Origin of the sequence: Amycolatopsis thailandensis (assembly GCF_002234405.1) — a bacterium.
Taxonomy (GTDB): domain Bacteria; phylum Actinomycetota; class Actinomycetes; order Mycobacteriales; family Pseudonocardiaceae; genus Amycolatopsis; species Amycolatopsis thailandensis.
On record NZ_NMQT01000140.1, the window covers coordinates 1 to 46,357 of the forward strand.

46 protein-coding genes and 2 riboswitches are annotated in these 46,357 nt (G+C 70.3%); of the genes, 23 read left to right on the top strand and 23 right to left on the bottom strand.

Features of this window, described 5'->3' with window-relative positions:
• Positions 1-258: 258 nt before the first annotated feature.
• The 3 genes from CFP71_RS35580 to CFP71_RS35590 form a co-directional block, all read right to left on the bottom strand.
• Positions 259-852, bottom strand: a complete 594-nt coding sequence (locus tag CFP71_RS35580) for a helix-turn-helix transcriptional regulator (RefSeq protein WP_093938332.1) — start codon at positions 850-852, stop codon at positions 259-261.
• The gene (locus CFP71_RS35585; RefSeq protein WP_244199959.1) at positions 849-3,377 is read right to left on the bottom strand and encodes a hypothetical protein; all 2,529 of its coding nucleotides are present in this window, start codon (positions 3,375-3,377) and stop codon (positions 849-851) included. The genes CFP71_RS35580 and CFP71_RS35585 overlap by 4 nt, the downstream gene beginning before the upstream one ends.
• Before the next feature lie 93 nt (positions 3,378-3,470).
• The gene (locus tag CFP71_RS35590) at positions 3,471-3,998 is read right to left on the bottom strand and encodes an EF-hand domain-containing protein (RefSeq protein WP_208636109.1); all 528 of its coding nucleotides are present in this window, start codon (positions 3,996-3,998) and stop codon (positions 3,471-3,473) included.
• A 121-nt stretch (positions 3,999-4,119) separates the two neighbouring features.
• On the opposite strand from CFP71_RS35590, the gene CFP71_RS35595 reads away from it, so the two are divergent.
• A complete protein-coding gene (locus CFP71_RS35595; RefSeq protein ID WP_167406387.1) occupies positions 4,120-4,602 on the top strand; it encodes a GNAT family N-acetyltransferase in 483 nt (160 codons plus the stop codon).
• Here the strand turns inward: CFP71_RS35595 and CFP71_RS35600 are convergent.
• From CFP71_RS35600 to CFP71_RS35620, 5 genes are read right to left on the bottom strand one after another with little or no spacing between them, the layout of a single operon-like run.
• Positions 4,545-5,078 carry an HPP family protein gene (locus CFP71_RS35600; protein WP_093938335.1) on the bottom strand — a complete coding sequence of 178 codons (534 nt, stop codon included), beginning with the start codon at positions 5,076-5,078 and terminating at the stop codon, positions 4,545-4,547. The genes CFP71_RS35595 and CFP71_RS35600 overlap by 58 nt on opposite strands.
• Entirely contained in the window at positions 5,075-5,800 is a 726-nt protein-coding gene (narI, locus tag CFP71_RS35605) for a respiratory nitrate reductase subunit gamma (RefSeq protein ID WP_093938336.1), read from the bottom strand. Before narI ends, CFP71_RS35600 begins: the two co-directional genes overlap by 4 nt.
• Positions 5,797-6,414 (bottom strand): nitrate reductase molybdenum cofactor assembly chaperone, encoded by a 618-nt coding sequence (gene narJ, locus CFP71_RS35610; protein WP_093938337.1) that lies wholly within the window; start codon positions 6,412-6,414, stop codon positions 5,797-5,799. Before narJ ends, narI begins: the two co-directional genes overlap by 4 nt.
• Positions 6,411-7,976: a nitrate reductase subunit beta gene (gene narH / locus CFP71_RS35615; RefSeq protein ID WP_093938338.1), complete on the bottom strand. Its 1,566-nt coding sequence runs from the start codon at positions 7,974-7,976 to the stop codon at positions 6,411-6,413. The genes narJ and narH overlap by 4 nt, the downstream gene beginning before the upstream one ends.
• On the bottom strand, positions 7,976-11,665 hold the full coding sequence (locus CFP71_RS35620; RefSeq protein WP_093938339.1) for a nitrate reductase subunit alpha: 3,690 nt from the start codon (positions 11,663-11,665) through the stop codon (positions 7,976-7,978). Before CFP71_RS35620 ends, narH begins: the two co-directional genes overlap by 1 nt.
• A gap of 374 nt (positions 11,666-12,039) precedes the next feature.
• Between CFP71_RS35620 and CFP71_RS35625 the strand changes: the two genes are divergently transcribed.
• The 3 genes from CFP71_RS35625 to CFP71_RS35635 all read left to right on the top strand — a co-directional run bounded on the left by CFP71_RS35625 (position 12,040) and on the right by CFP71_RS35635 (position 12,996).
• Entirely contained in the window at positions 12,040-12,246 is a 207-nt protein-coding gene (locus tag CFP71_RS35625; RefSeq protein WP_093938340.1) for a hypothetical protein, read from the top strand.
• An 84-nt stretch (positions 12,247-12,330) separates the two neighbouring features.
• A complete protein-coding gene (locus CFP71_RS35630; RefSeq protein WP_093938341.1) occupies positions 12,331-12,786 on the top strand; it encodes an ATP-binding protein in 456 nt (151 codons plus the stop codon).
• 33 nt (positions 12,787-12,819) lie between these two features.
• Positions 12,820-12,996 carry a CsbD family protein gene (locus CFP71_RS35635; protein WP_093938376.1) on the top strand — a complete coding sequence of 59 codons (177 nt, stop codon included), beginning with the start codon at positions 12,820-12,822 and terminating at the stop codon, positions 12,994-12,996.
• A gap of 45 nt (positions 12,997-13,041) precedes the next feature.
• On the opposite strand, the gene CFP71_RS35640 is transcribed toward CFP71_RS35635, so the two are convergent.
• Genes CFP71_RS35640 through CFP71_RS35655 form a run of 4 tightly spaced genes read right to left on the bottom strand, consistent with a single transcriptional unit; the run spans position 13,042 to position 16,442 of the window.
• Entirely contained in the window at positions 13,042-14,073 is a 1,032-nt protein-coding gene (locus CFP71_RS35640; RefSeq protein ID WP_093938342.1) for a cobalamin B12-binding domain-containing protein, read from the bottom strand.
• A complete protein-coding gene (locus tag CFP71_RS35645; RefSeq protein WP_093938343.1) occupies positions 14,070-15,653 on the bottom strand; it encodes a PP2C family protein-serine/threonine phosphatase in 1,584 nt (527 codons plus the stop codon). Before CFP71_RS35645 ends, CFP71_RS35640 begins: the two co-directional genes overlap by 4 nt.
• A complete protein-coding gene (locus CFP71_RS35650; RefSeq protein ID WP_093938344.1) occupies positions 15,646-16,056 on the bottom strand; it encodes an ATP-binding protein in 411 nt (136 codons plus the stop codon). Before CFP71_RS35650 ends, CFP71_RS35645 begins: the two co-directional genes overlap by 8 nt.
• A complete protein-coding gene (locus CFP71_RS35655; protein WP_093938345.1) occupies positions 16,053-16,442 on the bottom strand; it encodes an STAS domain-containing protein in 390 nt (129 codons plus the stop codon). The genes CFP71_RS35650 and CFP71_RS35655 overlap by 4 nt, the downstream gene beginning before the upstream one ends.
• A gap of 702 nt (positions 16,443-17,144) precedes the next feature.
• Between CFP71_RS35655 and CFP71_RS35660 the strand changes: the two genes are divergently transcribed.
• Complete coding sequence (locus CFP71_RS35660) at positions 17,145-17,804, top strand: pentapeptide repeat-containing protein (RefSeq protein ID WP_093938346.1); 660 nt, start codon at positions 17,145-17,147, stop codon at positions 17,802-17,804.
• Between the two features lie 7 nt (positions 17,805-17,811).
• Here the strand turns inward: CFP71_RS35660 and CFP71_RS35665 are convergent, their stop codons facing one another.
• Complete coding sequence (locus CFP71_RS35665; RefSeq protein WP_093938347.1) at positions 17,812-18,147, bottom strand: cupin domain-containing protein; 336 nt, start codon at positions 18,145-18,147, stop codon at positions 17,812-17,814.
• A gap of 71 nt (positions 18,148-18,218) precedes the next feature.
• On the opposite strand from CFP71_RS35665, the gene CFP71_RS35670 reads away from it, so the two are divergent.
• Positions 18,219-19,157 (top strand): helix-turn-helix domain-containing protein, encoded by a 939-nt coding sequence (locus tag CFP71_RS35670; protein WP_093938348.1) that lies wholly within the window; start codon positions 18,219-18,221, stop codon positions 19,155-19,157.
• 45 nt (positions 19,158-19,202) lie between these two features.
• Complete coding sequence (locus CFP71_RS35675) at positions 19,203-19,550, top strand: helix-turn-helix domain-containing protein (protein ID WP_093938349.1); 348 nt, start codon at positions 19,203-19,205, stop codon at positions 19,548-19,550.
• Here CFP71_RS35675 and CFP71_RS35680 read toward each other — a convergent pair.
• From CFP71_RS35680 to CFP71_RS35690, 3 genes are read right to left on the bottom strand one after another with little or no spacing between them, the layout of a single operon-like run.
• Positions 19,547-20,137: a ClpP family protease gene (locus tag CFP71_RS35680; protein WP_093938350.1), complete on the bottom strand. Its 591-nt coding sequence runs from the start codon at positions 20,135-20,137 to the stop codon at positions 19,547-19,549. The genes CFP71_RS35675 and CFP71_RS35680 overlap by 4 nt on opposite strands.
• Positions 20,134-20,760, bottom strand: a complete 627-nt coding sequence (locus tag CFP71_RS35685) for a ClpP family protease (RefSeq protein ID WP_093938351.1) — start codon at positions 20,758-20,760, stop codon at positions 20,134-20,136. The genes CFP71_RS35680 and CFP71_RS35685 overlap by 4 nt, the downstream gene beginning before the upstream one ends.
• 56 nt (positions 20,761-20,816) lie before the next feature.
• Positions 20,817-22,046, bottom strand: a complete 1,230-nt coding sequence (locus tag CFP71_RS35690; RefSeq protein WP_093938352.1) for a serine/threonine-protein kinase — start codon at positions 22,044-22,046, stop codon at positions 20,817-20,819.
• A gap of 118 nt (positions 22,047-22,164) precedes the next feature.
• Between CFP71_RS35690 and CFP71_RS35695 the strand changes: the two genes are divergently transcribed.
• Entirely contained in the window at positions 22,165-23,727 is a 1,563-nt protein-coding gene (locus CFP71_RS35695) for a PucR family transcriptional regulator (protein WP_093938353.1), read from the top strand.
• Here CFP71_RS35695 and CFP71_RS35700 read toward each other — a convergent pair.
• The 3 genes from CFP71_RS35700 to CFP71_RS35710 are packed head-to-tail and all read right to left on the bottom strand — an operon-like array spanning position 23,715 to position 26,319.
• Entirely contained in the window at positions 23,715-24,584 is an 870-nt protein-coding gene (locus CFP71_RS35700; RefSeq protein WP_093938354.1) for a polysaccharide deacetylase family protein, read from the bottom strand. The genes CFP71_RS35695 and CFP71_RS35700 overlap by 13 nt on opposite strands.
• Positions 24,581-25,708: an oxidoreductase gene (locus CFP71_RS35705; protein ID WP_093938355.1), complete on the bottom strand. Its 1,128-nt coding sequence runs from the start codon at positions 25,706-25,708 to the stop codon at positions 24,581-24,583. Before CFP71_RS35705 ends, CFP71_RS35700 begins: the two co-directional genes overlap by 4 nt.
• Positions 25,705-26,319: a DUF1989 domain-containing protein gene (locus CFP71_RS35710; protein WP_093938356.1), complete on the bottom strand. Its 615-nt coding sequence runs from the start codon at positions 26,317-26,319 to the stop codon at positions 25,705-25,707. The genes CFP71_RS35705 and CFP71_RS35710 overlap by 4 nt, the downstream gene beginning before the upstream one ends.
• 607 nt (positions 26,320-26,926) lie before the next feature.
• On the opposite strand from CFP71_RS35710, the gene CFP71_RS35715 reads away from it, so the two are divergent.
• The 4 genes from CFP71_RS35715 to CFP71_RS35730 all read left to right on the top strand — a co-directional run bounded on the left by CFP71_RS35715 (position 26,927) and on the right by CFP71_RS35730 (position 30,221).
• Positions 26,927-27,460, top strand: a complete 534-nt coding sequence (locus CFP71_RS35715) for a MarR family winged helix-turn-helix transcriptional regulator (protein ID WP_093938357.1) — start codon at positions 26,927-26,929, stop codon at positions 27,458-27,460.
• 80 nt (positions 27,461-27,540) lie between these two features.
• Positions 27,541-28,383 carry a hypothetical protein gene (locus CFP71_RS35720; protein ID WP_093938358.1) on the top strand — a complete coding sequence of 281 codons (843 nt, stop codon included), beginning with the start codon at positions 27,541-27,543 and terminating at the stop codon, positions 28,381-28,383.
• Positions 28,380-29,555 (top strand): fumarylacetoacetase, encoded by a 1,176-nt coding sequence (gene fahA, locus CFP71_RS35725; RefSeq protein ID WP_093938359.1) that lies wholly within the window; start codon positions 28,380-28,382, stop codon positions 29,553-29,555. The genes CFP71_RS35720 and fahA overlap by 4 nt, the downstream gene beginning before the upstream one ends.
• A gap of 69 nt (positions 29,556-29,624) precedes the next feature.
• On the top strand, positions 29,625-30,221 hold the full coding sequence (locus CFP71_RS35730; protein WP_093938360.1) for a QsdR family transcriptional regulator: 597 nt from the start codon (positions 29,625-29,627) through the stop codon (positions 30,219-30,221).
• Between the two features lie 56 nt (positions 30,222-30,277).
• On the opposite strand, the gene CFP71_RS35735 is transcribed toward CFP71_RS35730, so the two are convergent.
• Positions 30,278-31,285 carry a prenyltransferase/squalene oxidase repeat-containing protein gene (locus CFP71_RS35735; protein ID WP_244199960.1) on the bottom strand — a complete coding sequence of 336 codons (1,008 nt, stop codon included), beginning with the start codon at positions 31,283-31,285 and terminating at the stop codon, positions 30,278-30,280.
• 32 nt (positions 31,286-31,317) lie between these two features.
• Positions 31,318-31,444, bottom strand: a riboswitch (cobalamin riboswitch).
• A gap of 110 nt (positions 31,445-31,554) precedes the next feature.
• A riboswitch (cobalamin riboswitch) is annotated at positions 31,555-31,669 on the top strand.
• Between the two features lie 68 nt (positions 31,670-31,737).
• Between CFP71_RS35735 and CFP71_RS35740 the strand changes: the two genes are divergently transcribed.
• The 6 genes from CFP71_RS35740 to CFP71_RS35765 are packed head-to-tail and all read left to right on the top strand — an operon-like array spanning position 31,738 to position 39,487.
• On the top strand, positions 31,738-34,464 hold the full coding sequence (locus CFP71_RS35740) for a hypothetical protein (protein ID WP_093938361.1): 2,727 nt from the start codon (positions 31,738-31,740) through the stop codon (positions 34,462-34,464).
• Positions 34,461-35,039: a flagellar hook-length control protein FliK gene (locus CFP71_RS35745; RefSeq protein WP_093938362.1), complete on the top strand. Its 579-nt coding sequence runs from the start codon at positions 34,461-34,463 to the stop codon at positions 35,037-35,039. The genes CFP71_RS35740 and CFP71_RS35745 overlap by 4 nt, the downstream gene beginning before the upstream one ends.
• Positions 35,036-35,968, top strand: a complete 933-nt coding sequence (locus tag CFP71_RS35750) for an ABC transporter substrate-binding protein (RefSeq protein WP_093938363.1) — start codon at positions 35,036-35,038, stop codon at positions 35,966-35,968. The genes CFP71_RS35745 and CFP71_RS35750 overlap by 4 nt, the downstream gene beginning before the upstream one ends.
• Positions 35,968-37,080, top strand: a complete 1,113-nt coding sequence (locus CFP71_RS35755) for an energy-coupling factor transporter transmembrane component T (RefSeq protein ID WP_093938364.1) — start codon at positions 35,968-35,970, stop codon at positions 37,078-37,080. Before CFP71_RS35750 ends, CFP71_RS35755 begins: the two co-directional genes overlap by 1 nt.
• Entirely contained in the window at positions 37,077-38,672 is a 1,596-nt protein-coding gene (locus CFP71_RS35760; RefSeq protein ID WP_093938365.1) for an ABC transporter ATP-binding protein, read from the top strand. Before CFP71_RS35755 ends, CFP71_RS35760 begins: the two co-directional genes overlap by 4 nt.
• Entirely contained in the window at positions 38,669-39,487 is an 819-nt protein-coding gene (locus CFP71_RS35765; protein WP_093938366.1) for an ECF transporter S component family protein, read from the top strand. The genes CFP71_RS35760 and CFP71_RS35765 overlap by 4 nt, the downstream gene beginning before the upstream one ends.
• On the opposite strand, the gene CFP71_RS35770 is transcribed toward CFP71_RS35765, so the two are convergent.
• Both CFP71_RS35770 and CFP71_RS35775 read right to left on the bottom strand, forming a co-directional pair.
• Entirely contained in the window at positions 39,477-39,839 is a 363-nt protein-coding gene (locus CFP71_RS35770) for a hypothetical protein (protein ID WP_093938367.1), read from the bottom strand. The two genes, CFP71_RS35765 and CFP71_RS35770, sit on opposite strands and share 11 nt — an antisense overlap.
• A 29-nt stretch (positions 39,840-39,868) precedes the next feature.
• Positions 39,869-40,483 (bottom strand): SRPBCC family protein, encoded by a 615-nt coding sequence (locus CFP71_RS35775; protein ID WP_093938368.1) that lies wholly within the window; start codon positions 40,481-40,483, stop codon positions 39,869-39,871.
• Positions 40,484-40,597: 114 nt separating this feature from the next.
• Between CFP71_RS35775 and CFP71_RS35780 the strand changes: the two genes are divergently transcribed.
• From CFP71_RS35780 to CFP71_RS35800, 5 genes are all read left to right on the top strand, one after another.
• Complete coding sequence (locus CFP71_RS35780) at positions 40,598-41,263, top strand: TetR/AcrR family transcriptional regulator (RefSeq protein WP_093938369.1); 666 nt, start codon at positions 40,598-40,600, stop codon at positions 41,261-41,263.
• Positions 41,264-41,663: 400 nt separating this feature from the next.
• Positions 41,664-42,251, top strand: a complete 588-nt coding sequence (locus CFP71_RS35785; RefSeq protein WP_093938370.1) for a hypothetical protein — start codon at positions 41,664-41,666, stop codon at positions 42,249-42,251.
• Between the two features lie 115 nt (positions 42,252-42,366).
• On the top strand, positions 42,367-42,696 hold the full coding sequence (locus CFP71_RS35790; protein ID WP_093938371.1) for a hypothetical protein: 330 nt from the start codon (positions 42,367-42,369) through the stop codon (positions 42,694-42,696).
• A 295-nt stretch (positions 42,697-42,991) separates the two neighbouring features.
• On the top strand, positions 42,992-44,224 hold the full coding sequence (locus CFP71_RS35795; protein WP_093938372.1) for a sodium:proton exchanger: 1,233 nt from the start codon (positions 42,992-42,994) through the stop codon (positions 44,222-44,224).
• A 41-nt stretch (positions 44,225-44,265) separates the two neighbouring features.
• Entirely contained in the window at positions 44,266-45,822 is a 1,557-nt protein-coding gene (locus CFP71_RS35800) for an alpha/beta hydrolase (protein ID WP_093938373.1), read from the top strand.
• On the opposite strand, the gene CFP71_RS35805 is transcribed toward CFP71_RS35800, so the two are convergent.
• Positions 45,786-46,357: response regulator (locus CFP71_RS35805; protein ID WP_093938374.1), on the bottom strand; the 572-nt coding region annotated here is incomplete at its 5' end. The two genes, CFP71_RS35800 and CFP71_RS35805, sit on opposite strands and share 37 nt — an antisense overlap.

Below are 46,357 nucleotides of genomic sequence, written 5' to 3' on the forward strand. Positions count from 1 at the left end.
GCAAGGAAGGGGGCCTTCACGCGCGGCCGCCGTGGCTGCTGGTGCGTCTGGGGTGAAAGTGGTGATCACAAGGTCCGTGAAGGCCTCCTTCACTACCTTCAGGGTAGGCAAGGAGGCCTTCACGGACCTCGCAGATCGCCTCAGGTGCGCCGGTAACCACAGCAGTCACGGGGCGTACGTGAAGGCTCCCTGCCTCGCCTCAGCCGAGGAACTCGACCTTCACACCTTCCGCTGTGCGTGAGGGACCTCCTGCCACGCTCAGATCAACCCCGCCCGGATGGCTTCGGCGACGGCTTGCGCCCGGTTCCGCAGCGCCAGCCGCCGCTGCGCGTGGTGCAGGATGTTCTTGATGGTGCGCTGGGAGTAGCCCATCGCCGCGCCGATCTCCGCGGTGTCCTTGCCCTCCGCGATCAGCCGCAGCACACGGATCTCGCGGTCGTGGAACCGCGACGACCGCGCCGGGCAGTCCACCAGCGAGGCGTATCCGGCGGCCAGCAGCCCGGCGGAGGTCTCGGCCGAAGACCGCGCGGCCACGACCTCCGCGATCAGCCGCTCCGGCCGGACTGCTTGATGCGGCAGCAGGCTGCGCACCCCGGAGGTCGCGGCCGAGCGATGCCCGGACGGCGGGAGCGGCCCGGCGATCAGGACGCCGGGCAGGGCGCCTTGTTCGGCGACCGCCAGCCGGAGCACCGGGAGTTCGTGGTCGACCGGGTCTTCGGCGGCCACCAGCACGTCCGCGCCCCGGCCACCGGGCGGCACCACGTCGAGGGCCTGCGCCAGCATGCCGACCAGGCCCGCCCGGGTCAGCGGATCGGCCGCGTAGACGGCCACCCGGGGATCAGGTTCGTTCACGAGGCGTATCGGCCGTTCAGCAGCGCCGTGGCCAGTTCGATCCGGGAGCGGTAGCCGGTCCGCGTGAACAGCAGGCTCAACCGCCCCTCGACACTCTTCTGACTCGTCTGCAACGCCGTCGCCAGCTGTTCGTTCGTCAGCCCTTCGCCTGCCAGGAGCGCCAGCAGGTGCTCGTTCTCGGCGACCGTTTCCTCCTGGCCGCCGGGGATCTCGATCCCGTTCTTCCGCATCAGGCTGCGCACCCGGGCGCGGTGCAGCAGCGCGTCGAGCGAACCGAGCACCTCGTACACCTCGGTGAGCACCTTGGGATCCGTCGCTCCGTGGCGGACCAGGCGTTCGGCCGCGACCGCCAGTTCGTGCGGCTGGTCGCGTTCGCGGGTCAGCCAGAGGGTCTCCTCGGCGGGCTCCTGGCCGAGGCAGGCCCGGACCAGGTGGCGATACAGCAGCACCCGTCCGGTCGGCATCGCGGAAGCGAGGTCCTCCAGCGCGTCGAGCGCCTTCTTCGCCCCGGCCCGGTCGTTCCTCCGCAACGCCAGTTCGGCGAGATCCGCCCAGGCGATCTCCGTGCCGACGGCGAGTCCGCAGGTGGCCGCGTGCAGGCGCCGGGCGGCGCGGTCGGTCTCGCCGAGCGCCATGTCGACCCGGGCCTCGGCGATGTCGAGCAGATGCGCCAGCATCGGCGCCGTGGCGCGGGCGGCGGTCAGCAGTTCCCGTGCCGCGCTGAACCGGCCTTGTGACAGCAGGACCGACACGGTCACCAGGTGCATCGCGGCCGAGCCGGTGTCGTAGCCGCGCCGGGACCGGTCGGCGACGCTGCGGTGGGCGAAGTCGACGGCGCGCGAGGGGTCGCCGCGCATCGCCGCGAGCATCGACCGTTCGCCGTCGCGCAGGCCGGTCTCGGGGAAGGACTCGTCGGCGAGCAGCTTTTCCGCGCGTGCCCGTTCGCCCAGCACCAGCAACGCGGTGACGTACGAGGTGATCTGGTCGTTCCGGTGCCGTCTCGCCGTCCTCAACGGCCATCGCTCGCGTTCGGTCAGGTTCGCGCCGAACCGCGCGGAGCGGCCGGCCCAGAGTTCGGCGAGGCCGCCGAAAAGTTCGCCCAGCATCGCGGAAACCGTCGACTCGGTGCGCCAGGAATCGTTCTCCGCCAGGAGTTCGGCCGCTTCCGCCCACCGGTCGAGCAGGCTCAGGGCGATCGCGCTCGACGCCACCGACCATTCCGGCGGGTTCATGGCGATCCTCGCCAGTTCGGCCGTGTTGCCGGAGTTGTGCAGCGCGCAGACGGCGATCGACTGCGCCTCCTGCGCCGCGTCGGCGGAAAGGCGGTCTGGGAATTCCTCCAGCAACCGCCGCGTCCCCGCGAGACTTTGTTCGTGGTCGCCGTTCAGATGGCTCCACATGGTGTGGAGGAGGGTCACCCGCGCCCGCTGCGGCCGGTCTTCGGTCAGTTCGACGGCGGCGCGCAGCCACCGCGCGCCGCGGGTGGTCTGATCGTCGGGCAGGAACGCCGCGTTGTCGAGTAGTTCGGCGAGCGCGCGCCGCGGGTCGATCAGCTTGCCCGCTTCGGCGATCCGGTCGGGAAGGTAGTACGGGGCGGAGGTGTGCGCGGTCCCGTTCCACAACGCGGTGACGGCGGCCGCGGAGAACCGCCGTCGCTCGAAGGGCCCGAGTTCGGCGATCAGCGCGTAGGCCACCACCGGCACGGTGAACCGCCAGCCATCACCGCGGTGCAGTACGCCGTCGGCGCGCAGATTCTCCAGCGTCGCAAGGGTTTCCGCGAGATCCTGTGCCAGCAGTTCGCTGATCAGCGACGGCATCGCCTCGCCGAGCGGATGCAGGACGGCGGCCGCCTTCGCGACCGCGAGCCGCTCGGGGTCCAGGTGCATGGACCGCAGCGGCACCGTGGTGCCGGGGACGAGGTACGCGCGCCGGTCGACGATCCGGATCGCGCTCTGCGCGCGCAGCAGGTCCAACGCCTGGCGCAGCGCGGCGGGCACCCCTCGGCTCAGCTCGTGCAACCGGTCTCGCAGCGGAGTGCTCGGAACGGCGCCGAGCGCCTCGACGACCGCCCCGGTGATCTCTTCGGCTTTCAAGGGCAGCAGCCGCATCGGCTCCACGAGACCGTCGGACCGCAGCCGCCGTACGGTGGCGACTCTTCCGGCCGCGTCCCGGACCGGGGTGCGGGTCGCGCAGATCACCCGCGTCGACGTCCCGCCCAGACGGCGGATCGACGCCTCCAGGGCGGCGAGGGAATCGGAGCCCATCCACTGGGTGTCGTCGATCATCAGGACGTGCCCGTCGTCCGTCGCCAGTGAGGGCCACGGATCGCCGCCGGGCGCGAGTTCCCCGTCCGGCGTGAAGCGGACGATCGAAATCTCCCGTCCCGTAGCGGAAAGCCGCTCGGACAGCCGGGCGAGCAGCGTGGTCCGGCCGACGCCCGCCGGCCCGGTCACCCAGACGCAGGGCGCGCCCGCGCCGGTGACACGCTCCAGGATCCGCTCGGTCACCTCGTCCACGCCTGCCATCCTGTGCCGGGCAAGGTGGCCGCGAGGTCATACTCGGCGCGGTATGGCCCGTATGGCCGCCGGGTCGGCCCGAAAGCCGCGACCGGACGCTCGTCAGGCGGCGAGCGGCCCGAAGACGAGGGTGCCCGGCGCCTCCGCGTCGTCACCCGCCCAGAACTCCAGCCACAGCGCGGCGAATTCGTCCCGGGACAGCATTCCGTCGCCATCGGAGTCCAGCAGCGGGAAAGTGGCGTCGGTGTCGGTGGGGCGGCCGTTCCAGACCTCGATCAACTGCCGGTACTCCGCCGCGGAGATCAGGCCGTCCCCGTTCTCGTCGATCGCTTCGAACATCGCGTCGGCGGTCGCGGTCACGGCTTCGGGCATACCCGGCAGCTTGTCCACCACCAACAGGACCTCGTCGAGGGTCACCTTGTCGTCGCGGTCGAGATCCGACGCCGCCAGCAACGTCGTCCACCAGCTGAGCATGATCCCGGTCAGGGACTTGGCGTTCGCCGGGCCGCGCCGCCGCGCCCAGCGCTCGGCCAGTTCCTGGAAGTCGTTCTCCTGAAGGAAACCGTCACCGTCGACGTCCATCGCGGCGAAAACCCCCGAGATCTTGCGCCGCTGCAAGTCGCTTGCCATGCGTCCGAACGATAGAACCGGACGCCGGGGCCGGATAGCGGCCATTCAGGGCGGTGGCGAACCACGATCGGGGGACGGCCGCTCACGGGGAGGCGCGAAGGGATCGGGCAGGATGGTCGCCATGGTGGAGATCAGCTTCCTGGACGCATCCGACCGTGCCCAATGGGAAGTGCTGGCCCGCGGCCACGACGCCTACGGCGGGGTCGAGCGCGGCGACGAGGCCTACGAACGGACGTGGCGGCGACTGCTCGACGGCGGGGAACAGGCCATCGGGATCGCCGCACGGCTGGACGGGACCATGGTCGGGATCGCGCATTACGTTTTCCACGCGGGTGTCTGGGGAAACGCGAGGTGTTATCTGGCGGACCTGTTCGTGGACGCGGAAGTCCGGCGGCGAGGGGTCGCGACCGCGATGATCGAGTGGGTGGCACGAGACGCCGAGCGGAACGGTTTTCCCCGTCTCTACTGGAACACGCTGGTCGATTCCCCGGCTCGCGCGTTGTACGACAAGGTGGCCAAGTTCAGCGAGGGGCTTGTCGTCTATACCTATCGGCGTGAGGCCACGGGAGATCTCGCCTCCGCCGCGAAACGCCACCAGGGGTAGGGGACGCCGAACAGTCTGTTGATCAGCACCGCCAGCAAGGCGATGAGGACGACGCCCGCCAGGACAGCGACGATCTGCGGAGTGGTGTGCAGCAGGCCGAGCGCGATGATCAAGGTGGTGGCGCCGGCCGGCGGGTGAGGGATGTCCAGCGCGGCCATCGCGGCGCACGTGAGACCCAGCGCGATCGCGGCCGCCCCGATCCTGGGCCAGGACGGATGCGTCAGGTCCGGGGCGGCGGTGAGCAGTCCGGTGACGGCGAGGCCGGTGAGCCCCGCGACGATACCGGCCAGGTGACCGAAAACCGTGTTCCGCGGGCTCGCGCCGGGTGCCTGCGGGGTGGCGAAGACCAGGAACGCGGTGGGCCCGAGCGAAGGGAACAGCAGCGGAGCACCGGACAGGATCGCGCAGAGACCGATGAACACGATGCAGCAGAACGAACTCAGCGCGACGTAGGCGGTGCGGCGGGCGCGGGTCATTCCCAGCCACGACGCGGGTCTCGGGTGCCGACGCTGCCCGGGGCGCGGCGCCGGTAGACCACGTACGGGCGGAGCAGGTACCGTACCGGCGCGCTGAAAGCGTGAACCAGGCGCGAAAACGGCCACAGCGCGAACAACACCATGGCCAGCGCGGTGTGCAGCCGGTAGTCCAGCGGAGCCGAGGCCATCAGCTCCGGCTGGGGATCGAGGAGCAGGACGCCGCGAAACCAGGGCGCGACCGTCTCGCGGTAGTCGTATCCGCCACGGAGTCCGTTGTCCACCAAGGTGTTCGTGAGCCCGGCGAGCATCACCAGCACGAGCACCACGTACAGGTACTTGTCGCTGATCGAGGTGGCGCCCCGGACCGCCGGCACCCGGATCCGCCGCCACAGCAGGAGACCGAGCCCGCCGATCGCGACCAGTCCGGCGACACTGCCCATCACCAGCGAGATCAGGTGGTAGCCGTGTTCGTCGAGCCCGGCGAACTCGGTGACACCCTTCGGCACGAACAGGCCGAGCACGTGCCCGCCGATCACCATCAGCAGCCCGATGTGGAACATGGGGCTGGCCACGCGCAGGAGCCGGGATTCGTGGAGCTGACTCGACCGGGTCGTCCAGCCGAACTTGTCGTGGCGATACCGCCAGATCGTTCCGAAGACCAGCAGCGCGATCGACGCGTAGGGCGCGGCGCCCCACAGCAGCAGGTCCAGTCCGGAACTCATCGGCCACCTCCGGCGCCGGTGGGGAAGGGGTCGAGGCCGACCAGCTCGGCCGGGGGTTCGGCGGGAAGCGGCGCGGGGGTGGCGGGCAGGGTCGCCAGCACCGCGGCGACGGCGTCGCGATACGGGGTGTCCATAGTGGACAGATTGCGGTGCAGGAGATCCAGCGCGGGATGGAAGCGGGCGAGCACCTGCCCGGCCGCGTCGGCCCCGGCCGCGGCGGCGAACTCGAGGATCACCGGCAGGAAGTCCGGCAGTTCGTTCTCGGCGGGGGCGAACCCGTGGGTGCGGTAGAACCGGCGCAACGCGGCCAGTGTCTCGCCGCGGCGGCGGGTGTCGCCGTCGAGGAACCAGCTCAGATGCAGTGTCCGGCGGGGTTTCCGGTCGAAGACCTCGATGTAGTGCGATGCCAGTTCTCCGGGATCGCCCTGTTCGAGATAGGCCACCGTGCGGGAGAGCTCGTCGTGGCCGGGGCCGGTGGTCTCGTCGAGGCAGGCGCGCAGCAGGCCGACCTTGCCGAGGACGGCTTCGTCGGGATATTGCAGGCACCAGCCGGCGATCTGGCGCAACGCCGCGTGATCCGGGACCGGGATCGCCCGGGGACGGAAGAGTTTCACCGGCTCCGCCCTCGCAGCGTCGGGAAGAGCGCGTCCGGGCGGGCGCCGTCGTCCCAGCTGACCAGGTCCACTGTGGACTCCTCGCCGCCCATGCCGGGACCGCCGTCGACGTCGAGGCTGCACCGGGTGGCGATGCCCTCCAGGTCGTGAGCCTGCCCGACGCCCGCCGTGGGGATGACGTAGCGCTCGTCGTACTTGGCCAGTGCGAGCAGCCGGTGCATGGCGAAGATCTGCTCGCCGGTGAGACCCACGGAGGCCGGGATGTCCTCGTCCGTCTCCTGCCCGAGGTTCACCGCCCGCATGTAGGACCGCATCGCCGCCAGCCGTCGCAGAGACTGCCGGACCGGCACGGTGTCCCCGGCGGTGAACAGCTCCGCCAGGTACTCGACCGGGATCCGCAGGGCGTCGATGGCGCCGAACAGATTGTCGCGGTGTTCCCCGTCGTGACCGCTGCCGCTGACCGCGTCGACCACCGGCGACAACGGCGGGATGTACCAGACCATCGGCATCGTGCGGTATTCCGGATGCAGCGGCAGTGCCAGCCGGTAGTCGTGGATCAACTGGTACACCGGCGAACACCGAGCCGCGGTGAGCCAGTCGTGCGGGATGCCCGCCGCTTCGGCCGCCCGGATCACGGCGGGGTCGTGCGGATCGAGCAGCAGGTCGAGTTGCGCGGGGTAGAGGTCGTGCTCGTCGGCGACGGACGCGGCCTCGGTGACCTTGTCGGCGTCGTAGAGCAGGACACCGATGTAGCGCAGCCGTCCGACGCAGGTTTCCGCGCACACCGTCGGCTGCCCGGCTTCCACCCGCGGGTAGCAGAAGGTGCACTTCTCGGCCTTGCCGGTCTTGTGGTTGAAGTAGACCTTCTTGTACGGGCAGCCGGTGACGCACATCCGCCAGCCGCGGCACTGGTCCTGGTCGACCAGCACGATCCCGTCCTCCTCACGTTTGTACATCGCGCCGGACGGGCAACTGGCCACACAGGACGGATTGAGACAGTGCTCGCAGATCCGCGGCAGGTAGAACATGAAGCTCTGTTCGAACTCGAATTTGATCTTGATCCCGAGTTCGTCACGCAGTTTCTCGGCGATGGGGTCCTTGACGCCGTGTTCGGTGGAGCCGCCGAGGTCGTCGTCCCAGTTCGGTCCCCAGGTGGGCTGGGTGGCCTCGCCGGTGATGGCCGACCGGGGCGCGGCGGTGGGCACGTCGTCGCCGAGCGGGGCCTCGATGAGGGTGGCGTAGTCGTAGGTCCACGGCTCGTAGTAGTCCGCGATCTCCGGCAGTTCCGGGTTCGCGAACAGCTTCGCGAGCTTGGTCAGCCGTCCGCCCGCGCGTAGCCGCAGCCTGCCTTTCGACGTCCGCTCCCAGCCGCCCTTCCAGCGTTCCTGATCCTCGTAACGGCGCGGATATCCTTGCCCCGGACGGGTTTCCACGTTGTTGAACCACGCGTACTCGGTACCCGTCCGGTTGGTCCAGGCCTGCTTGCAGGTCACCGAACACGTGTGGCAGCCGATGCACTTGTCGAGGTTCATCACCATGGCCAGCTGTGCCATGACCCGCATCAGTAACGCACCTCCTGGGAACGGCGGCGGATCACGGTGACCTCGTCGCGCTGGTTGCCGGTGGGGCCCAGGTAGTTGAAACCGAAGGAGAGCTGGGCGTAGCCGCCGATGAGATGGGTGGGTTTGAGCAGCAGCCGGGTCAGCGAGTTGTGTGTGCCGCCGCGTTTGCCGGTGGCCTCGCTTCGCGGCACGTTCACCGCGCGATCCTGGGCGTGGTAGAGGAAAACGGTGCCCGTGGGCATCCGGTGGGAGACGATCGCGCGGGCCACCACGACACCGTTGCGGTTCACCGCCTCGATCCAGTCGTTGTCTTTCGCGCCGATGGCTTCGGCGTCGGCCGGGCTCATCCAGATCCCCTGCCCGCCGCGGGACAGCGTGAGCATGTGCAGGTTGTCCTGGTAGGTCGAGTGGATCGACCATTTGCTGTGCGGGGTCAGGTAGCGCACGGTGACCTCCGCGGAGTCCCCCGGACCGCCGGAGAGGTGCTGCGAGCCCAACGGCGGCCGGTAGACCGGCAGCGCCTCGCCGAGTTCGTGCATCCAGTCGTGGTCGACGAAGAAATGCTGACGGCCGGTGAGGGTGTGCCACGGCTTGGCGTGTTCGACGTTGATCACGAACGCCGAGTAGCGGCGGCCGCCGCTCTCACTGCCGGACCACTCCGGGCTGGTGATCACCGGCGCCGGACGTGACCGGGTGTCGGCGAAGGTGATCTTCTTGCCTTCGTGTTCGGCGGAAAGATGCGCCAGCTCCGTGCCGACGCGCTTCTCGAGTTCGCGGAAACCCTGGGTGGCCAGCCGTCCGTTCGTGGTGCCGGACAGCGCGAGCACGGCGTCCGCGGCCTTGATGTCGGTGTCGATCAGCGCCTGGCCCTGGGCGGCCCCTGTCGTCGCGACGCCGTTCTTCGCGCGCAGCCAGTTCACTTCCTCGCCGACGTCGTAGGTCAGGCCCTTGCTGGTGGCGCCCAGCTTTTCCAGCAGCGGGCCGAGGGTGGCCAGTTTCGCCGCCACCGCGGGATAGTCGCGTTCGACGACGGTCAGCTTCGGCATGGTGACACCCGAGATCGGCTCGACGTCGCCGTCACGCCAGTCACGGACGACCCCGCCCGGCTGTGCCGTCTCGCCGGGCGTGTCATGCGTCATCGGCGTGGCGACGAGGTCCTTGCGCACCCCGAGATGCCGTTCGGCGAGTTCGCTGAACCGTTTCGCGATCGTGTGGAACGTCTCGAAATCGGTCCGGGTCTGCCACGGCGGATCGACGGCGGCGTTGAACGAATGCACGAAGGGATGCATGTCCGTCGACGACAGATCGTGCTTCTCGTACCAGGTGGCGGCGGGCAGCACGAGATCCGCGAACAAGGTGGTGCTGGTCATGCGGTAATCGATTGCCAGCATGAGATCCAATTTGCCGACGGGGGCGGTGTCGTGCCATTTCACGGTTTTCGGCCGCGCGTCCGGCGGCGCTTCCTCACCGCGCAGGTTCGCGTCGGTGCCGAGAAGGTGGCGCAGGAAGTACTCGTGCCCCTTCGCCGAAGAGCCGAGCAGGTTGGACCGCCACACGGTGAGCACCCGCGGCCAGTTTCCGGGCGCGTCCGGATCGTCGGCGGCGAACCCCAGCTTGCCTTCGCGGAGCTGCTCGGTGGCGTGGCGGACGGGGTCGAGCCCGGCTTCGTCGGCCTCGTCGACCAGGTCGAGCGGATTGCGATCGAAGGTGGGGAACGAAGGCATCCAGCCCAGCCTCGCCGACTGCGCGAGCGTGTCCGCGGCGCTGGTCCCGGCGAGTTTGCCCGCCGCCAGCGGGGAGGCCAGTTCGTCGTTGCGCAGCGCGTCGTAGCGCCATTGGCCGGTGTGCAGGTACCAGTAGGCGGTCCCGATCATCTGCCGCGCCGGGCGCATCCAGTCCATCGCGCCGGCCAGGGTCTGGTGCCCGGTCAGCGGCCGCACCTTCTCCTGTCCGACGTAGTGCGCCCAGCCGCCGCCGTTGCGGCCCTGGCAGCCGGTCATCGTCAGCAGCGCCAGGAAGGACCGGTAGATGGTGTCGGAGTGGAACCAGTGGTTGGTGCCCGCGCCCATCAGGATCATGCAGCGGCCGCGGGAGGCCTCGGCGGTCTCGGCGAACTCCCTGGCGATCCGGCCGACCCGCTCGGCCGGGACCGAGGTGATCTCCTCCTGCCACGCCGGGGTGCACGGCTCCGCCGGATCGTCGTAGCCGGACGGCCACCGGCCGGGCAGTTCGCCGCGCCGTACGCCGTACTGCGCCATCAGCAGGTCGAACACGGTGGTGACCAGCTGCCCGCCCTGCCGGACGGCGGGTACCCCGCGCCGCAGGACACCGTCCGCGTCGAAGCGAGGCAAGAGCACCTCGACGCCTTCGTGACCGGGGTCGGCGAGCAGGCTCAGCCGCGGGACGACGTCGCCGAGGTCGAGGTTCCAGCGGCCCTGGTCGTGCTCGTTCCAGCGGAAGCCGACCGAACCGTTGGGCACGACCGGTTCCCCGGTGCGGTCGTCGACCAGGACGGTCTTCCACTGGGTCTCGGCTCCCTCGTCGCCGAGGTCGGCGGCGGTGAGGAACTTCGACGGGACGTACGCGCCGTCCCGTTCGGTGAGCGTGACCAGGAAGGGAAGGTCGGTGAAGCGGCGGACGTAGTCGGTGAAGTACGGCACCTGCCGTTCGGCGAAGAACTCGGTGAGGATGACGTGTCCCATGGCCATCGCCAGCGCGGCGTCCGTGCCGGGATGCGGGGCCAGCCACTCGTCGGCGAACTTGGTGTTGTCGGCGTAGTCGGGGGAGACCACGACGACCTTCTGACCGCGGTACCGGGCTTCGGCCATCCAGTGCGCGTCCGGCGTCCTGGTCACGGGGACGTTCGAACCCCACATCATCAGATACGCGGCGTCCCACCAGTCCGCGGATTCCGGGACGTCGGTCTGGTCGCCGAACACCTGCGGCGAGGCCACCGGCAGATCGGCGTACCAATCGTAGAAGGAGAGCATCGGGGCGCCGATCAGCGCCATGAACCGGGACCCGATCGCGTGCGAGACCATGGACATCGCCGGAATCGGGGAAAACCCGGCGACCCTGTCCGGGCCGTATCGGGAAATGGCGTGCACATGCGCGGCGGCGGCGATTTCCGAAGCCTCGTCCCAGCTGACCCGGACCAATCCACCCTTTCCGCGGGCGCGCTGATAGGCCATTCTCTTCATCGGGTCGTCCATCACCGAAGCCCAGGCGAAGACCGGATCACCGTACTTTCCGAGGGCCTCCCGGTACATTTCGACCAGTACGCCGCGCGCGTACGGAAAACGTACCCGGGTCGGAGAATAGGAATACCATGAAAAAGAGGCGCCACGCGGACATCCTCGCGGTTCGTACTCCGGCTTGTCGGGGCCGACGGAGGGATAGTCCGGGTCTTGGCTCTCCCAGGTGATGATCCCGTCGGAGACGTACACGTTCCAGCGGCACGAACCCGTGCAGTTCACGCCGTGGGTCGACGGGACGACCTTGTCGTGGCTCCAGCGGTCCCGGTAGAAAGCGTCGCCCTCCCGGCCGCCGGCGAGATGGACCGAGTGCAGATCCGCCGAACTCTCCGCGCGGGTCAAATAGCGGCCGAGGCGAAGTAGAGCAGTGGTCGCCGCGCCTTCGTCGTGGTGGTTTTCGATGCCGTTTCCGTTGGCTTTTCGTGGCGAGCGCACGCTCGCGACCTCCCGACTGAAGTCGTGAATGAGGCAGACAGTGCGAACTGGACGTGCCGAGTCTGTCCTGGAACGTTCGCAATGCTAGCGGCACCGCGTGCCACCTGTCTTTGTCCGAAGGTGATCATGAGTGTCGATCACTCGAAAAGACCAGCAAGTAAAGGCATTGGTAATGGCGAAGTAATTGTCATGAGAAAAGCGATTAATATATTCTGTCGGACGATCGAAATATGCGTGGATGCGAATCGGTCCGACCGGTGGTCTCGGTGGCACGCGGATTCGGGACCAGGTAAACCGGAAAACGCGGAACAAGTAACGCCGTACGCTGAACAGGGGCGAAAGTATGTATAACGGCCTACACGCGGAGGCGAAGGATGACAGCCGAAATCGAGCGGGCGGCGCACGCCTACTGCCCCGCCTGCAACCCGGACCCCGGACTCGGTGACCCGGTCACCGCGCTCTGCGGGGCCACCCATCCCTTCTGGGGCCGTCGTGAGCGGCCGGTGAACAACTGCCCAGGGTGCGAAGCCGTCGTCGCGAAAACGGCCTACCCCTGTGGCCATACGGGTGGCGAGCGGTGACAGGTTGCTCGTTAAAGTTCGTGGCATTCGGGGTACTAGCTTCACGCGAGCCCGTGACGGGCCGTCGAACACCTGGAGGTCCCCGTGCCCACCGAGCAGGCCGCGCCCGCCGGTCGAAAGGTCGAAGTCCTGGCCCTCGACGTGGGCTGTGACCTGGGCGAACTGGCCCGGGTCCGTGCCTGGGCGCGTGCGGAACTGGACGACGTCGCCGAGGCGGGCCTCACGGACATCATCCTGGTGCTGGACGAACTGGTGTCCAACGCCCTCCGGCACGGGGAACGGCCCCGGCAGGTACGCCTGCTGCGGCGGCCTGGCCGTCTGCGCATCGAGGTCGACGACGCCGGCAAGACACCCGCCACCCCGCGTCCGCCCTCGGCGACCGGTGGCCGGGGCCTCGCCCTCATCGGCGCCTGCGCCACGGCGTGGGGCCAGGAGCACCGCGACGGCGGCAAGACCGTGTGGGCGGAACTCGATCTGGCCGAGTCAAACGTGTCGGGTGACACAACGGATCCGCCGTTTCCGGGCCGCCGGACCGGGTAACCGGAGGGCAGCGGACAAGGAATGGAGGCCCTGATGAACGACAAAGCCGAGAACAAGCTCGACGAACTCAAGGGCAAGGCCAAGGAAGCCGTCGGGAACGCCACGGACAACGAGCAGTGGCAGGCCGAAGGCAAGGCCGAGCAGGGCAAGGCCAACGTCAAGCAGGCCGGCGAGAAGATCAAGGACGCCGTGAAGGGCGTTCGCGACTGACGTCGTGAATCACAAAGGGGTCCGCCTTCAGGGCGGGCCCCTTTTTCACGGGGTGAGAGTGTCGCTCAACCGCGTGTGCGCGGCGTCGAGTATCGCCTGCGAACGCGGGAAGTCGCGCAGCTGCCCGCGCAGGAGTTCCAGCGCGGGCAACAGGGAACCGGGCGGTACGTGGCGGGCCGACAGGATGTCCGCGGTCCAGGCCAGGAAACCGGTGAACAGGTCTTCGTCGCCCACGTACAGCGAGACCGCCAGGTACTCGACGATGTGGGCGATGTCCTCCGCGGCGTGCTGGCGCTGGCGGAGGGTGTACTCGCGCATCGCCGGGACGCGGTCTTCCAAACCCTTCATGACGGACTTCACCAGCCTGCTCGAAGTCCGGGAAACCAGGGTGTACTCCTGATCGGCCAGATGGGGGAGGTCGTCGAGGGGCTGATGCCCGGCCCGGGGACGGGGCAGGGGAGCCGCCAGGAGATCCGCCGCCGCGCGTGCGTCCGGGGCCCAGGCGTCCGCCCCGAGCAGCCGCGCGTACCGGCCGTCCGGCCCGAACGCCGCTCCGCCCGCGATGACCGGGGTCGCGGCCGCCTGACAGGCCGTGATCGTGGCGTGCGCGGCGGGCAGGCGAGTGGCCAGCGAAGCCGAAAGCGCCACCACGTCGGGTCCGGTGCGGTGCAGATGCGCGACCAGATGCGGGGAGGGCACCTGGGCACCGAGGTAGTCGACACGGAAACCGCGGAACTTCAGCACTTCGGCCAGCAGCCGGGCGGGCATGGCGTGCCATTCGCCGTCGACGCACGCCACCGTGACACGGCCCCGGTGCGCGCGCGGCCGGGGCAGCGCGTAGCCGAAACCGGCGAGCACCCGGTCGTTGATCGCGGTCGCCGCGTGTTCCTGCGCCACGGTGAACCGGTTCGCCGCCCATTCCTGGCCGACTTTGCGCTGCACGCCGCCGATCACGTCCAGCAGCACGCTCTCCGTGTCGATACCCGCGCCGAGCGCCGAGACCACGGCATCTCCGGCGGCGTACTCGTCCCCGGCGGTCACCGCCTGCCACAGCCGTTCGAAGTACTCCGTGGTCACGGGGTCTCGGGCCTCCGTGGGGTCCGCGGTGCGCTGATCACCAGCACCGCCATGTCGTCGTGCGGCCGACGGCCGACCCAGTGCGCGGCCAGCATCTGGACGTGTTCGGCGACCGCGTCGGCCGCCATGTCCGCGCATTCGGACAGCGCCGTATGCAGCCGTTCCTCGCCGAACATCTCGTCGCCGAGCGGGCCGCCCTTGGCCTCCACGATACCGTCCGTGTACAGCAGGCAGCTCTCTCCGGGCGCGAGGAAGATCTCCGCCGTCGTCGTCCGGATCTCGGGGAGCACGCCGATCAGATTGCCGCCGGTGTCCACCTCTTCGACGACGCCGCCGGAGCGGACGACCAGCGGCGGCGGATGCCCGGCGCAGGTGACGCGCAGCCGTACCGCGTCGCCCTCGCGGCGGGCGGAGGCCAGCGCGAGCGTGACGAACCGGCCGTCCTCATGGCTCGTCAGCGACGTGTTCAGCAGGCTGAGCAGCCGATGGTGGTCCTCGGCCATCGGCAGCAGCGCGCGCAGCGTCGTCCGGATCTTCCCGGTCAAGACGGCGGCGTCGAGCCCCTTCCCGCAGACGTCGCCGAGCACCGCCAGCGACTCGTTCCCGGCGGTGTCGACGGCGGAATGGACGTCGTAGAAGTCGCCGCCGATCAGGTCCTCGTCCTGCGCGGGCCGGTAACGCCCGGCGAACTCGACGCCGCCGAGCTGCTCCAGTCGCGGCGGGAGCAGCTCGCGCATGAGCGTCTCGGTCGTCGACGCCTGGTGGGCGAACATCCGCGCCGCCGAGATCGCGGCACCCGCACGGGCCGCGAACAGCCGCGCGAAGATCTCTTCCTGCTCGGTGAAGGCCGCCTGGTCGCCGGTGCGCAAGAGGACCAGCGCCCCGGCGGGCACGCCGTGTCCCGGCAGCGGCGTGACGACGATCGACGTCGCCGGGCCGAAACCGGCGGGCAGGATCCAGGACGGCGCGGCGCCCGGATCGAGCCAGCGTGAGGGCACCGGCGGGAAACCGCGCAGTGCCTCGTCCAGCCCCGGCAGGTCGGCGGGGTCGATGGTCAGCCTGGACAGCGACACGGCCTCGCCGCGGACACACGAAGCTGCCGGATGACCGCCCTGGACCGGCGGGGCCAGCACCACCGCCGCGGCGGCCAGATGTTCGGCCGCCAGCCGCGCGGCCACTTCGATGCAGCGTTCGACGTTGAGCGAACTCAGCAGCGCCGCCGAGGCATCCGTGAGGAACGCGACGCGCTGCCGTTCCTGCCGCAGCAGGTCGTGCGCTGCTTCCGCTTCGGTCTCGTCGGCCAGCCACCAGGTGACGACGCCGTCGTGCGGTACCGGGGCCGCGGCCCAGGAGCGGTCGCCGGCGACGCCGCGGACGATCTCGCCCGCGCCCGCGTCCGCCAGCCAAGGGGGTGTCCCGTGTCGCAGCGGGAGGCCCGGCCGCGCCTCGGGGAACAAGGCGCGGGCGGCGCCGTTGAGGTCCCGCACGACTCCGTCACCGTCGACGAGCAGGGCGGGTGAGGGCGCGGTGTCCCAGCTCCGCCCGGTCGTCACCGGATCGGCGATCACCGGCTCAGCCATCGGCGTCCGCGACTTCGAACTCCGCCCACACCGTCTTGCCGTCCGGGCGGGCTGTCTGGCCCCAAGCCGTCGTGGCCAGGGCGACGAGCATGAGTCCGTGGCCACCGGTGCCGGTCGGCGGACCGGGCCTGGCCGGTGTGCCGGATGCGCCGTCCTCGACCTCGACGCGCAGGTTGTCCCCGGTGCGCCGCAGCCGGACCAGGTACGGGGCCTGGCCGTGCCGGAGCGCGTTCGAGCTGAGTTCGTCCACGACCATCACGACGTCCGCGATCGTGTCGGCGGGCAACCCGTCCAGCGTGGTCCGCGTCCAGGCGCGCACCTCGGCGAGGCCGTGGAGGTCCTCCGCCATGGAGAACTCGCTGACCTGGGTGTCCTGGCGGACCGTGGCGTCGGACGAGGTCATGAGCGGGACGCCAGTGCGGTGCGCGCGGCTTCGACGGTCGGGTGGACCGGCATGAGTTCTTCGAGGCGCAGCAGCGTGAGTGGCCGGACGACGGCGTGGACCGACGTGGCGACGGCGAACCGGCCGTCACTCTCGCGCAGTACCTGGGCCAGTCGGAGGAGGACTTGCAGACAGCTCGAATCGCAGAACCGGACCTCGGTCATGTCCGCGACGGCCAGGCCGGACGACGGCGGGCGCTCTTCGATCACCTGACGGAGCTTGGCGGACACGGCGAAATCGAACTCGCCGGTCATCGCGTACACGGTGAATCCGTCGGAGTCGTAGGTCTCCAGCGTCCAACCGTCTCCGGAAGAGCGGTGGAGGGGCCGCGCGACATCGGTCGTCATCAATGCTCCTGCTCGGGGTGCTGCCAACGAGGGCTGGCGGCTCAACCCCTGTACCGGAATCTACCAGCGTCGCCCCCGGCGGACCGGCTGACCGACAGGGTTCGCGGGCCGGGGCGGTCGTGAGTGGGGATTCGGGTTCTTTAGGGGTAAGGCGCAGATGGCGAGTTCGGCCGCTCGGGTGTTCGGCGGGGCAAGGACCGGGAACAGGCGCCCCGCCAGGCCACGCACCTCGGCTCGGTGCGGTCTGACGGGTCGGCGGTGTCGCGAAAGCCACTTTCACAACGTTGAAGGTTGCGAAAGCCACTTTCGCAACATTCCAAGCAGACAAGACGGCAAGCGAACAGGACACTTTTCCTCCCCTCGATGACCAGAGTCGCCACTCACGATCCACCCGGGTCGAGCCGGTCCTTCGCTTGCCCGAACGGACGGCACGTGTGTCCAGGCGGACGACACGGGTGATCAGACGGACGGCACGTGTGTCCAGGGGGACGACACTCGGCGACGGCCGAGTCCACCGTGTGCCGTCCGTCTGATCACGCGCGCCGTCCACTCGATCACGCGCGCCGTCCACCCAGTCACGCGTGCCGTCCCATCGGTCACGCGAAGACGCTCGACCCGTAGGTACGCAAGACACGGTTGGCCTGACCCGAAACGCCACTCGCGACCACTTGGGCCGAGTCGCCCTGAGGTAGCGTCCGGATCATGGAGTTCCGGGATTTCGACGGCATCAAGGTGCGGCGTCCCTCGGTCGGGCGGGACGACCTCACCGCCGAACCCGCCGTGTTCGGGGGCTACTTCGATTTCGACTCCGTCCATCTCGACGGCGGCGAGCAGGACGACGTCCGCGGCGGCGGGGAGATCGTGCGTTCCCTCGTCTCGGAAGTGAGCCTGGCCAACGCCCGCCTCGACAGGCTGACACTGTCCGACGTCGTCCTCGAAGGCGTCGATCTCTCCAACGCGGCCATCCGCGAACTCTCCGCACGACGCGTCGAAATCCTTCGCTGCCGCGCGATCGGGCTGGGCGTTTCGATCGCGTCGGCTTCCGATCTGTACGTCGAGAACGCGCGGTTCGACTACGCGTCTCTGGCCGTCGAGCGGGTCAAGGGCCCGGTCGTGTTCTCCGGGTGTTCGTTCCGGGAGACGGTGTTCTCCGGCGACCTGTCCCGACTGACCTTTGTGGACTGTGACTTCACCGAAACGGAGTTCGCGGCGACCGGCGCGGCGGACTGCGACCTGCGCGGCTCCCGGTTGTCCGGAGTCCGGGGGCTGCTCACCTTGCGCGGCGCGAAGATCACCGCCGACCAGGCTGTTTCGATCGCGGGGATCCTCGCGGCCGAGAGCGGGTTGCGGGTCGTCGGGTGACCCCGGATCAGCCTTCGGGGTAGAAGACGAAGAGCGTGCACCCGGTCGCGGACGCCGGCACGTGCCACGAACCGGCCGGGGCGTGCAGGAAGGTCCCCGCCGGATAGTCGCGCGCGCCGTCGTTGAAGGTGCCGGAGAGGACGTACACCTCCTCGGCTCCCGGCTCGTGGACGTCGCGATGCGGCCACGAGGTGCCGGGATCCATCTCCAGTACGTTGGCGTGCGCGCCGTCCGGACCTGTCCACAGTGGACGAAGCCGGATCCCGGGGAAGAGTTCGCGGACCGGGGATTCCTTGACGGAGACGGAAGTGTAGCCCGCTTGGGCGAGGATCTCGGGGTGCATGGACTCATCGTGCCGCGATCACCGGGCCGTCGGACAGTGTCCGGGAAGACATCATGGGGTACTTTCTTGCCATGCATCGCGTGATGGCCCTGGTGCGGCCGGTGCAGTCGACGTTCGAGCTCGGGATCGCCGCCGAGGTCTTCGGCACGGAGCGGGCCGGGGTGCCGCGGTACTACGAGTTCGACGTCTGCACGGAGAAACCCGGCCCTGTCCCGACCACCGCCGGGTACGCGATGTCCGTGACCCGGGGCCTTTCCGCGCTGTCGGACGCGGACACCGTGCTCATCCCGGGCTGGTCCCCGGTGGAAGCCCCGCTCCCGGCACCCGTGCGCCGGGCGCTGCTCCGCGCGCACGCCGGGGGAGCGCGGCTGGTCACGATCTGTTCCGGCGTTTTCGCGCTGGCCCGCACCGGACTGCTCGACGGCAGGACGGCGACCACGCACTGGGCCCGCGCCGCCCGGCTGCGCGAGGAATTCCCGCGGATACAGGTGAAACCGGACGTGCTCTACGTCGACCACGGCGACGTCGCCACGAGCGCCGGGGCGGGCGCAGGGATCGACCTCTGCCTGCACCTCGTCCGGCGGGACCACGGGGCCGCGCACGCCGCTTTGGTCGCCCGGCACATGGTGATGCCGCCGCATCGCGACGGCGGTCAGGCACAGTTCGTCCCGGCCCCGCCGCCCGAGGACGAACTGGACGGCCTCCTCGCCTGGGCGGGCGAACGGCTCGGGGCACCGTTGTCGGTGGGCGACTTGGCCGCGCATCTCAACGTCTCGCAGCGCACGCTGGCCCGGCGTTTCGCCGATCGGCTCGGCACCACGCCGGGCGCGTGGCTGCTGGCCCGGCGGGTGACCGAGGCGCGCACCCTCCTGGAGGAGACCGGCCTGCCGGTCGAGGTGATCGCGACCCGCGTCGGTCTCGCCTCGGCCGTCAACCTCCGCCGCCGTTTCCGCGACCAGGTCGGGACGACGCCGGGTGCGTACCGGCGCGCGTTCCGGGTTTCGCCTTGAGCGGAACGGAGCACACGGGCCCCGGCCCGATGTCACGATGAGCGTATGGCGGACATCCTCCCTTTCCACCAGAAGCGCGCCTCCACTTCGGACCGCGAGCCCGAACCGCTGTGGCGTGACGTGCTGGGCAAGAGCCTGCGCGCGGCGAGGGAGGAACAGGGCGGCCGTCTCGTCGACATCGCGGAACGCGCCGGGATCTCGCCGCAGTACCTGTCGGAGATCGAGCGCGGCCGCAAGGAGCCGTCCAGCGAGATGATCGCCGCGGTCACGGGCGCGCTCGGGATCGACTTCGCGGATCTCCTGTTCGGTATCGCGGGCACGGTCCGGCGGGGCGGCAGCACGGGCCTCGCGGTCGGCCGCCGCCCGTCCGGGCCCTTGCTCATGGCTGCCTAGGCCCGGGCGTCGAGCACCCGGTCCGCGAGTCCGTAGGCGACGGCGCCCGCCGCGTCGAACACGCGGTCCCGGTCGGTGTCGTGCCGCAGATCCGAGACGGCCCGGCCGGTGTGCGAGGACAGGATCTCCTCCAGCTGCGTCCGCACCCGCACGACCTCGTCGGCCTGGAGGATGAGGTCCGGGATCGTGCCGCGGCCCTGCGCCGCGGGCTGGTGCAGCACGACGCGGGTGTGGGGCAGCACGAACCGGTGCCCGGCCTCGCCCGCGGCGAGCAGGATCGCGCCCGCCGCGACGGCCTGGCCGACGCAGGTCGTCGCCACCGGCGCCTTGATGAAACGCATGGTGTCGTACAGTGCGAGCATCGCCGACGGGTCGCCGCCCTCGGTGTTGATGTAGAGGTTGATCTCCTGCTCCGGGTTGTCCGCCTCCAGGTACAGCAGCTGGGTGATCAGCGCGTTCGCCACGCCGGAGTCGATCGCGGTGCCGAGATAGATGATCCGCTCCGACAGCAGATGCGAGTAGACGTCCATGATCCGCTCGCCGCCCGGACTGCGGGAGATGACGTTGGGGATGGTGTAGGTGCTCATGCGCCGGCACCCCTTTCCGAGCCGAGGCCGAGTTTGTGGGAGCGGACGGGGACGACCTGGTCGAGGCTTTCGACGATGTGGTCGATGAAGCCGTATTCCCGCGCCTGTCCGGTGGTGAACCAGCGGTCGTGGAGGGAGTCGGCGAAGATCCGGTCGATCGGCTGCCCGGTGTCGTCGGAGATGAGGCCGAGCACCGTGTCGCGTGTGTAGCGCAGATCGTCCGCCTGCACCTCCACCTCGACGGCCGAGCCGCCGATGCCCGCCGAACCCTGGTGCATCAGGATCCGCGCGTGCGGCAGGGCGAACCGTTTGCCCGGCGTGCCCGCGGAAAGCAGGAACTGCCCGGCGCTGCACGCCAGCCCCAGCGCGAGCGTGGCGACGTCGCACGGCACGAGCCGCATCACGTCGCGGATCGCCAGCATCGACGGGACCGAGCCGCCCGGCGAGTGGATCCACAACGCGATGTCCTTGCGGGGATCCTCGCTCGCCAGTGACAGCAGCTGGGTGGTGAGCACCGTCCCGTTGTCGTCGTCGAGCGCGCCGTCGAGGACCAGCACACGCTTGCTGAAGAACTGTTCCCGGAGCCGTTGGTCGAAGAGTGGCTGCTTCTCGTAGTCGGTCATGCCCCGACGATGCCGCCGGGGCACGGCCTTTCGCCGGTTTCTCTGCTGTGAGCGGATCAGCCCACAGCAGGGCGTTCGGCCGGGACGAACCACACGGCGATCGTCAGCGCGATGGCGAAGAGGAGGAGCAGGAGATCGATGGTGAAGCCCGGCTGGATCGCGAGGCCGAGGTGGATCCGGTCCTCACCGATGACGGTCAGCAGACCGAACGAGAGCAGCGTCAGCAGCGCGGAGACACTGAGCATGAGCTGTCCCGCCCGGACCCTGGCGAGCAGGCTCGCGCCGCCCGCCACCGCGGCGACTCCGGCGACTATCGAGCTGAAGTCCCCCACAATCATCGACAGCTCCGAGAAGTCGAAGAAGTAGTACGCCTGGTGCATCACCATCGCGTTCGTGAGCAGCGCGAACCCGAGCACCATGCCCGCCACTCCCGCCAGGATCGCGGCCACCGACGGCGTGCGCACCCCGGGACGCGGCGGCGCGGGCAGGACCGGCACCGGGGCTTCGGCGCCGTTCGCGGCCAGTGCCAGCATCGGGATCGCGTGATCCGGCAGCATCCGCGCGTGCGGCGCCTTCGCCAGCAGGCCGCGGAGGACGTCCGCCAGTGTTCCGTGCGTCCGGCTGAAGACCGGCTGGTCGTTGACGACGGCGTACAGCGTGGCCGCGACGTTCCCGCGCAGGAAGGGATTCGCGCCCTCGGCCGCGCCGAGCAGGGTCACGCCGAGCGACCAGAGATCGGCGTGAGGAGTGTCTTCGTGCCCCGCGATCCTTTCCGGGGCGAGGAAAGCCGGTGAACCTGCCGGGTCGAGGGCCTGGCCGACCCCGAAGCCGGTCAGCCTCGCCGTGCCGTCGGAGGACACCAAGATGTTCGCGGGCCGCACGTCTCCATGCACGGCGCCCTTCGCGTGGGCGGCCGCGAGTGCGCCGAGTACCTGCCTGCCGATGCCGGCCACCAACCGCGGCGGGAGTGGCCCCGAGGACGCCAGGTCCTCCAGCGTCCGCCCGTCCACCGGGTCCATCACGACGAACGGCGTCCCGTCCGCCACCACGACCTCGTGGACGGGCACCACCGACGGGTGCTCCGCCACGACACCGGCCTCACGCCGGAGCCGTTCGACGACGGCCGCGCGGGCGGATTCGTCGAGCGCGGGCAGCAGCAGCTCCTTGATCGCGACCTGGCGCCCCTCCTGCCCGTCCTCGCCACGCCACAGCACGGCCGTCCCGTCGCCGCCCAGCTTCTCGAGCAGGGTGTAGCGCTCGGCGATCGTGCGCGAAACTGCCGTCACGGTGGTTCTCCTCGAATCCCGAAGTGTCTTCGCGGGGACGCTAACCAGGCATCATGAAAAACCGATGAAATGGCCGATCGTCCATAAAGGCCGCCGATGGCTGGATATATTCACAGTCATGCTGACCTTGGCGGCGCTGGTCGCGGACCCGGATCTCGAACTGCGGGTGGTCGTCCCCGGCCGAGACGGGGCGATGGCCGGGCAGGTGCTGTGGGTGCACAACACCGAGCTGCCCGACCCCGGGCCGTACGTGCGCGAGCACGAGGTCGTGCTGACCAACGGCCTGTGGCTGGACCGCACCGACCCGGCGGACTTCGTCGCGCGGGTGGTCCGCGCGGGAGCGGCCGGGATCATCTTCGGGCTGCGCGTCGAACGACGTGACACCCCTCCGGCGCTCGCCGAGGCGTGTCGCGAAGCCGGGCTGCCGCTGCTGGAGATCTCTGTGGCTGTGCCCTTCACGGCCGTCACCCGCGCGGCGGCGGCGATCCAGGCCGCGGACCGGCAGAGCGCGCTGATGTCGTTGGTGCGAAGGGGAGACGAGCTGACCTCGGCGCTTTCGCGAGGCGCGGGCGCCTCCGGGGTGCTGGAGGTCCTGCGCCGTGAGCACGAGCTGCCGCTCGCGGTCGTGGACCGGATGGGCCGGGAGCTGGCGTCCGCCGGGGCGGGCCTGGACGCCGGGCAGACACGCGCCGCGGCGGAGGCCCTGACCCGGCATCCGCCGCCGCTGGAGGCGGATCTCGGCGCGGGGACACGGGCGGCGCTGTTCCCGGTCGGCGCGATCGGCGACGCGGACGCCGCGCTGCTGTGCCTGCGTCCCGTGGCCGGGCTGACGCGGGACGAGCGGGACGCGCTGGAGCAGACCGCCCGCTACCTCAGCCTCGAAGTGGCCCGGCACCAGGCGGTGCAGGCCATCGAGATGCGGTTCGCCGTCGAACTGCTGGACATGGTGCTCTCCGGCGCGCAGCGGGTCGCGGAGGTGCCCGGCAGGCTGCGCGCGTTCGGGGTCGACCCGGACGGTCCGCTGGCCGTGATCGCGCTGGCGTTCGCCGGCGACGACGCCACCGCGACCCTGCCGGGGATGGCGGAGGCCGTCACGGACTTCCTGCTGGCGGACGGGTTGCCCGCGGTCGTGGCGGCGGGCAGCCGGGACGTCGTGGCGGTACTGCCGTTCCGCTCGGGAAGACAATCGCCCGCCGCGTTCGCGCCCCGGCTGGCGGCGGCCGTTTCGCACCGGTTCTCCGGCGGGCGCGTGGTCGTCGGGCTGGCCGATCCCGTGTCCGGCGCGGCCGGGCTGCGCGAACCGTTGTCGCGCAGCCGCGAAGCCTGCCGCGTGCTCCGGGGCAGGCGTGGCGGGCCGGTGGCGGCGAGTTTCGCCGAACTGGGCAGCTACCGGCTCCTGCTGGAGTCGCACGACGAGCAGTGGCGGTACACGTTCGCCGACGTCCTGCTCGGCCCGCTGCGCGAGCACGACCGTGCCCGCGACGGCGACCTGGAGACGACCTTGCGGGCGTTCCTCGACCACGACGGCCAGTGGGCGGCCACCGCCGCGGCCCTGTTCGTGCACGTCAACACCTTGCGCAACCGGCTGGCCAAGGTCACCGAGCTGACCGGCCGCGACGTCGGGCGCACCGCGGACCGGGTCGACCTCTTCCTGGCACTGGAAGCGGCTCAGTCCGGGTAGACCGCCGGATCGATTTCCAGGCGCCGCAAGGGTTCGGCGGGTAAGGCTGGGTCGGCCAGCGCCGCGGCCGCCACGTCGCGGCACCGCGCGAACCGGACGTCGCCGAGGCCGAGCCCGAACTCGATGAGCGCCCGCACTGCCTCCAGCCGCCCCGGCCTGCCCGACAGGAACGGGTGCAGGCACAGGTTGAACAGGCATCGGTACCGGCGCATCGCGTCGAGCTCCGCGCGCCACATCTCCAGTACCCGGACCGGGGAGGTGATCACCGAACCGATCTGCGGCGAGGGAAGGAACGCGTACTGCTCCCAGTCGTCGAGCGACCAGTGCACCGGCAGCTCGGCGATCCGGCCCGCCCCGGTCTCGATCAGATAGGGCCGGTCGTCGGCCATCAGCGACGAGTCGTAGCTCAGCCCGTGTTCCGCCACCAGCGCCGGAGTGTCCCAAGTGGACTCCCAGCCCGCCGCGCGATGCCCGCTGATCTCGATGCCCTGGCGCGCGAAGACCTCCATGCCCCGTTCGAAATCGGCTCGCTGCCCGGCGGCGGTCATCGTGGTCGGCGGCCGGTGGCTGTAGGAGTGATGCGCCACCTCGTGCCCCCGTTCCACGATCGAGGCGGCGAGGCCGGGCCGCTGTTCGGCGACCCAGCCCGGCACGAAGAACGTCGCGGGCACGGCCAGTTCACCGAGCAAGTCGAGAATGCGCGGCACCCCGACCTTCGGCCCGTACGCCTGATGGGACATGGTCGACAGATGCCCGGCGTAACCCCGTCCGTGCGCGAGGATCGGGGATTCCGCGTCCACGTCGAAGGTCAGGGTCGCCACCGCGGCCGCGCCGCCGTGCCAGCTTGTTTCGGTCACGCTTGCCGACTCTCCCGCCAGCGGCGCGAGTTCGCCACCGTGACCGTCGGGGAGACCATCGCGCGATCGAACTCGGCCAGGGGTTCCGCCGCGGCGACACGGGCGGGCAGATCGGGATTGGCCAGCGCGCCGTGCCCGATCGAGAGCAGGTCGGCGTGCTCGCCTTCGAGCACCTCTTTCGCCTGGGTGAGATCGTGCATCCCGCCGTTGGCGATCACCGGCAGCCCGGTGACCTTCCTGGCGAGGGCGGTGATGGTGCCGCCGTCGGCCAGCTTCGCCGTTTCGAGCCAGTTCCGGCCTTCGCTGGCGATGTGGAGGTAGTCCGCGCCCGCCTCGGCGACCGCGGCGAAGATCACCTCGGCGTCGTCACGGCCGCCGGGCCAGCGGTAGGTGAAGTCGTTGACCTTCGTCTGCGACAGCCGCACACCGGTCACCAGCTCCGGCACGGCCTCGGCGACGGCGGTGACGACGCGGGCGGTCAGCCGGATCCGGTCGGCGACCGATCCGCCGTAGGAATCGGTGCGCCGGTTGGTGTAGTCGGTGAGGAACTGGTCGAGCAGGTATCCGTTGGCCGCGTGCACTTCGACGCCGTCGAACCCGGCCTCGCGGGCACGCCGGGCCGCCGCGGCGAATCCGTCGACGACGTCGTCGATCCCGGCGGTGGTCAGTTCCCGGGGCGCGGCCCACGGCCCGGAACCGCCGTACGCGGGCATCATCTCCCCGCGCGGCTGGACGGCGGAGGGGCCGACGGTGTGGTCCCGGTGCGGATTCCCCTGGGAGATCGCGCCGGCGTGCATGAGCTGCGCGATCATCCGGCCGCCCGCCGCGCGCACTCCGGCGGTGACCACGCGCCAGCCCGCGACGTGTTCGTCGCGCGCGAGGCCGGGCTGGTTGAGGTATCCCTGGCTGGCCGCCGTGTCCGGGTAGGTGCCCTCGCTGAACACGAGCCCGAACCCGCCGCGGGCGAATTCGGCGTAGTAGTCGGCCATTTCGCCGGTCGGCGTGCCGTCGGGCGCGGCCGAGACCCGGGTCATGGGGGCGACGGCGTAGCGGTTGCGCAGCGCGAGACCGCCGAGGGTGGCCGGGGCCAGCGCGGGGTGGGCGTGGCCGACGGTGGTGGTCATGATCGTGTTCCTCCATTGTGGACTGTTTCGATGGCGAGCGGGGAGAGTCCGGCGTCGCTGATCCGGACGAGATCCTGCGGGCAGGCGGAAACCACGACGACGCAATCCAGTTCGGCCCGCAGCGTGACGGCGTCGCCGGGCCGCGAGGTCGCGGTCAGCCAGCTCAGCCTGCCGTCCGCTCCGACCGGGATGCGCATGAAGACGTTGATCGGCTGCGGGGCCGGGCCCGTGAAGCCCAGCCCGAGCTCGCTCAGCGCCTCGCGCAGGTTCGTGGCGCAGGACCGGTGACCCGGCGCTCCCAGCGCGGCATACCGGGCCGGGTCGCAGGCCGGGATCAGCATGTCGTGCTCGCCGGGCGAGGTGTCCTCGGCCAAGGTCAGGATCGGGCGGCGCCGGTCGGTCACGAAGGCCTCGCCTACCGCGGGGAACAGCCTGTCGGTCGCGGCGCGGGTGTGCGCCGCGCTGTGGTGCTCGGCCAGGTCGGTCCCGCTGTCGGTGAACGCGAACACGTCGCCGACCTGGCCGCCCTCGACGTCGATCACCCGGATCAGGTCTCCCGCGGCCACCCGGACGGCTTTCGCGGTCCCCGGTGGCACTTCCGTTCTGCCCATGCCTTCAGCAAACCCGGGGTGGGGGTCTGCCCGCCATGGAGGAAGCTCCATGATCGTGGATCTCTGCTGGAGGAACCTCCAAGAGGCGAGTGGGGTAGTTGGGTGATGCGAGTGTGGAGGATTCGGGACGTTCAACGTCCCGATTCCTACATCGTCACGAGGCCGCCGAGCGGGGAAGAATCCGGACGTTCAGCGTCCGAAATCTTCCCCCGTCACATCTCCACCCCAGCGGGCAGGCGAGGCGAACCCAAGCCCAGTGGGTGAACAAACACCGGTCCGCTCCAACCCGAATCGCCACTCACGACCACGGTGACCAAGCTCGGAACTTTCGCGTGACGGGGTGGACGGCACGTGTGATCAGACGGACGACACTCGTGACCAGACGGACGGCACTCTCGCGGCCGAGTTACCAGGCCCGTGTCGTCCGTCCAGTCACGCGTGTCGTCCATCTGGACACGGGTGTCGTCCACCTCGGCACCGCCTGTCTCACCTGCCGTACCGACCGTCAGGGCAGCACGGCACGAGCGCCACGCTCGAGACGGCCAGCGTCCCCGCCGAGATAGTTCAGGTTTTGACCATTTTCGAGACGTCGGGTTAGTGTTCGGCGATGGAAGACGTGGACGCGGCCGGGCTGGACTTCTGGTCGTTCGTGGCGCTGGCGAACCGGAGGCTCGCGCAGGAGTACGGCTTCCGGCACCAGCTGGCGACCGAGGTGCTGCTGACCCTCAACCGCGCCTCCGACCTGGTGACCTACGACCTCGAAGCCGCGGTGCACCGGCCGCGTGGCCGGTCGTGGTCGGCGTTCCGGCTGCTGTTCGTGGTCTGGCTCGCCGGACCGCTCGAACCGACGAGCGCCGCGCGGCTGACCGGGATGAGCCGGGCGGCGGTGTCGAACCTGGTCAAGACGCTGGTCGCGGAGGGAATGCTCGACCGGGTCCCGGACGAGCGGGACGGCCGTTCGGTGCAGCTGTCGCTGACCGAGGCGGGGCACGAGGAGATGGTCTCGGTCTTCCGCGAGCACAACGAACGCGAATTCGGCTGGACGAACGCGCTGACCGAGACCGAACAGCGCATCCTCGTGATGCTGCTGGGCAAGCTGATCACGAGTCGCGCCGAGTTCGGCACCCGGAGCCGCAAGTAGCCCTTCCCGTCGCCCGGAAGACCGGACTATCCTGCCCAACGGATAGTCAAAGTGTGAACTAAATCGGCGAGGAGGAGACCATGGTGGACGGCGGACGGATTCCCGCGCTCTTCGCCGGGCTGTGCGACGACGCCGCCGTGTTCCCACCGGGGCTGGCCCCGCTGCCGGACGCCGTCGCGGCACACGACGAACACGTCTCCGCCTGGTACGCGGGCCTCGTCGGACCGCTGGTGGTCGCCGCCACCGCGCTCGGCGAGCTCGCCGAGGTGCTGGGCGACCGGGAAGCCCCGCTGCCGATCGCGGTCACCCTGCCCGGCGGGCCCGCGCAGCTCGACGGCGCGCTCAAGGCCGTCGCCACGCTGCCGGTGAAACTCGACGCGCTCGAGATCGCCGTCCCGGACGAGATGGGGCCGGACGAGGTGGTCGACGCGATTTCCGTCGTCACCGCACCGGTTTTCGTCGAGATTCCGCGCGACGGCCGGCGCCTTCGGCTGCTGGCCGCCCTGTCCGGCACCGGCCACCGCGCGAAGTTCCGCACCGGTGGCGTCCGGGCCGAGCTGTACCCGGACGAGGCCGAACTCGCGGCCGCGGTCCGGGCGGCCGTCGAGGCGGGTGTCCCGTTCAAGGCCACCGCCGGGCTGCACCACGCGCTCCGCAACACCGACCCGGCGACCGGCTTCGAACAGCACGGTTTCCTGAACCTGATGCTCGCCACCGACGCCGTCCTCACCGGCGGCGACGCGGAAGCCGCGCTCGCCGAACGAGACGGCGCCGTCCTCGCCGGGCGGCTGCGGGCGCTGGAGCCGGATCGCGCCGTCGCGGTCCGCGCGGGCTTCACGTCGTTCGGCACTTGCAGCATCACCGACCCCCTGACCGAACTGGCCGGACTCGGCCTGCTCGAGGCGCCCCGAGGAGAGGCATGACCACGATCGACATCCCCGCAGGCTCCCTGTTCGGGATCGACAACCTGCCGTACGGCGTGTTCTCCGTCGACGGCGGTTCCCCGCGCGTCGGCGTACGTGTCGGGGACTCCGTCCTCGACCTGGCCGCGGCGCTCGGCGACGACGTGTTCGCCGCGCCGTCGCTGAACCCGTTCATGGCGCAGGGATACGACCGCTGGGTGGCGGTCCGGGCGCGGATCCGTGACCTGGTCACCGGCGAAATCCCCGACGGCGCGGTCCATCCCGTCGGGCGGGTGAGCATGCACCTGCCGATCGAGGTCGCGGACTACGTCGACTTCTACGCTTCCGAACACCACGCTTCGAACGTCGGCAGGCTGTTCCGCCCGGACGCGGAACCGTTGCTGCCCAACTGGAAGCATCTCCCGGTCGGCTATCACGGGCGGTCCGGCACGGTCCTGGTCTCCGGTACGGACATCGTGCGCCCGAGCGGTCAGCGCAAGGCCCCGGCCGAGGCGGCGCCGGTGTTCGGGCCGAGTGTGCGGCTGGACATCGAAGCGGAGCTGGGCTTCGTCGTCGGCACCGGGACCCCGCTGAACACCCCGATCACCCCGGACGCCTTCCCTCGCCACGTTTTCGGCGCGGTGCTGCTCAACGACTGGTCGGCCCGCGACATCCAGGCGTGGGAATACGTCCCGCTGGGCCCGCATCTCGGCAAGAGCTTCGCGACCTCGATCTCCCCTTGGGTGGTACCGATCCTGGCGCTGGAGGCCGCGCGGATCCCGCTGCCGGGCCAGATCGATCCGCAGCCGTTGCCGTACCTGCGGGAAAGCTCGCCGTGGGGGCTCGACATCGATCTGGTCGTCGAATGGAACGGCGAGGAGGTCAGCCGCCCGCCCTTCCGCGAGATGTACTGGTCGCCCGCCCAGATGCTCGCGCACCTGACGATCAACGGCGCGTCCTCGCGCACAGGAGACCTGTACGGCTCCGGCACGATCTCCGGACCGGAGAAGAACCAGCGCGGCGCGTTCCTCGAATTGTCCTGGGGCGGAAGGGAACCGCTCACGGTCAAGGGGGAGGAGCGCACCTTCCTGCTGGACGGCGACGAGGTCGTCATCACCGGGACCGCGCCCGGCGCGAACGGCGCGCGGATCGGGTTCGGTGAGGTGCGGGGCCGCGTGCTGCCCGCCGGCTGAAGTACGTGAAGGGCCCCTTGCTCACGCCAGGCGCGAGCGAGGGGCCACGTTCTCGTACGATCTGCGGTCGTGAACCCCTCTGCCGAGGACATAATCCGCAGCGCGGCGCGGTGGATCGAGCGCGGTGTCCGCGTCGACACCTCCGCCTTCGCGCAGGACCTGGGCATCTCCCGCAGCACGTTGTTCCGCCGCGCCGGGAACCGGGAAGACCTGCTGGGCGACGCTCTCCACTACCTGTCCGAACGCACCTTGGCGGCCGCGACGCGCACCTGGCAGCGCGAACAAGGCGACGTGGTGCGCAACGCGGCAGGCGAGCTGCGCTGTCTCGCGATCATGCGCGAGTACCGATCCGTGCTCGCGGCGAGCGCCGGGTTCCGCCGTTTCCTCGACGACGAGCCGGTCTTGGCGATCCGCCTGCTCACCGATCCGCACGGCCGCGTCCAGCCGAGGGTGATCGCGGCGCACGTCGACCTGCTGCGCCGCGACGTCGACGACGGCGGTTTCGTTCCCTCGGTCGGCCTGGACAGCCTCTGTTACGCGATCGTCCGGCTGGGGGAGGCGTTCCTGTACTCGGACGTGCTCGCCTCCCGGGCACCCGATCTGGACGCGGCGTCGACACTGCTCGGCGCGCTCGTGGAAGGACGCGAGCCGCTCCGCGCCGGCTGACCGTCGGTACGGGTGGTTTCCGCCGGTGGCAAGCGGAAACCACCCGAAGGCTCACATCACGGGCATGCGAGCACCGGGGCCTGCGGACGGCCACCGCCCTGCAGGTCGCTCAGCGGAACCCTGGCCAGGCCGAGGATCGCCTGCGCGGTCGCGCGAGGGGCGGTCGACGGGTTCAGGCCGGTGGCGTCGTAGGCGATCGCGCCGCGGTCCGCCTCGGCGCCGGTGCAGCCGGTTTGCAGCGACCGCAGGAACTCCCGCGCCTTGACCGCGGCGGCGGGACGGTGCCCGGCCAGCGCTTCGGCGGCGAGGCCGGTGCTGTTGGCGTTCGGCGCGTTCGCGCCGACGCCGAAGCCGCCGTTCGCGTGCTGCTTGGTGACCAGCCAGGACGTGCCTTCACGGGCGTTCACCGCGTCACCGGTGGCGCGCAAGGCCTGCACGGCCATCGCGGTCGCGTCGACGTCGCTGGTGCAGGTGGCTTCGCCGAAGTTCAGCGGGAATCCGCCGTCCGCGCACTGGGCGCCCGCCAGGAACGTCACGGCCGACGCGGGCGCGCCCGCCGGGGTGCGGTCCAGCGCCAGCAGCGCGAGCGACTGCGAGAAGGCGTTGGAGTAGTCGCCGTATTCGGAGCGGTCGGAGAACCGGCCGGACGGCGTGAGCAGCGAGAGCAGGCCCGCCTTCAGGTCGACGCCGCCGAACGACGCCGGGTTCTTGCCCCGGATCTGCGCGGCGAGCAGCAGTTTGGCGTGCGCGCCCGCGTAGGCCTCGGTGCCGCTGCCGACGTAGCCGGTGGTGATCTCCGGCTTCGCCAGCCAGGTGATCGCTTTGCCCGCGTTCGTGTCGGACACACCGGCGGCGGCGAACGCGAAGATCGCGTCGATCGTCAAGCCCTGGTCGGGGAACTTCTGGCCGCCGAAATCGGCCTCGAACCTTTCCCCGTCGGTCATCTGCCTGGCGAGCCAGCCCGCGGCGGCGTCCGCCTTGTTCGGGGTGGCGGCGTTCGCCGCCGGAGCGGCGACCAGCCCGATGCCGCACAGCATGGCGACAGCGAAGACCAAACGTCTCATGAGAACCCTTTCCCGCATTTCCTCGACAGGAGTCGGTGACACCGCGCGACGTGGGTGACCGGGCTCGCCTGGAGGGCATACCGTTGCGGGACAGCGCCGGACTCTCACCGGACTTCCCCCACGACCGCGCTGAATCGGACGACCCGAAGAGTGTCATGCCGGTCAAGCGCGGGGGTACCGCCGGGCGCGAGTAACGCTGTGATCCTGGCAACCGACCTGCTCAGCGGTGCCTGCCGGAGGTAATCGGGTGTTAACCTCGGCGGGCTCGACAACCCAATACCGCCGCCCGTGACGGGGAAGCCGGTCGAAATCCGGCGCTGTCGCGCAACCGTAGGCCCTTCACCAGGGCGAGCCGGGGTACCGCACGGGCGGATGAACGAACCACTGTCGCGATAAACAGGGGTGACTGCGGCGTCCCGCGCCTGTCCTCCGCCATGCCGCAAGGAGGAGTCATGCGCCGCGGGTCCCTGGCCGCCCTGGCCTTCGCCGTCAGCGTCGGCGTGGTCGCCGCGCTGCTCACCGGAACGGCGACAGCAGCGAACGATCCTGACGCGGCGAAGTCGAACTCCCGCTGGCTCGCCACGAAGCTGCAGCCGGACGGCACGCTCGAGAACCCCAACGGCGGCTCACTGCCGGACCACGGCCTGATGCTCGACGTCCTGTTCTCGATGTACGCGTCGGGCGATGGCGCGAAGGCCGAGCCGATCGTCAAGTTCCTCGACGACCAGGGCCACGCCACCGACTACTTCACCTGGGACGGGTTCATCCCCGGCGCCGGGTTCGACAACGTCATCGTCGGTGGCGCCACGGCCAAGACCCTGGTCGCCGCCGAGGTCTCCGGCCGGAACCCGCGGAACTTCGACGGCTACGACCTGGTCGCCGAGACCCAGAACGCGATCATGCGCGGCGGTCCCGACAAGGGCCGGGTCAGCGACTACACGAAGAAGCCCGACGTCACCGGCGACGTGATCAACAACGCCAACATGTTCGGCCAGGCGCTCGGCGTGATCGGCCTCGCCGCGGCGGGCGAGAACGACCAGCTCGCCATCGACAAGCTGCTGACCCAGCAGTGCTCCGAGGGCTACTTCCGAGTCATGTTCGCCTACATCCCGACGAAGGAGACCGGCGACCACGTCACCCCGGACGGGCACAAGGTCTCGACCTGCGACGAGGGCAAACCGCTCGACCTCTCGCCGACCGACGGCGACGCCACCGGCATCGCGCTTTCGGCGATGCTGGCCGCCAAGAAGGCGGGCGCGGCCGGGCTCGACACCCCGATCACCAAGGCCGTCGCGTGGCTCAAAGCGAACCAGGCCGCCGGCGGCGGCTGGGGCGGTGGCGTCGGCACCGAAGCGCCGAACACCAACAGCACCGGCCTGATCCTTCAGGGACTGGCTGAAGCGGGTGGCGCGGACGCGGCGGTGGACAAGGGCGTGCGGTACCTCAAGTCCGCGCAGGCCAACGCCGCGGCGGATTCCGGGAACAAGCTCGCTGGAGATCTCGGCGCAATCGCCTACAACCCCGCTTCCTACGAGGCCGCGCGCACCTCGGGCATCAGCGGCCTCGACACCTGGATCCGCGCGAGCGCCCAGGCTTCGCTCGGGTTGTCGCAAGTCGGCTTCTCCTCGCTCACGAAGGGCGGTGGGCAGCCGCCGACCAGCAGCGTCTCGGAAACGCCGACCACGCCCACGACGACGTCGTCCTCCGGGACGGGGTCGCCCACGAGCACGCCGACCTCGACCACGAGCGAACCGGCGCCGAGCACCACCACGACAACGACGACAACGACCACCACGACGACGACCACCACCACGACCTCGGTCACGCCGACGCCGGGCACGTCCTCGTCCCCGTCGGCCAGTCCGCCCGCGCCGAGCACGGTCACCGTCACGAGCACTCCGCCCGCGGCCAAACCCGCCCCGCAGGCCCCCGCGCCGAAGACGACGGCACCGAAACCCCAGAAGAAGACCGTCACGCCGAGGACGTCGACCGGCGCCCGCGTCCCGCCACCGACCGCGATCTCCACGCCGGTCGCGATCGCGGGCACGGCCCCCGCGACGTCCCGGCTCGGCGCGTACCTGACGAACCGGCTTGTCGGCGGCGACCACGTCGAGGTCACCGAGGACGGCAAGACCTACGTCGACTACGACGCCACCGCCGATCTGGTGCTCGCCTTGCGGGCACTGGACGAGCAGCCGGACACGGTCGCCCGCGCGTCGAAGTTCCTGCTCACGCCGGAAGCCGTGCAGGCCTACGCCCACGGCGCGCCGTACGAGCAGAACGGCGCCTCCTACGCCGAACCGCTCGCGAAGCTCGTGCTCGTCGCCGAGTTCGCCAAGGCGGACGCCGGGCAGTTGCGCGCCGATCTGGTGAAGCTGCGGGGCGCGGACGGCAAGTTCACCGACGTCGGCTCCTTCGCCGATGCCGACGAGACGGTCGAGCGGCACGCGTGGGCGGTGCTCGCGACCGCCGCCGATCCCGGCCCCGCGGTCGAACTGCTCCTCTCGCGCCAGTGCGCCGACGGAACCTTCCCGAAGCACCTCGACACCGCGGAGTGCGGCTCCGGTGACCTCGGCGCGACGGCCGCCGCGGTCACCGCGCTGGCGGCACGTCCGCACACTGACGCCGCGCCGTCGACCAAACGCCCCGACGGCTGGACCGAGCGGCGCGTGTCGGCGTTCGTCTCCGCGGTGGGCGCGCTCGGGGTCCGGCCGACCGGCGAGGGCATGGTGACCGGCGAGGCGGGCGAGCCGGACGTCGTGCTCAGCGCCGCCGTCGCCGCCGCGCGGCAGACCGCCGGCCTCGACGCGAGCGGAACCGCGCGGTCGCTGGGCAAACTGGTCCAGGCTGACGGCGGTTTCGCCAAGGGTTCCATCGCGGCGAGCGACGGGAAGACGGACTTCCCGACGAGCCTGGCCGCCGCGCAAGGGGTCGCGGGCCGGTCTTGGCTCACCGCCGCGGATTCGCCGCTGTCGCCCGCGATCCGGCTGCCGCTCACGGAGGCGAATTCCGCCGACGCCGTCTCCGGGACGCAGCTGCAAGCGGCCGCCGCCCAGACCACCCAGCCCGCGTGGCTGATCTGGGGATTCGTCGGCCTGGCCGCGATCCTGCTGGCCGCCGCGATCGTCCTTCTGTTCCTGCTTCGCCGGTTCATCAAGACAAAGGGGGCTACACCATGAGAAAACTGCTCACCGTCACGACCGTCCTCATCGGACTGATCGGGCTTTCCGCCGCACCCGCGAACGCGGTCGATCCCACCAAGGGCTACGACGGGATCTGCACCGGCTCCGACGCGCTCACCGGTACGACCGTCGTCGTCGACTTCCAGGAGCTGGACGGCAACGGCGGGACAGCCGCGCCGACGATCACCCGCTGCTCGCCCAACGCGAGCCCGGGCACCGCCCGCACGGGCATCAAAGCGTTGCAGGACGCGGGGATCGCGGTCGCCGGAACCGCCCGCTGGGGCCTTGGTTTCGTCTGCCGCCTGGAAGGCCGCCCGGCCGCGACGGAGACCATCCCGCTGTCGAGCAACCCGAGCTACAAGGAGCCGTGCGTCAACACACCGCCCGCCGGCGCGTACTGGGGTTACTGGCACGCCGACGGTTCCGGGACCACCTGGACCTACAGCAACTACGGCGCGCTCAACCGCAACGTCGTCCCCGGCGGTTTCGAAGGCTGGTCGTTCTCGCTGAACAAGTCGGCGACGACCAACCCGGTTCCCGGTGTCACGCCGAGGAACCCGGCCATCCCGTGAAAAAGGTTCTCGGACTGGTGGCGGCGATCTTCCTGATCGCCGCCACGGCGCCGTCCGCGCAAGCGGTCGACCAGGGCAAGGGGTATCCCGGGTTCTGCAAGGACGCCACCGGGGTCACCGTGGTCGTCGACTTCCAGAAACTCGGCGGCACGACCATCGTGCGCTGTAATCCCCAGACCACCCGCGGTACCGGCCTGGACGCGCTGAAGGGCGCCGGTTTCCAGATCGCCGGGGTGCAGCGCTGGGGCGAGTCGTTCATCTGCCGGGTCGAGAACCGCCCGTCGGCGACCGAGAACATCCCGATCGCCGGCCGCGAGAAATACCGCGAGCTGTGTGTCGACACGCCCCCGGCGCAGGCCTACTGGTCCTATTGGCACGCCTCGAACAACTGCGCGTGGGACTACAGCCAGTGGGGCGTCAAGAACCGCGACTTCATCCCCGGCGGGTTCGAGGGCTGGTCGTTCTCCCTGAACGCGACCGCCCAGAGCAACCCGGTGCCGCGGGTCTCCGCGGTGCGGCCGGGCACCGAGAACGTCCCGTGCGTGCCGCGTGAGGAAGCCAAGCCCGTCACCAACGATCCCGGTGAACAGCAACAGCGACCGCAGGCGGGGACCGGGCAGCAGCCCGGCGACGCTCCTCAGGCCACAGAGGAGGCCGCCCCCGGCGAAGCGCCGGTCGCGGGCCCGAGTTCCGGAGCGCTGCCGCCGCCCAAGCCGCGTCCGAGCGCGTCGGCGAGGCCGAAAGCGCAGGACCCGTCGATGAACGTCGCGTTCACCGGCGGCGAGAACGCCGAGGACGTCAACGCGGTGATCGAGCGCGAGTCCGGAGCCAGTGACTGGGCGCCCTGGGCTGCCGGTGGCGCGGTGCTGGCGTTGTGCGTGGCAGGATTCCTGATGGCACGCAGACGCAAACGCGCACAAGGAGCTTGATGACGTCCTACTTCCTGCCGCGCGACCTGCATCCGGCCGCCTGGTGGGTGTGGGCGCTGGGGCTCGCCGTCGCGGCGACCCGCACGACGAACCCGTGGCTGCTGCTGACCATCGTGGCTGTCGCGGGTTACGTCGTCGTGGCCCGGCGATCCGAGGCGCCGTGGGCGCTGGCGTTCCGGCTCTACCTTTACCTCGGCGCGTTCATCGTCGCGATCCGCGTGTTCTTCCGCGTCGTGTTCGGTGGTGCCGAGGGTTCGACGATCATCCTGCGGCTGCCCGAGATCCCGCTGCCGGAATGGGCGGCGGGCATCCGGCTCTTCGGCGACGTGTCCGCGGAATCGTTGCTGGGCGGGCTCTACGACGGGATGCGGCTGGCGACGATGGTGATCTGCCTCGGCGCGGCCAACGCGCTGGCGAATCCGAAACGGCTGCTCAAGGCGATGCCGCCGGCGTTGTACGAAGTGGGCACCGCGGTGATCGTCGCGCTGTCGGTGTTCCCTCAGCTGGCCGAAAGCGTGCTGCGGGTCCGGCGGGCCCGCAAACTGCGCGGCGGATCGGGCAAGAAGAAGGTGAAAGCCCTCCACACCGTCCTGATCCCGGTGCTGGAGGACGCGCTTTCCCGTTCGCTGCAACTCGCCGCGTCCATGGACTCGCGGGGTTACGGCCGCGCGGGGCTGGTCGAGGCGCGTGCGCGGCTGATCACGGGAACGCTGATGATCGTCGGCCTGATCGGCGTCTGTGTCGGCGTTTACGCCACTTTGGACGGTTCGACGCCCCGGTATCTCGCCGCCCCGGTGCTTTCCGCGGGGCTCGTGGTCGGCCTGGTCGGATTCTGGTCGGCGGGTAAACGGGTCCAGCGCACCCGCTACCGGCCCGACCGCTGGCAGCTGCCGGAGATCGTCGTCGCCGTGAGCGGGATCGCCGTCGCGGCCATCCTGTTCACGACGTCGGAAGTGAATCCGATGAACATGAACCCGTCGCTGATCGACCTGTCCTGGCCGTCGCTTTCGTGGGCGCCGTTGCTCGGGGTGCTGATCGGCGTCCTGCCCGCCTTCCTGACCCCGATCCCCGAACCTCCTTACGCCGCACTCGAAGAAGAAGCACACGCATGATCGAACTCGACCACGTTTCCTTCACCTACCACGGCCGCTCCGAGCCCGTTCTGTCCGACGTGACGCTGTCCATCGGTGAGGGCGAACTCGTGCTGTTCGCGGGCCAGACCGGCGCGGGCAAGTCGACGCTGCTCGGCACGATCAACGGTCTCGTCCCGCATTTCACCGGCGGTCATCTCGAAGGGACCGTCTCGGTCGACGGCGTCACGACGAGGTCCCGGCCGCCGCGCGAGTTCGCGCACCTGGTCGGCGTCGTCGGCCAAGACCCGCTCGCGGGTTTCGTGACCGACACCGTCGAGGACGAACTCGCGTACGGCATGGAACAGCTCGGCCTGAGCCCGCAGGTGATGCGCCGCCGGGTGGAGGAGACCCTCGACCTGCTCGGGATCGCGGAGCTGCGAAGGCGGGCGTTGCGGACGCTGTCCGGCGGGCAGCAGCAACGGGTGGCGATCGGCTCGGTGCTCACCACCCATCCGAAGGTGCTCGTGCTGGACGAACCGACCTCGGCGCTGGACCCGACCGCCGCCGAGGACGTGCTGGCGACGCTGGCGCGGCTGGTGGAGGACCTCGGCACGACGGTGCTGATGGCCGAGCACCGGATGGAACGGGTGATCCCGTTCGCGGACCGGATGATCTTCGTGCCGGGCACCGGGGGAGTGGTCGACGGGACCCCGCCGGAAGTGTTGAAGGACATGCCCATCGCGCCCCCGATCGTCCACTTGGGACGGTTGGCTGGCTGGGCGCCGCTGCCGATGACGGTCCGCGACGCCCGGCGGCGCGCTTCTTCGCTGGCACTGGGGACTCCGCCCGCGCGGGACACGACCGCGGGCGAGGAGCTGCTGACCGCGTCCGGGGTCGTCGTGCGGTACGGGCCGAAGGTCGCGGTGCGCGAGGTCGACCTGACCCTGCGCGCCGGCGAAGTGCTGGCGATGATGGGGCGCAACGGTTCCGGCAAGTCGTCGCTGCTGTGGGCGGTGCAGGGATCCGGCCCCCGCCAGGGTGGCAACGTCACCGTCGAGGGCAAGGATCCGAAGACGCTGGGCAGCGCCGCGGCGCGGAAGCTCGTCGGGATGGTGCCGCAGACCGCGAGTGACCTGCTGTATCTCCAGACCGTCGCCGCCGAATGCGAGGCCGCCGACGCGGAATCGGGGGCGGAGCCCGGCTACAGCCGTGGACTGCTCGACAGGCTCGCTCCCGGCGTCGATCCCGCGTCGCATCCGCGCGATCTTTCGGAGGGACAGCGGCTCGCGCTCGTGCTCGCGGTCCAGCTCTCGGCCGCCCCGCGGATCATGCTGCTGGACGAACCGACCCGCGGCCTCGACTACACCGCGAAGGCCGCGCTGGCGCAGATGGTCGCGTCGCTGACGGCCGAGGGCAGGGCGGTCGTCGTGGCCACCCACGACGTCGAATTCGTCGCGACGATCGCGCACCGCGTACTCGTGATGGCGGAAGGGGAGGTCGTCTCGGACGGCCCGACCGGTGAGGTGCTCGGCGGCTCCCCGGCGTTTGCCACCCAGGTCGCGAAGATCCTCGGGGAACCGTGGCTCACCGTCGACGACGTCCGCTCGGCGTTGCCGCAGGAGGTCCCGTGAGCACGGCCCCCGCTGTCCGGCTGGGTCCGCGTTCGGCGACGGTGCTCGGCCTCGCGTCGCTCGCGGGACTGATGATGTTCATCTGGCCGCTCCTGGTCCGCGTCGAACCGCAGTCGATGCAGCACGGGCCGGACGCGCCGTTCGTGTTCATCGGGATCCTGCCGATCCTGATCGTCATCGTGCTGGCCGAGATGTCCGAAGGGGGCATGGATTCCAAGGCCCTCGCGATGCTCGGCGTCCTCTCGGCGGTCAACGCCGCGATGCGCCCGCTCGGCGCGGGGACCGCGGGCATCGAGACCGTGTTCTTCCTGCTGGTGCTGGCCGGGCGGGTACTCGGGCCCGGATTCGGTTTCGTGCTGGGCTGTACGTCGCTGTTCGCTTCGGCGCTGCTGACCGCCGGCGTGGGGCCGTGGCTGCCGTTCCAGATGATGTGCTCGGCGTGGATCGGGATGGGCGCGGGACTCCTGCCGCGCCGTGTCACCGGCAAGGCCGAGATCGCGATGCTGGTGGGCTACGGGATCTTCGTCGCGTACGTGTTCGGGTTCCTGATGAACCTGTGGTTCTGGCCGTTCATCACCGACGCCGAAGTGCCGTACCACGACGGGCACATCTCCTACGTTCCCGGCGCTCCGCTGCTGGAGAACCTGCACCGGTTCGCCGTCTTCACGCTGCTCACGTCGACGGCGGGATGGGACACCGGGCGCGCGATCACCAACGCGGTGGCGATCCTGGTACTGGGGCCCGCCGTGCTCGCGACGTTGCGCCGCGCTTCACGGAAGGCCTCCTACGGCGTGATCCCCTCGTTCACCGACTGAGCGCTGTCTTCCGGCGAAGCACGTGGTAGGCGACGGCGAACGCCACGCCCACGGCGACGATGATCGCGGCGAACACGGGATGCATGTCCTTGGACAGGCTCTGCGCGCGTTCGGGACCGATCGCCCAGAGCGCCAAGGGCGTGGCGTAGGCCGCGGTGAGGGCGATCGCGCCCCAGCGGAGCGCTCTGAGCCGGGCGTCGCGCAGGGTGCCGATCAGCACCAGGGCGACCGGGACGACGGCGAGCATCGCGAACTGGCCGAGGACCATGATCGGGACGGCCCAGGCCGAGATGATGACGGAGCGCGGGGCGCGGCGGACGGTGGTTGCGCGGTCGAGAATCCGGGTCGACATCGGATTTCCTCCTGGGGTTTCGGATTCGGTCAGCAGTGGGCTTCGGCGGTGGTCTTGAGGTCCTTCAGCCAGGCTTCGAGGCCCATGCCGAGGAACCTCGTCGAGGTCGGTACCTCCGCCTCGACCTGGGCGCCGGACCAGTTCTCCTCGGTGCGGACGAGGACGCCGCCCTTGACCTCGGTGAAGTTCCAGACGTGGACGCCGTTGTCGATGCGGAGGCCGTCGCCGATCGCGGGCCCGCTCCAGCGGACGCACTGGCCGCGCTGGATCTGATGGACCGTCGAGGTGATCGACAGCGTGGTGGCGGGGGTCGTGGCCGTGGCGGGCACCGGGGTGGTCCAGCGGAACCGCGAGTTCTTCCGGAGCGGGCCCCTATCGAGGCGCTCGTTGGTCAGCACCGGCTTCTGCCAGGACGGCCAGCGCTCGACGTCGGTCTGCAAGCGCCAGATCTCGCTCAGGGGCGCGTTGATCAGGGTCTCGGTCCGGTAGTGGATCGGGGCTTTCGTGTCGATGGTCTTGCCTTGGCAGGACAGCGGCGCGCTCGCGGTGGCGGCTTGTGCGGGCGTCACGGCACCGCCCAGCAGGCCGAGGGCCAGCGGGAGGGCGAGCACGGCGGTGCGTCGGCGGGGCTTGGTGTTCGTCATCGTCCTACTCCTTGGCTAGCGCTTATTGCGATAGTTAGAAGTTATAACGCCGCTGGGGTGAGTGTCAATAGGAAAAGTGATAGCCTCTAACTCCCGGGCTGGGAGGAGTGGGCGATGGATGCGGACGGGAAGACCTCGCGTGAGCGCTACCGGGCTCAGGTGTGCGCGGAGATCAAGCGGTACGCGTGGGAGCAGCTGGCCACGACGGGCGTGTCCGCGTTGTCCCTCAACGCGATCGCCAAGCACGTGGGCATGAGCGGCCCCGCGCTGTACCGGTACTTCCCCAGCCGTGACGACCTGATCACGGACCTCATCCGGGACGCCTACCGGAGCCTCGCCGACGTCGTGCAAGCCGCCGGGCCGGGTGGCGTTTTCGCGGTCGCCCACGCCATCAGGGACTGGGCGCTGGCGGATCCGCAGCGCTACTTGTTCGTCTACGGCACGCCGATCCCCGGCTACCGCGCGCCGGACGACACCACGCGGATCTCGAACGAGATCATGACCGTGCTTTTGGAGGTCCACGCCGCTTTTTCGGACGACGGACCGGCCACGCCGTTCGAGGCGCATCTCGACGAACACCGCGAGTGGGCGGGCGGGCTGCCGGTGTCGGCCGCGGTGCTGCGCCGGGCCGTGACGTTCTGGACGCGGCTCCACGGCGTGCTGTCCCTCGAACTGGCCGGGCACTTCGCCGGTATGGGGTTCGATCCCACCTTGCTGTTCGAGGCCGAACTGGACGCCCTGCTGACCGGGGGTGCGCGTCGGTCGGTCGCAAGTCCGTGAAGGCCTCCTTTCCCACTCTGAAGGTCAGGGTCTCGGGCAAGGTCGCCTCTCCGCTGGTCGGGGAGGTTGTGAAAGCCACTTTCGCAACGTTGAAGGTTGCGAAAGTGGCTTTCGCGTCACGACCGCCTCGACCCAGTGGTCCCGGCGGCATCGAGCGTCGCGAAAGCCACTTTCGGGACACTGGGCGTCACTCTGAAGGTAGGGAAGGAGGCCTTCACGGACTTGCGCGGCGAGGGCGGTGGACCACTTCGGCCACTGGTATTACTCCACAAAGGACAGTTTCCGCTGAGTGGGGCATAGTGTTGTACTTTCCCGCTGTACGAAGGTTTTCCGGTGATCGTTGTGCTAGCTTCCGGGAATGCGCGGAGGATCCAGAGTCCCCTTCAGTCGTACGCTCGCGGTGATCGCGTCGGTGCTCCTGGCCTCGCTGATCGGCCCCGGCCCCGGCGCCGTCGCGAACGCGGCCCCGTCGCGGCATGTCTGCGAATGCGCCACCCCGTCGATAGACCGGTTGCAGCAATGGCTCGCGTCCGGTGAGGGCACCACGGTCCCGGCGACCGGCAGCCTGCTCGTCCGCGAACGCGGCGGGTACGCGGCGAAGGTGGCCTTCCTCAAAGCGGAGTGGCACGTGGTCGTCGTCTGGCTGGGGAACAAGTTCGAGGCGCAGGCCGATCTCTCGAAGTCCGCCGGTTTCTGGATGACCTACAGCGCGACCGACGACCTCTATGTCCAGCTTCGCCCGGCCTCGCACTGGAGCGGCGGCGACAAATGGCTGACCAAGGTGCCGTCGACGGGCGGGAAAATGGTCAAGAAGTTCTTCAGCTTCGCTCCCGACGCGTGGACGACGCTGCCTGAGCTGGGCAAGCCCGACTACTCCTTCGCCTCGGCGCTGACCGAGGCGCGAGGCTTGGTGTTCGTCGGCAAGACGCCCAACAAAATCGACTTCCGCGGCCTCGCGATCGATCGCTATCAGCCGCCCTGTCTCTGAGCACTTCTCGGTAGTTCACCTGTCCGGAGTGACCGCGATTGCGCACCGTGCCCGATTTGTCCTGTACGGTGAACTTTCAGCCGCCTCCGCACGACCGATCCGAGGAGTACCCCTGATGAGCCTGTTCGACTCGCTGAAGGAAAAGGCCGCCGAGCTGCTGGGTGGTGCGGGCGACAAGGTCAGCGAACTGACCGGGGTCGACCTTTCCGGCGCCGCCGACCAGGTCACCCAGTCCGCCGGCGACGTGGCCGAGACCGGACAGGGGCTCGCCGAGAACGCCACCGCCGCGGGACAGGGCGCCGTCGACTCGGCCACCGCCGCGGGGCAAGGCGCAGTCGACTCGGCCACCGCGGCCGGCCAGGGTGCCGTCGACTCCGCCGGTGCCTTCGGCGACGCCGCCACCGGACTGGCCGGCGGTGTGATCGACCCGAACGCCCGGGGCTGACCGCCCCCGGAATCCCCCGGTATCCGCGGATGCCGGGGGATTCCGTCATTTCGGGTGAAGGTGATCAGTGACACTGTCCGGGCCGGAGGGCCTGGACGCCGGCCGGTCGAGCGCGACGCCATCCCGGCCCGCGTGCCGGGCGTCGGAGCAGATCAGCCCGGGTACTCCGGCGGGACGACCTCCGGATTTCGGCATGACGATCTTCCTTTTTCCTTGCCCCGCAAGGGGATTCTCGTCGGACAGGGGAAGAGGGAAACGGTTGTGGTAACCCGGTCGCCGCCGGGAATCTCGGTCCGTGATCGTCAAACGACTGAGGCCGATCGGCCTGTGCGCCACGCTCACCCTGCCCGCGCTCGTCCTGCGGTTCTCAGGTGCCGAACCGGGGGCGGTGGTGGGTCTGCTGCTCTTCGGTCTGGCCGTCGTCGCGGCGTCGTTCCTGCTGGCCTGGGCGGCGGAAGCCGCGCAGGTGGACATCTCCGGCGGCCTCGCGATCGCCGTGCTGGCCGTCATCGCGGTGCTCCCCGAGTACGCGGTGGACCTGTACTTCGCCTACACGGCGGGTTCGAATCCCGAGTACGTCGCTTACGCCGCGGCGAACATGACCGGCTCCAACCGGTTGCTGCTCGGCCTCGGCTGGTCGACCGTCGTGCTGATCGGCCTCGCCGTCGCGAAGAAACGCAGTGGCGCCACCGTGCGGGAGCTGGTCCTCGATTCGCCGTACCGGGTCGAGCTCGGATTCCTCGCGATCGCCTCGATCGTCGCGTTCGTCATCCCCGGGACCGGGCAGATCTCGCTGGTCCTCGGCTTCGCGCTGCTCGGGTTCTTCGTGTTCTACCTCTGGAAGGTCTCCCGCGCCGAGCCCGGCGAACCCGAGCTGGTCGGCCCCGCCGCCACCCTCGGCGGGCTGTCCAAGCGGCCTCGCCGGATCCTGGTGACCACGCTGTTCGTCTTCGCCGCCGTGGTGATCCTCGCCAGTGCGGAACCGTTCGCGCACAACCTGATCGCCGTCGGGACGGAACTCGGCATCGACCGGTTCCTGCTCGTGCAATGGCTCGCGCCGCTGGCGTCGGAAGCGCCGGAGTTCATCGTGGCGATCCTGTTCGCGCTCCGCGGCAAGGGTGACGCGGCGATCGGCACGCTGCTTTCCAGCAAGGTCAACCAATGGACGCTGCTCGTCGGCAGCCTGCCGATCGCCTACGTCTTCGGCGGCGGAGGGACCGCGTTGCGGCTGGACGCCCGGCAGATCGAGGAATTCCTCCTCACCGCCACCCAGACCCTGCTCGGCGTGGCCGCCCTGCTCGCGTTGCGTTTCCCTCGCTGGGCCGCCTGGACCCTGCTCGGCCTGTTCGCGGTGCAGTTCGCGCTGCCCGGCCAGACCGCGCGCTACGTCCTCTGCGGTGTCTACGCGGTCATCGCGCTCGCCGCCCTGATCCACAACCGCCGCCACATCCTGCCGACCCTGGCCGCCCCTTTCCGCCGGGCACCCTATGCCTCCGGGAGCAGCCGCGAGGAGCGGATTTCGGCCTGAGGACAGAGGTTTTCGCGAGTTTCCGCGCTTAGCGTCCAGGGATGACCAAACGAAGGAAAATACTCGCCGCGGGTATCGCGATCGCGCTCCTGGCGAGCGCCGGGCAACCGGTCGCGGCTTCCCCGGCACAGCGGATCGACTGGCACGACTGCCGGTCCGGGCCGGACGACGAGACGGGGGAACGGCTCGCGGCGGCCGGGGCGAGCTGTGGTGAGGTCACCGTTCCGCTGGACCACGCCGATCCGGGCGGCCGCACCCTTTCGGTGGCCGTCGCCCGCCGTGCCGCGACCGACCCCGCGCGCCGTCTGGGCACCCTGATGGTCAACACCGGCGGTCCCGGCCCGTCCCGCGACGGCGTGGCCTTGCTGGCACAAGGTCTGCCACCGGAAGTCCCGTCCGGGGCGCCGTCGCTCGCCGCGCGGTACGACCTGGTCGGGATCGATCCGCGGTTCTTCGGGCTCAGCGCGCCGCTGGAATGCGGCTGGCCCACCGGGCGGTACCTGCACAGCGCCCAGCTGGCGAGTCCGGACCGCGTCTCCTTCGGACGCGGTGTGGCGGTCGCGCGGGATCTCGCGGCGCGGTGCGCGGACCGGGGCGACCTCCTCGCGCACGCGTCCACCCGCGACATCGCGCGTGATCTGGACGTCGTGCGAGCCGCCCTCGGGGAATCGAAGATCTCCTACCTGGGCTGGTCTTTCGGCAGCCACCTCGGCGCGGTCTACCGAGGGCTCTTTCCCCAGCGCGTCGAGCGGATGGTGCTCGACAGCGCCGCCGCTCCCGGAGCCGCCGGTCCCGCCCTCACCCGGGAGACCGCTCCGGCGGACGCCGCGGCCCTACGCGACTGGGCGAAGTGGGCGGCCCGCCGGGACGGGCGCTATCACCTCGGCGCCACCGCCGGCGAGGTACTGGCCACGGTCGGCCGGATCGCCCGCGCCGCCTCCCGCGAACCGTTGCGCGTCGGCGGTCACCGGATCGACGCCGCGATGATCCCCGGACTGCTGCTCACCGTCGACGACAGCGACGCTTTCTACGCGGAGTTCAGCGCCCAGGTCGCCGTACTGCGCGACGCCTCCCGCGGCCTCGCCGTCACACCGACACCCACGCAGGAGTGGAAGCTCTCCCTGTACACCGACCCGGACGTCGAGCCGTCGTTCGGGTTCAGCGCCACGGTCGCGAACCAGTGCGCGGACCGTGCCGCGTCCCGCGATCCCGAAAGCTACTACCGGGACATCCAGGCACACCTGGCCGCCGAGCCGCTGTTCGGCCCGCTGGCGCGGCACATCACGCCCTGCGCGTTCTGGCCCGTCTCGCCCACCGAAGCGCCCGTCCCGATCGGCGACGACCGCCCCGCGCTGCTCGTGGGCGCCTCGGGGGACCCGGTCACGCCGTATGCCGGGCAGCTGGCCCTGCGCCGAGCCTTGAGCGGAGCACGCATGGTCACGCTGGACGGCGCCTTCCGGCACGGCGTCTACCTCTTCGACCGGACGCCCTGCGTCACCGAAACGGTCGAGTCGTATTTGCTCGGCGGAGCCCTGCCCCGGACCGACGTGACCTGTGCCCGTCACCGCTCGCCAGGCCGGACCACACCCGCTTCGTAGGCGAGCACCACCGCCTGGACGCGATCCCGCACCCGCAGCTTGGCCAGGATGTTGCCCACGTGGGTCTTCACCGTTCCCGGCGCGACCACCAGCCGCTCGGCGATCTCGGCGTTGGACCAGCCGCGGGCCATCCCGGCCAGCACCTCCCGTTCGCGCCCGGTCAGCGTCGCCGCCGACCGGGCCGCGCCGGGGTCGAGCGGGGGCGCCAGCCGGTCCAGCAACCGGCGGGTGGTGGTGGGGGCGATCACCGCGTCCCCGGCGTGCACCGTCCGGATCGCGGCCAGGAGTTCCTCCGGGGTGGCGTCCTTGAGCAGGAAGCCGCTCGCCCCGGCCCGGATCGCGGCGAGCGCGTGCTCGTCGAGGTCGTACGTCGTGAGCATGAGGACCTTCGGCGCGCCGGCCAGGGCGAGCACCCGCCGGGTGGCCTCGATGCCGTCGAGCACTGGCATCCGAACGTCCATCAGCACCAGATCGGGGTTCAGGCGCCGGACCTGTTCCAGCGCGGCGAGACCGTCGCCCGCCTCGCCGACCACGG

Bases quoted from the DNA above. Each gene is read 5' to 3' on its own strand.
- CFP71_RS35590 (WP_208636109.1), bottom strand. From the start codon at position 3,998: ATGGCAAGCGACTTGCAGCGGCGCAAGATCTCGGGGGTTTTCGCCGCG.
- CFP71_RS35775 (WP_093938368.1), bottom strand. From the start codon at position 40,483: ATGACGAACACCAAGCCCCGCCGACGCACCGCCGTGCTCGCCCTCCCG.
- CFP71_RS35595 (WP_167406387.1), top strand. From the start codon at position 4,120: ATGGTGGAGATCAGCTTCCTGGACGCATCCGACCGTGCCCAATGGGAA.
- CFP71_RS35665 (WP_093938347.1), bottom strand. From the start codon at position 18,147: ATGCACCCCGAGATCCTCGCCCAAGCGGGCTACACTTCCGTCTCCGTC.
- CFP71_RS35790 (WP_093938371.1), top strand. From the start codon at position 42,367: ATGAGCCTGTTCGACTCGCTGAAGGAAAAGGCCGCCGAGCTGCTGGGT.
- CFP71_RS35655 (WP_093938345.1), bottom strand. From the start codon at position 16,442: ATGACGACCGATGTCGCGCGGCCCCTCCACCGCTCTTCCGGAGACGGT.
- CFP71_RS35720 (WP_093938358.1), top strand. From the start codon at position 27,541: ATGGTGGACGGCGGACGGATTCCCGCGCTCTTCGCCGGGCTGTGCGAC.
- CFP71_RS35760 (WP_093938365.1), top strand. From the start codon at position 37,077: ATGATCGAACTCGACCACGTTTCCTTCACCTACCACGGCCGCTCCGAG.
- CFP71_RS35800 (WP_093938373.1), top strand. From the start codon at position 44,266: ATGACCAAACGAAGGAAAATACTCGCCGCGGGTATCGCGATCGCGCTC.
- CFP71_RS35585 (WP_244199959.1), bottom strand. From the start codon at position 3,377: ATGGCAGGCGTGGACGAGGTGACCGAGCGGATCCTGGAGCGTGTCACC.
- CFP71_RS35695 (WP_093938353.1), top strand. From the start codon at position 22,165: ATGCTGACCTTGGCGGCGCTGGTCGCGGACCCGGATCTCGAACTGCGG.
- CFP71_RS35745 (WP_093938362.1), top strand. From the start codon at position 34,461: ATGAGAAAACTGCTCACCGTCACGACCGTCCTCATCGGACTGATCGGG.
- CFP71_RS35675 (WP_093938349.1), top strand. From the start codon at position 19,203: ATGGCGGACATCCTCCCTTTCCACCAGAAGCGCGCCTCCACTTCGGAC.
- CFP71_RS35735 (WP_244199960.1), bottom strand. From the start codon at position 31,285: ATGAGACGTTTGGTCTTCGCTGTCGCCATGCTGTGCGGCATCGGGCTG.
- CFP71_RS35715 (WP_093938357.1), top strand. From the start codon at position 26,927: ATGGAAGACGTGGACGCGGCCGGGCTGGACTTCTGGTCGTTCGTGGCG.
- CFP71_RS35755 (WP_093938364.1), top strand. From the start codon at position 35,968: ATGACGTCCTACTTCCTGCCGCGCGACCTGCATCCGGCCGCCTGGTGG.
- CFP71_RS35670 (WP_093938348.1), top strand. From the start codon at position 18,219: ATGCATCGCGTGATGGCCCTGGTGCGGCCGGTGCAGTCGACGTTCGAG.
- CFP71_RS35770 (WP_093938367.1), bottom strand. From the start codon at position 39,839: ATGTCGACCCGGATTCTCGACCGCGCAACCACCGTCCGCCGCGCCCCG.
- CFP71_RS35625 (WP_093938340.1), top strand. From the start codon at position 12,040: ATGACAGCCGAAATCGAGCGGGCGGCGCACGCCTACTGCCCCGCCTGC.
- CFP71_RS35685 (WP_093938351.1), bottom strand. From the start codon at position 20,760: ATGACCGACTACGAGAAGCAGCCACTCTTCGACCAACGGCTCCGGGAA.
- fahA (WP_093938359.1), top strand. From the start codon at position 28,380: ATGACCACGATCGACATCCCCGCAGGCTCCCTGTTCGGGATCGACAAC.
- CFP71_RS35780 (WP_093938369.1), top strand. From the start codon at position 40,598: ATGGATGCGGACGGGAAGACCTCGCGTGAGCGCTACCGGGCTCAGGTG.
- narH (WP_093938338.1), bottom strand. From the start codon at position 7,976: ATGCGGGTCATGGCACAGCTGGCCATGGTGATGAACCTCGACAAGTGC.
- CFP71_RS35645 (WP_093938343.1), bottom strand. From the start codon at position 15,653: ATGGCTGAGCCGGTGATCGCCGATCCGGTGACGACCGGGCGGAGCTGG.
- CFP71_RS35740 (WP_093938361.1), top strand. From the start codon at position 31,738: ATGCGCCGCGGGTCCCTGGCCGCCCTGGCCTTCGCCGTCAGCGTCGGC.
- CFP71_RS35710 (WP_093938356.1), bottom strand. From the start codon at position 26,319: ATGGGCAGAACGGAAGTGCCACCGGGGACCGCGAAAGCCGTCCGGGTG.
- CFP71_RS35635 (WP_093938376.1), top strand. From the start codon at position 12,820: ATGAACGACAAAGCCGAGAACAAGCTCGACGAACTCAAGGGCAAGGCC.
- CFP71_RS35660 (WP_093938346.1), top strand. From the start codon at position 17,145: ATGGAGTTCCGGGATTTCGACGGCATCAAGGTGCGGCGTCCCTCGGTC.
- CFP71_RS35705 (WP_093938355.1), bottom strand. From the start codon at position 25,708: ATGACCACCACCGTCGGCCACGCCCACCCCGCGCTGGCCCCGGCCACC.
- CFP71_RS35680 (WP_093938350.1), bottom strand. From the start codon at position 20,137: ATGAGCACCTACACCATCCCCAACGTCATCTCCCGCAGTCCGGGCGGC.
- CFP71_RS35600 (WP_093938335.1), bottom strand. From the start codon at position 5,078: ATGACCCGCGCCCGCCGCACCGCCTACGTCGCGCTGAGTTCGTTCTGC.
- narI (WP_093938336.1), bottom strand. From the start codon at position 5,800: ATGAGTTCCGGACTGGACCTGCTGCTGTGGGGCGCCGCGCCCTACGCG.
- CFP71_RS35650 (WP_093938344.1), bottom strand. From the start codon at position 16,056: ATGACCTCGTCCGACGCCACGGTCCGCCAGGACACCCAGGTCAGCGAG.